Raw genomic sequence first — 40,428 nt, 5'->3', positions numbered from 1 at the left:
CTGATCGCCGAGACCTCGAAGAACAGCGAGACGCTGCTGAAGGTCGCCGGCGACGTGTTCCAGCCGATTTCGAACCGCTTCGCCGTTGCGGCGGAGAAGTTCAAGGCTGCCGCGTAACCGTAGCGTACGCTTTCACGGCCGGCTCTCCCTTCCCCTCCTGAGCCGGTCGAATCCGACGGCCGCCCCTCCCCCTGGGGCGGCCGTTTTGGTTTGTGCGGTTAACGGCAGGCGCTGGCCCTTGCCCCGCGGAGCCGGCTTGCCATATTCTGCGTTCCGCCATGCGTGATACGGATTTCCACATGACCGACCGCCCCACGCTCATGGCAGGCGAGGGGCAGGACGAGGATGCCGGCACCGGAGTCGGCGTCGCCACCCGCACCCGCGCCAAGGCCAAGAAGCCGTCGCTCTACAAAGTGCTGATGCTCAATGACGACTACACGCCGATGGAGTTCGTCGTGCTGGTGTTGCAGAGCTTCTTCAAGATGAGCATCGAGGACGCGACCCGCGTGATGCTCCACGTCCACCAGAAGGGCGTGGGCGTGTGCGGCATCTTCTCCTACGAAGTCGCCGAATCCAAAGTCAGCCAGGTCATCGACTTCGCCCGCCAGAACCAGCATCCGCTCCAGTGCACGCTGGAGAAGGCGTGACGCTTGCGCGCTCCTAGCCAGCCGCTAGGACGCCCCCATGGACCGCATCATCATTCGCGGCGGGAGGCCGCTCGAGGGGCGCCTGCCGATTTCCGGCGCGAAGAATTCGGCGCTGACGCTGCTTCCCTGCGCGCTGCTGACCGACGAACCGCTGACACTGCGGAACCTGCCGCGCCTGGCCGATGTCGACAGCTTTGGCCACCTGCTCAACCAGCTCGGCGTGTCGACGACCATCGAGGGCACGCGGCCCGAGGATTTCGGACGCGTGATGACGATGCGCGCCACCAACCTCACCGCGACGATGGCGCCCTATGACATCGTGCGGAAGATGCGCGCGTCGATCCTGGTGCTGGGGCCGATCCTCGCGCGCGCGGGCGAAGCGACCGTGTCGCTGCCCGGCGGCTGCGCGATCGGCAACCGGCCAATCGACCTCCACCTGAAGGCACTGGAAGCGCTTGGCGCCAAGCTTGAGATGAGCGCCGGCTATGTCCGCGCGATCGCTCCCGGCGGGCGGCTGCCGGGCGGCAACGTGGCCTTTCCGATCGTCTCGGTCGGAGCGACCGAAAATGCCGTCATGGCGGCAGTCACTGCCTCCGGCCGCACCACGATCGAGAATGCCGCGCGCGAGCCCGAGATCGTCGACCTCTGCCGCTGCCTGACCGCAATGGGCGCGCGGATCGACGGGATCGGCACCGAGACTCTGGTGATCAACGGCGTGAAGGAACTGCATGGCGCCACTTATGCAGTGATGCCCGACCGGATCGAGGCGGGCAGCTATGCCTGCGCGGTCGGCATTACCGGCGGCTCGCTGGAGTTGGCCGGCGCCCGCGCCAGCGAAATGCGCGCGACCTTGACTGCGCTGCAGGAAGCTGGCCTTCAGGTCGAGGAAAACCGCGACGGGCTGAAAGTCACGGCGAATGGCCCGCTCAAGCCGCTGACGCTCTCGACTGCGCCCTATCCGGGCTTCGCGACCGACATGCAGGCGCAGTTCATGGCGATGCTGACCCTTGCGCAGGGTTCAAGCGTGCTGACCGAGACGATCTTCGAGAACCGTTACATGCACGTGCCCGAACTCGCGCGGATGGGCGCCGACATCCAGGTGACGGGCCGCTCTGCGGTCGTCCGCGGCGTCGAGCAGCTGAACGGCGCGCCGGTGATGGCGACGGACCTGCGGGCGTCGATGAGCCTGATCATCGCCGGCCTCGCCGCAAAGGGCGAGACGCAGGTCCGCCGCGTCTACCACCTCGATCGCGGCTATGAGCGGCTGGAAGAGAAGCTGTCCGCAGTCGGCGCCGAGATCGAGCGCGACGGCGACGGCTGATCAGTCGGGGCGCCTGACCGCCAGAATCCGCAGCCGGTGCGGCGTGCCGTCGCGGTCGGGCCAGTCGATCGCCTGACCTTCGCGCAGGCCGATCAGCCCAGCACCCACCGGCGTCAGCACCGAGACCCGGCCCGCCTCGATATCGGCTTCGCCCGGCATCACCAGCGTGACCGTACGCAGCCGATGCGTGCCCTCGTCGAGGAAATCGACTTCTGACCCAATTGTCACGGTGCCCGGCGGCAGGGCCTCGGCGCGATGCGTCTCGGCGCGCTCGATCTCGCCAAGCAGCATCGCGGCGACAGCCGGGTTCCGCCCCTCCGCCTGCAGCGCAAGGTCGACCAGCCGATCGCATTCGCTGTCGATCAGATGCACTGGCGGGCGCGCAACACGGCGCGTAACATTGGTCGTCTTCATTGAAATCCCCGGAATGATCGTCTCGAATAATCCCCGCCGGGCACGCGCCCGCGGGGGGTCAGGCGCGTGCGGCGCTCTGGCTCCCATGCACGCGATGACGCGCAAAGCGAGGGGCGGTAGACATGATGACAAGATGGGGACGAACCGCCGGCTTGTCAAAAGTCAGCGCAGCCAGACCTCGATTGCGTGGATCGCGAGGCCGACCAGCCCGCCGACCAGCGTGCCGTTGACACGGATATACTGGAGGTCGCGCCCGACCGCGTCCTCCAGGCGCTGGGTGACGGTGCGCGTGTCCCAGCTGCGCACCGTGTCGCTGACCAGCCGAACGACGCTGGCCCCATAGCGCGCCGAGAAGCCGACCGCGGCGCGGCGCGCGAAGCGGTTGATCGTGACCCGCAGCCGGGGATCCTGCTGCAGCGTCTCGCCGAGTTGGCGGAGCGCGTCGCCGAACTTTCCGCCCATTGCCGAGCGCGGGTCGCGCGCCGCGCGCAGCAAGGCTGCACGGCCCTGTTCCCACAAACCGTCGATCCAGCGGCGCATCGCCTCGTTGTCGAGCAACTCGTCGCGGATTTCGGCGATGCGGCGCCGCATCACCGGGTCGAATTGCAGGTCCTCGGCCAGCCGCGCGAGCCCGTCCTCGGCACGCATCCTGACCGGGTGGCCCGCATCGACCGCCATGTCGTCGAGCAGCCGCATCAGACCATCAATGATCTTGTCCGCCAGCGTCTCGTCCAGACCGGTCCAGCGCAGGATCGACCCGGCACGGTCATGGATCATCTGGCGGATCAGATGCTCGTTCGCATCGAGCGTGCGCGCAGCCCAGCGGATCAGTCCTTCGAGGACCGGAATGTGCCGGTCCTTGGCGATGGCCGCCTGCAAGGCCTGACCCAGGATCGGAGCGAGGTCCACCGCGCGCATGCGGCGGTCGATCGCGTCCTTGATCATGCCGCCCAGCCGCTCCGGATCGAGGGCCTCCATCACGTCCGCGACCAGGCGCGTGCCGGTCTCGCGAATGCGGCCTTCCCCTTCGGGCGGGGTGGCGAGGAAGCGGCCGACCGCGCTTGCGACGTCGACCCGGCGCATCCGCCGCGCGACAACGCCGGGAATCAGAAAATTGTCCTTCAGGAACGCCGCCAGCGTGTCGCCGATCCGGTCCTTGTTGCGCGGAATGATGGCCGTGTGCGGGATCGGCAGCCCGAGCGGGTGGCGGAACAGCGCGGTGACGGCGAACCAGTCCGCCAGGCCGCCGACCATCGCCGCCTCGGCAAAGGCGCGGACGAACCCCCAGCCGGGGTGAACGGCCTCCAGCGAACGGGCGGCGAAGAATACGCCCGCCATCAGCACCAGCAGGCCGGTCGCGACGATCCGCATTCGCCGCGGGCCGTTCGCAGTGCGGGTCACGAAGGCGGGCGGCGCGGTCATCGACTCACCAAAGCCCGGCGTCGCGGTTGGTTCAACCCCCGCACCCGAATGGAGCCGGTGGCGGGGGTCGTGCGGTCACTCCGCCGGCTGGTGCGAAGGCCGATCGTCGCCGGGCTTGAAGGTAAGCACCCGCCCAAGCTTGGGGCCCAGCCACTTCTCGAAGCTATCGGCCAGGCTGAAGGCCGCGGGCACGATCACCAGCGTCAGCAGCGTCGACAGGATCAGGCCGCCGATCACGGTGATGCCCATCGGCTGGCGCCACGCCCCGTCGCCGGTCAGCGACAGCGCCGTCGGGATCATGCCGGCGACCATTGCGACCGTGGTCATCACGATCGGCTGGGCGCGCTTGTGACCGGCGTCCATGATAGCCTCGAACTTCGGCACGCCGTGCGACATCTCCTCGATCGCGAAGTCGATCAGCAGGATCGAGTTCTTGGCGACAATGCCGAGGAGCATCAGCAGGCCGATGAACACCGGCATCGAGATCGGCATGCCGACCAGGTGCAGCGCCAGCGCGCCGCCCAACGGCGCCAGCAGCAGCGAACCCATGTTCACGAACGGCGGCATCACGCGCTTGTACAGCAACACCAGCACCGCAAAGACCAGCAGCACGCCCGAGATCACGGCAATGATGAAGTTGTTGATCATCTCCATCTGGAACTTGCTGTCGCCGGCCTGGATCTTCTGCACGCCCTCGATCTTGCCGTCGAGGATCGCTTTCATCGTCGGCAGGGCATTCAGCTTCTTCATCGCGTCGCTGGTGACGACGCCCGGCGCGAGGTCGGCGCCGACAACGACGCGGCGGATCTGGTTGTAGCGACGGATCGTCGTCGGCCCGGCCCCGAACTTCACGTCTGCGACCACCTTCAGCGGCACCGAGCCGCCGTTGCTGGTCGGCACCGGCAGGTTCTGGATCGTCGACAGATCCTTCCGGGCGTCTTCGCTCAATGCGACGCGGATCGGGATCTGGCGGTCGGACAGCGAGAATTTCGCGCTGTTCTGGTCGATATCGCCCAGCGTCGCGATGCGGATCGTCTGGCTCAGCGCCTGGGTGGTGACGCCAAGATCGGCGGCAAGGTTCATGTGCGGGTGGATGATGATCTCCGGCCGCTTCAGGTCGCCCGCCGGACGCGGCGCGCGCAGCTCGGGGATCGTCGCCATTTCCGCGACCAGCTTGTTGGCGGTCGCTTCCAGCTTCACCGGATCGTCGCTGCCCAGCATGATGATGATGTCACGCCCGAAACCGCCGCCGGACTGCGACTGGAAGTTCACGCGCGCGTCGGCGATTTCCTGGAATTTGGGCGCGGTCTTGCGCTCCCATTCCACGCTCGAGATCGGCCGGTCCTTCTTCAACGTCAGATAAATGGTCGATTGGGTCGGGTTGACGTCCGCGAACGCCGCGTCGACCTCGGCCGTGTCGGCAGTCAGCATCTCCGACACCTGTTCCGTCAGCGCGCGGGTCTGCTCGAGCGTGCTGCCCGGCACCATTTCGATCTGCACCTGGCTGTAATCCTGGTCGATCGTCGGCTGGAACGTCATCGGCAGCGTCGCGAAAGCGAAGATCGTGGCTGCGAATGCGCCGCCGCCGCCGATCAGCACCGTTTTCCAGCGGTGGCGCACGCACCAGGACAGGATCGACATATAGCGGTCGATCATCCAGCCCTCGCCGTGCGACGCCTGGCCGTGCGCCTTCAGGAAATACGCCGCGATCATCGGCGTGATCAGGCGTGCGACAGCAAGGCTCAGCAGCACCGCGATCACGACGGTCATGCCGAACTGGATGAAGAACTGGCCCGAAATGCCCGGCATCAGACCGACCGGCAGGAACACCGCGACAATCGACATCGTCGTCGCAAGCACCGCCAGCCCGATCTCGTCGGCGGCGTCGATCGCCGCCTGATAGGCGGATTTGCCCATCCGCATGTGGCGGACGATGTTCTCGATCTCCACGATCGCGTCGTCTACCAGCACGCCGGCAACGAGGCTCAGCGCCAGCAGCGAGATGGTGTTCAGCGTGAACCCCATCATGTCCATGAACCAGAAGGCCGGGATCGCCGACAGCGGGATCGCGAGCGCCGAGATGATCGTCGCGCGCCAGTCGCGCAGGAAGAGGAACACGATCAGCACCGCCAGCACCGCGCCCTCGATCATCGCGTCGATCGAACTGTGATACTGGCCCTTGGTGTATTCGACGCTGGTGTAGAGCTGTTTGAACGTGACCTTCGGATTCTGTTTCTGGAGCTTGTCCAGCACCTTCATCGCTTCGTCGTAGACGGTGACGTCGGAGGCGCCCTTGGCCTTGGTCATCGAGAAGCTGGTGACCTGGCGGCCGTTCATCAGCGAGAGATTGCGTTGCTCGCCATACATATCCCGCACGTCGGCGACGTCGGCGAGCTTGACGGTGCGCCCGTTGCCGACGGCGATCTGGGTCTGGCCCAGCTCATAGGCGTTGCGGGCATTGCCGAGCACGCGCACCGACTGCTCGGCGCCCGCGATCTCGGCGCGGCCGCCGGCGGCGTTCATGTTCACTTGCCGGATGGCCTGGTTGACCTGGACCGCGGTCAGGCCCTGCGCCTGCAGCTTGGCCGGATCGAGAATGACGCGGATTTCGCGGCTGACGCCGCCGCCGCGCTGCACCGCAGCCATGCCGGAAATGGAGAGCAGCTGCTTGGCAACCGTGTTGTCGACATACCAGCTGAGCTCTTCCAGCGTCATGTCGGTGGCTTGGACGCTGAAATAGGCGATCGGGCCGCCATCCGCGTCCATCCGCGTCACCTGCGGCTCAAGGATGCCGTCGGGCAGCTGGCTGCGGATCTGCGCCAGCGCGTTGCGCACGTCGTTGACCGCGCGGTCGACCGGCGTGCCGATCGTGAACTGCACGATCGTGAAGCTCTGTCCTTCGTCGACCCTGGACGAAATATCCTCGACGCCGCTGATCGCCCGCACTGCCGCCTCGACGCGCTGGGTGACCTGCGTCTCCATCTCGGTCGGGGCCGCACCCGGCTGATTGACCGAGATGGTGACGCCGGGGAAGGCGACGTCCGGCATCTGGTTCACGTCCATCCGCATGAAGCTGATGAAGCCGGCCAGCGTCAGCGCGACGAACAAGACGATCGGCGGAACCGGGTTCCGGATCGCCCAGGCGGAGACGTTGCGGAAGCTCATGAGGCTGTCCCTGGTCTTAGCGGCCGGCGGCCTGGCGGTGCGGCTTCACCGTCTGGCCCGGATTGAGGAACGCGCCGGCCGACAGCACGACCTGCTCGTTGCCGGTCAGGCCGCTGACGATCGCGATACCCTTCTCGCTGACCTGGCCGGTCTTGACGGAGCGGCGCTGGGCCTTGTTGTTGGCGTCTACGATATAGACGAAGTTGCCGCTCTGATCGCTCAGCACTGCCGATTCGGGCAGCACGGGCGCGTCGGTCTGGCCGGTCACGATCTCCGCCTGCGCGAATCCGCCGGGCCGCAGCGCCGGATCGTAGGACAGCGCGATGCGCGCGACGCCCTGACGGGTCTGCGGGTCGATCACCGGGGAGACCTGCCACACCTGGCCGTGAAACGATTCGGCCGAGCCGACCGGGGTCACGGTCGCGGGCGCGCCGACATGGACCTTGGCAAGATCGGTCTCGGACAGCTGCGCGCGCAGCTCCATCTCGCCGCCTTTGGCAAGGCGGAACAGCGCGCCGTTGCCGGCGCCGACCACCTGGCCGGGCTCGACCGCGCGGGTCAGCACCAGCCCCGCGGCCGGCGCGCGAATGTCGAGCCGGCCGGTACGGGCCAGCGATTCGCGATACTGCGCCTCTGCGACACGGACCTGCGCATTCGCCTGGTCGCGGGTCGCGAGCTTGCGGTCGACATCGGCCTTCGAAATGAAGCCGCGGCCGACCAGCTGCTGCGCGCGCGCCAGCTCCTGCTCGGCAAGCCGGGCATTGGCGCGGGCGACGTTGATCTGCGCCTCGAGCGCGGCGCTCTGCTGGGTCTGCACCGAGCGCTCGATCGTCGCGAGCGCCTGGCCCGCACGGACCCAGTCGCCCGGCTGGACCAGCACGCGCGTCACTTCGCCGCCTTCGCCGGCGACGCCCACGGGCATGTCGACCCGCGCGGCCATCGTGCCCGTCGCGGAGACGGTACCGGCAACCGGCTGACGGCCCGGCGTCACGACCGTGACTTCGGGCGCCTGCGCCTTGGCTCCCTGCGCGGCCGCAGGACCCGCCGTCTCGTCTTTGCGGCCGAACATGAAGAAGGCCAACGCGACCGCCAGCACGACCACGACCGCGCCGATGATCAGCGCGCGCCGCCGCCGCGGCGCGGCATCGCCGTCAATGGGCGTGACGGTCTCGTCGGACCGGAAGCTCGTTTCGTAGTTCATGTTCACAGACCTTCCGCCCCGGCGGTTATCGTTTCTCGGAGCTGTGTTACATCAATAAGTCACCCGCCTCAAGACCGGAAAACGCAATTCGTGCGGTGCCGGAACAATTGGTCTGGGTATTCGCGCGGCGCGCTATGTAGGGGCATGACGCTGCGGAAGGAAGACACACCGGTTAAGGCCGGGTGCAGGGGAAGTCCGCCATCAGGAGCGCCGAAAACAGACGAAGGAGCATGATTATGAAATCCATCGCCACCCTGGCACTGACGCTCGCCGCCGGGCCGGCCTTTGCCCAGGCCATGCCGGTTCCGGTGCAGACGCTCACCGGAACCGTGCTGGAGGTGAGCGCCGATGGCGAATCGACGCGCACGCCCGATCTGGCGACGATCACCGCTGGCGTCGTCACCCAGGCGGCCGATGCAGCCGGGGCGATGCGGGAGAATGCGACGCGGATGGACCGGGTGATCGCGGCGCTGAAGCGTGCAGGCATCGCCGACAAGGACGTGCGCACCGCCAGCATCTCGCTGCAGCCGCAATATCGCTATGCCGAAAACCAGCCGCCGGTGATCACCGGCTATCAGGCGACCAACACGGTCACCGTCAAATTCCGCGACATCGGCAAGGCCGGCTCCGTTTTGGACGCGCTGGTCGCGACCGGAGCCAACCAGATCAACGGCCCCGATCTCGGCCTCGACGATCCGGCGGCGGCGATGGACGAAGCGCGGCTGGACGCCATGAAGAAGGCCCGCGCCCGCGCCGAACTCTATGCCCGCGCCGCCGGCCTCAGCGTCAAGCGCATCCTGTCGATCAGCGAAAGCACGGTCGAGATGCCGCATCCGGTGCCGATCATGATGCGCGCGCAGGGCATGGTCGCCGAATCCGCCCGCTCGAAAATCCTGCCCGGCGAGCAGGAACTGCACGTCAATCTCTCCGTGCGGTTCGAACTCCAATAAGAAAAGGGCCGGGCAAATGCCCGGCCCCAAACACCCTTCCCGATGCGCGCCCTTGTTAGCGGACGCTGCCGCGGCGGAAGAGATTGACGATCGCCAGCAGGACAACCGCGCCCAGCAGCGAAACAAGGAATGAATAGAGAGTCAGACCCGAACTGTTGATCGAGCCGCCCGAAAAGACGAGGCCGCCGATAAACGCGCCGACGATGCCGACGATAATATTCAGGAAAATACCCTGTTGCGCATCCGTACGCATGATGATGCTGGCCAGCCAGCCGATGATGCCGCCAACGACGAGCCAAACGATGATATTCATTGCGTCCTCCTGTCCGAACCCACAGTCTATTGTTTGCAATCGCCAGTGTTGAACTGCGAGGTTAGACGCTCAAAAGGCCGCAACGGTTCCGCAACGGACGCGCGATTGTTTCGCATGCGACGCGGCCGGCTCGATTGCGAGCGGCGGACCCGCATGCGATAGTCGAGCGGAAAAGGAGAGCATGATGGCGACCGCGGTGCTGCGCAATTCCCAGATGAGCGAATCCGAATGGAAAGCCCGGCAGGAACTCGCCGCCTGCTATCGGGTGTTCGCGATGCTCGGCTGGGACGAGATGATCTACAACCACATCACGGTGAAGGTGCCGGATGAGGAGGACGCGTTCCTGATCAACCCGTTCGGCCTGCACTTCAGCGAGGTGAAGGCGTCGAACCTGGTCAAGATCGACATCGACGGCAACAAGCTGGACGACAATCCCTATCCGGTGAACCTGGCCGGCTTCGTCCAGCACAGCGTGTTTCACCGCAACCTGTCCGACGCGCACTGCATCATGCACACGCACACCACCGCGGGCATGGCGGTCAGCTCGCTGGAAGGCGGACTGCAGCCGGTCAACTTCTACGCGGCCAATTTCATCGGCCAGATCGCCTATCACGATTTCGAGGGCGTCACCGTCCGTTCCGAGGAAGGCGCGCGGCTGATCGAGCATCTCGGCGACAAGCGGGCGATGCTGCTGAAGAACCACGGCATCCTCGTCATGGGACGCACGCTGCCGGAGGCGTTCATCAAGCACTGGTCGCTGCAACGCGCGTGTGAAATCCAGTTGGCGACGCTATCGATGGGCAAGCCGCTGACCATCCCGCCGGAGGTCGTCGCAGTGCACCAGCGCGATCTGTCCAAGGTGCAGATTCCCGGCGGCGCCGGCCGCGCCGATTTCGACGCGATGGTGCGCCGGGTCGACAAGATCGACACCAGCTGGCGGGAGTGAAGCTCAGCCGAAGCGGTAGCCGCTGACCGTCCATCCCAGCACATGGCCGGTGAAATCGACTCGCGCCGGATCTTTTCCACCGGCCCCCAGCGCAACCATCAGCGGCAACAGGTGCTCCTCGCGAGGGTGAGCGAAATGGGCATGCGGCAGCCGGTCCCAGGCGGTGACCCGCTCGGCTCTGCGCCCCGGATCGGGTTCGGTGACGGCGCCGGTCAGCGCTGCATCCCATTCGTCGGCGCGTTCGGTCACATGCGGACCGCGCTCGCGCAGGTTGTGGAAGCTCATGCCCGATCCGACGATCAGCACGCCTTCATCGCGCAGCGTCGCCAGCGCTCGCCCGATCGCAACATGCGCCTCAGGGTCGAGATCGGAGCGGAGCGAAAGCTGAACGAGCGGAATGTCCGCGCCGGGCACCGCAACCTTCATCGGGATGAACACGCCGTGATCCCAGCCACGTTCGGCATCCTCGGCGACCGCAAAGCCTGCCGCCTCGATCAACCTCTTCGCCCGCTGGGCGACAGCGGGCGCGCCCGGCGCGTCCCAGCGCAGCCGATACGTGTGTTCGGGAAAGCCGTAATAGTCGAAGAGCAGCTCGGGCTGGGTGCCGGTGTGGACGGTGACCTGCGGCTCTTCCCAATGACCGGACACGAGCAGGATGGCCCGCGGCCGCTCGGGCAGACTGTCGATCAGTCCGGCCAGATAGTCCTGCATCGGCTGCCACATCGGGTCGGGCGGGCCGCCGTTAGGGTCCATGAAGAAGCACGGCCCGCCGCCATGCGGAATGAAGAAGGTGGGCAGTTTCATGGACTAGGATATCTGTTTTGTCCCGGCGCCTCGCAACGACCCCGGCGGAAACGCTGCGTTTCGCTTTGGGCGCCGTCGCGCTAAGCCTTGGCCGGCATGACCAAGTTCACCGTCAACAACCAGCCGGTCGAATATCTGCTCGATCCCGAGACGCCTCTGCTCTGGGCGCTGCGCGACGCGTCGAACCTGACCGGGACCAAATATGGCTGCGGCACCGGCGAGTGCGGCGCGTGCATTGTCGACATCGATGGAGAGGCGGTGGCCAGCTGCCGCGTCTCGATCGCCGCGTGCGAGGGCCGGTTCGTGACCACGATCGAAGGTCTGTCGCGCGACCGCAGCCACCCGGTCCAGCAGGCGTTCGCCGCGCTCAACGTGACGCAGTGCGGCTATTGCATCCCGGGCATGGTGATGGCGGCCGCGGTGCTGCTGAAGCGCAAGCCCGCGCCGACAGACGCTGACATCGATGCGGGTCTGACCAATATCTGCCGCTGCGGCATCTATCCGCGGCTGCGCGAGGCGGTTCAGCGCGCAGCGCGCGTCGCTCAAGGGGAGGCACTGGTCGGCGCGCCCCCGCCGGGCATCGACCCCGCGGGCGCTGCGCATGCCGTCCCTGCGCTCACGCCCCGTCGCTAGCTTTCGCTTAGCTTTCAACGCGGTTCAGCCACGACTCATCGACAGGGGCGCACAACGGGTTCAATGTCGCAGCGCTTGGCTGCGGGGGTGAGGAGATGAGACAGATGCGCAAGCTGATCGCCGCATTATTGGCCGCGGCTACGCTGACGACGCCGGCATTCGCGCAACACGGACGCGACATCGGCGGAGGCGGCTTCCAGCCGGCACCGGAACGGACTGTCGCCAGCGAACGCCGGGCCGCTCGGCCGGCAGCCCAGGCACAGCGCCGCGAAGCGCCGCGCCAGCAAGTCCGCCAGGAACGGCGCCAAGATCGCCAGGCCTTCCGTCAGGAGCGCCGCGAAGACCGCCAGAATTTCCGGCAGGAACGGCGGGACGACCGGCGCGACTGGCGACAGGGCGACTATGCCAACCGCCAGCAATACCGCCGCGACCGGGCGGGCGACGTGCGCGAATTCCGCCGCGACCGTGCCGAGGATCGCCGCGACTTCCGCCGCGACCGTCAGCAGGACCGTCGCGAGTGGCAGCGCGACCGGCAGGACTGGCAGCGCGACCGCAACCAGTGGCAGAACCGCGATGGCTTCCGCTGGAACAACCGCGGCGCTTGGAGCCGCGACTGGCGGCGCGATTCGCGCTACAATTGGCAGCAGTGGCGCCAGAGCCACCGCGGCAGCTATCGCTTCCCGCGCTATTACGCGCCGCGGGGCTGGAGCCACGGCTACAACCGGTTCTCGCTGGGCGTGATCCTGAGCGCGCCGCTGTTCGCGCAGAGCTACTGGATCGACGATCCGTTCCAGTATTCGCTGCCGCCGGCCTACGGCCCCTATCGCTGGGTCCGCTATTATGACGACGCGCTGCTCGTCGATGTGCGCACCGGCCAAGTGGTCGACGCGGTCTACGACTTCTTCTGGTAAGTCGACGGGGAGCCGGAGCGATCCGGCTCCCTTTTTTTCGTCGCGCTGCTAGGGACTCGCACGATGACTCCCGAGCAGTTCGCCCTTCAGACATCGCCCGAGCGGGCCCGGATCGGCGCCGAGGTTGGGGTCCGCCTCGCCGCCGCCGCCGGGGTCCAGTCCGTCCGCAGCCCTGGCCTGACGCTCTGGTACGTCGAGCAATTCCTCTCGCTCGCCGACTGTTCCTATCTGATCCAGCACATCGAGCGCGACCGGCAGCCGTCCACGCTGCTGTCCGATTCGCACGACGACAATTTCCGCACCAGCGACAGCTGCAACCTGAACCGGTGGGACGAGCGCGTCCGCGCGATCGACCTGCGCATCTGCGAGCTGATGGGGCTGCCGGAGCGGCATGGCGAGACGCTGCAGGGCCAGCGCTATGCGCCGGGCCAGTATTTCCGCACGCACCACGATTTCTTCCACACTGACCAGGCGTATTGGGCAGAGCAGGAGAAGAGCGGCGGCCAGCGCACCTGGACCGCGATGATCTTCCTCAACCAACCCGAGTCAGGCGGCGAGACCGGCTTCGACGCGGCCGGGCTGACGGTCAATCCGCGGACCGGCATGCTGCTGATGTGGAACAACATGGACGCGAAAGGCGCGCCCAACCTCTATGCCGCGCATGCGGGGCAGACGGTGAAGGCCGGCGTCAAATATATTGTGACCAAGTGGTTCCGCGAAGGGAATTGGTTTTGACGGAGGCGGCGGCGCGTGAGGCGCAATGCCATTGCGGCGCGCTGCGGCTTCGCTGCGAGGGTGAGCCGCTCAAAGTCTCGCTGTGCCACTGCCGCGATTGCCAGCGGCGGACCGGCAGCGCGTTCAGCATTGCCACCTTCTTTCCCCGAAAGGACGTAACCGTCACGGCCGGCACGGCGAAGCGCTTCACGCGCGGCTCGGCCAGTGGGCAGGACGTCGCGTTCTTCTTCTGCCCGGATTGCGGCACGAACCTGTGGTGGGAGCCCGCGCGACTTCCCGCGCTGATCGGCGTCGCTGCCGGCGCCTTCGCCGATCCGGACTTTCCGATGCCGGAGCAAGCCGTGTGGTGCGAGGATCAGCACCCCTGGATCAGGCTGCCGGACGGCATCGTCAGGCACGAACGGAACCCCGTCCGGCGTTAGCTGGACTTATTTCTTCCGCCCGAAATCGACGGTGACGACGTTCGAGCCGTCCTCCGCTGGCGTGACGGTCGGACCGTCATTTTCAGCCTGTTCGTGCGGCTCGGGCCCGCCTTCATCGCCCTGGGCCTGGAACTGCAGCGCGAAATTGACCGCCGGATCGACGAAGCCGGTCACGGCCGCGAAGGGGATCGAAAGCTTGGCCGGCACCTGATTGAACGAAAGCCCCACTTCGAAGTGCTTGTCGGCAACCTTCAGCTCCCAGAATTTGTTCTGGAGCACGATCGTCATCTCGTCCGGAAAGCGCTCGGACAGATGACGCGGCATCTCGACGCCTGGATGCGCGGTCTTGAACGTGATGTAGAAATGATGGTCGCCCGGCAGTCCGCCGGTCTGCTCGACCTCGCCTAGCACGCGGCCGACCACGGCGCGCAGCGCTTCCTGCACGATCTCGTCGTACGGAATCAGGCTGTCGGGCGGAGTCTCGCTCATGAACGGACTCGTAGCCTTGGCATCGAACCGGTCAAGCCATGTTGCAATGCGGGACAGTTGTTCGCATGGGGATTTTCATGCGCAAGGCGACGGTGAACCGAAACACGGCTGAGACGAAGATCGCCGTCACCATCGATCTGGACGGCACCGGCACCTATCGGGTGGCGACCGGTATCGGTTTCCTCGACCATATGCTGGAGCAGCTTTCGCGGCATTCGCTGATCGATCTCGATCTGTCGGTGGATGGCGATCTGCACATCGACCAGCACCACACGACCGAGGATTCGGCGCTGGCGATCGGCGAAGCGGTGTCGAAGGCGCTGGGCGACCGCCGCGGTATCGTGCGCTACGGCACAGCCTATGCGCCGATGGACGAAGCGCTGACCCGCGCCGCGGTCGACATTTCCGGCCGGCCGTTCCTGGTGTGGAAGCTCGCCTTCACCCAGGAGAAACTGGGCGAATGGGATACCGAGCTGGTCGAGCACTGGTTCCATTCCTTCGCGCAGACCGCCGGCCTGACGCTTCACGTCGAAAATCTCTACGGCCGCAACAACCATCATCTGGTCGAAAGCGCCTTCAAGGCGCTCGCGCGCGCCCTCCGCGACGCCATCGAGATCGACCCGCGCAAGGCCGACGCGGTGCCGAGCACCAAAGGTGTGCTGTGAGTTCGGAGGCGGCCGTTCGCGCCGACGCAACCCTGTGCGTCGTTGTGCTCACCTATGTACACGATCTCGATGCGGTCGATGCGCGGCTGGACCAGCATATCGAATGGTTGCGCCGCCTTTATACGGAGGGACGGGTGCTGGCCTCCGGGCGCAGAGCCCCACGGACGGGTGGCGTAATCCTCTTCCGCGGCGAAAAGGAGTCGGTTGATGCGATTGCCGCGACCGATCCGTTTATCACGAGCGGCGTCGCGACCGCCGAAGTGATCCCCTTCACCGCATCGATGGCGGCGCCCGGCCTGGCCGCCCTGCTCGGATGAACAGCGTCGCCCTGATCGACTATGGGGCTGGAAACCTCCGGTCGGTGTGGAACGCGCTGAACGCGGCGGGCGCAGAGCGGGTAGAGGTGACCGCCGATCCTTCCGCTGTCCTCGCCGCCGATCGCATCGTGCTGCCCGGTGTCGGCGCGTTTGCCGCGGCGATGCGGGCACTCACGTCCATACCGGGCATGATCGATGCTCTGAATGAGACAGTGCAGCGCGCTGCCCGCCCGTTCCTCGGCGTCTGCGTCGGCATGCAGTTGATGGCGGAAAGCGGCGAGGAGCATGGTGAGACGCGCGGTCTCGGCTGGTGTCGCGGCACGGTTCGGGCGATCCACCCGGCACCGGACCTGAAGGTCCCGCACATGGGCTGGAACGACGTTCGCCCCACCCAGCCGCATCCGCTGATCGCTGCCGGCGAAGCCTATTTCCTGCACAGCTTCGCCTATGAAGGAGAGGACCTGCTTGCCGAGACCGATCACGGCGGCCCGCGTGCCGCGGCGATCGGGCGCGACAACATGATCGGCGTGCAGTTTCACCCGGAGAAGAGCCAGCGCTACGGGCTGGCGCTGCTGGCCCGATTCCTGGAGTGGACGCCATGATCGTCTTTCCTGCCATCGACCTGAAGTCAGGACAGGTGGTGCGCCTGGCCGAGGGCGATATGGCGCGCGCTACCGTCTATGCTGACGATCCGGCGGCGCAGGCGGAGCGGTTCGCCGCTGCCGCTGCCGATTGGCTGCACGTCGTCGATCTGGACGGCGCCTTCGCCGGCGAAAGCGTCAACGGCGACGCGGTGCGCGCGATCGGCGTTACCTTTTCGGGCAAGATCCAGCTCGGCGGCGGCATCCGTTCGCGTGCCAGCCTGGAGCGCTGGTTCCGTCTCGGTATCGACCGTGCCGTGATCGGCACTGCGGCGCTGACCGATCCGGACCTTGTGAACGAGGCCGCCCGCGATTTTCCCGGCCGGATCGTCGTCGCCGTGGACGCGCGCGACGGCATGGTCGCAACGCAGGGCTGGGCGGACGTATCGGACGTACCGGTGATCGATCTTGCCCGCCGCTTCGAAGACGCTGGCGTTGCCGCGTTGCTGTTCACCGATGTCGGTCGCGATGGCCTGCTGAAAGGCGCGAATGTCGAGGCGACGGCCGCGCTGGCGGCCGCACAATTGCTGCCGGTGATCGCGAGCGGCGGCGTCGCGGGGATCGAGGACATCCACGCGTTGAAAGCATGCCCGGGGCTTGAGGGCGTGATCGCCGGCCGCGCCATCTACGACGGGCGGCTCGACCTCGCCCAGGCGATCGCAGCGGCGCGATGACCGTTCGCGTTCGCGTCATCCCCTGTCTGGACGTGGCGAACGGGCGTGTCGTGAAGGGCGTCAACTTCGTCGATCTGGCGGATGCCGGCGATCCGGTCGAGCAGGCACGCGCCTATGACGCAGCCGGTGCCGACGAGCTCTGCTTTCTCGACATCGCCGCCAGCCACGAGGGGCGCGCCACGATGGTCGAGGTCGTCCGCCGCACGGCGGAAGTCTGCTTCATGCCGCTGACCGTCGGCGGCGGCGTGCGGTCGGTCGAGGACGCCCGCGCGTTGCTGCTCGCAGGCGCCGACAAGGTCGCGGTCAACTCGGCGGCGGTGAGCCGGCCCGAAGTCGTGGCCGAGATTGCCGACCGGTTCGGCAGCCAGTGCGTGGTGGCTTCGATCGATGCCCGCGGCGTCGAGCGCGGGCGCTGGGAAGTCTTCACCCATGGCGGACGCAACGCCACCGGCATCGACGCTGTCGAGCACGCCCTGCGGCTCGCCCAACTCGGCGCCGGCGAATTGCTCGTGACCTCGATGGACCGGGACGGCACGCAAGGCGGCTACGACATCGCCCTCACCCGCGCGATCGCCGATGCGGTCTCGATCCCGGTCGTCGCGAGCGGCGGCGTCGGCGAACTCGACCATTTGGTCGAAGGCGTTCGCGATGGCCATGCCTCGGCGGTGCTTGCCGCTTCGATCTTCCATTTCGGCCGCCACACGATCGCCGAAGCGCACGCGGCGCTCGGCGCGGCCGGCTATCCGGTGCGTTCCCATGACTGACGATCGCCTGACCCGCCTGTCCGCGACGATCCGCGCCCGCCGCGTCGCCGATCCGGAGGCATCCTATATCGCCCGGCTGTTTGCGAAAGGCCGCGACCGGATCGCGCAGAAAGTGGGCGAGGAAGCCGTCGAAGCAGTGATCGCCGCCACGCGCGGCGACGCACAGGCGCTGACCGGCGAAGCGGCGGACCTGGTCTTCCATCTGGCCGTATTGCTCGAAAGTCTCGGCCTCGGTTTCGAGGACGTCCTCGCCGAACTCGATCGGCGCGAAGGTGTGTCCGGCCTTGCGGAGAAAGCCGCCCGCTCGGGCGTTTCCCTGCCGAAACAAGGAGATTGAGATGATCGGCAAGGTAATCGGCGCGCTGGTCGGCAAGGAGATCGGCGACCGTCACGGCGAGGGCGGCAAGGGCGCGGTGCTGGGCGTGCTGGCCGCCGGTGCGATGAGGCGGCTGGGCCCGCTCGGCCTCGTGCTTGGCGGCGCATGGGTCGCCAAGAAGGCAATGGACAGGCGGAAAGAGAAAAAAAGCGCTTAGTTCCGTTCATCGCTCGTCCCGAACGAAGCGGAGCGAAGTCGAGGGGCGCACCTTCGACTGCGCTCTCCGCGCTCCGCTCAGGACGAGTGGAGGCTTGGTTGCGGGCCAGATATGTTGACCTCAGCCCGACTCCGCGCCACGAGCGGCCATGCTTCGTCCGCAGACCCTGCTTTCCTCGCGCACCGACGATCCCCATAAATTCCGCCGCCGCGGCGTGCTGTTCGTGCTGTCCTCGCCTTCGGGCGCGGGCAAGTCGACCATTTCGCGGATGCTGCTTCAGGCCGACCCACTGCTCCGCATGTCGGTTTCGGCAACCACGCGCGCGATTCGGCCGGGGGAGCAGGACGGCGTCGATTATCATTTCGTCGACCTGCCGCGCTTCAAGGAAATGGCCTCGGCCGGCGAGTTCCTCGAATGGGCGCACGTGTTCGGCCATCGCTACGGCACACCCGCCAAGCCGGTCGACGAGATTCTCGCGTCCGGCAACGACGTGCTGTTCGACATCGACTGGCAGGGCGCCCAGCAGCTTCATCAGCTGGCCGGCGGCGACGTGGTCCGCGTCTTCATCCTGCCGCCCTCGATGGCGGAGCTGGAGCGGCGGCTGCGCGCGCGGGCGACCGACAGCGACGAGGTGATCGATGCGCGGATGGCGCGCGCGGCCAGCGAGATCGGCCACTGGGACGGCTATGACTATGTGCTCGTCAACGACGATGCCGTCCGCTGCTTCGAGCAGGTCCGCACGATCCTGCAGGCCGAACGCCTGAAACGCAGCCGCCAGACCGGCCTGATCGGCTTCGTCCGCAAGCTGACGGCTCCGCCGGAAGCACAGGCCTGAACCCTTCCCGCCCGCCGCGGCGTTGATCCGGCGTGGTGAGCAACAGCCAGAGGGCGTGGGAAGCCCTGCGCGAAGAAGCGGCGAGCTGCACGCGCTGCCATCTGTATGAATGCGCAACGCAGACGGTGTTCGGCGAAGGCGGCATGAACGCAAAGCTGATGCTGGTCGGCGAACAGCCGGGCGACCAGGAGGACCTGGCCGGACATCCGTTCGTCGGCCCGGCCGGGGAGGTGCTGGATCGGGCGCTGGAGGAGGCCGGGATCGACCGCCGCACCACCTACGTCACCAACGCAGTCAAGCATTTCAAGTTCGAGCAGCGCGGCAAGCGCCGCATTCATTCCAAGCCCAACGGACCCGAGATCGACGCCTGCCGCTGGTGGATCGACCAGGAGCGGCTGCTGATCCGTCCGCCTGTCACCGTCGCGATGGGTGCGACTGCGGCGCGTTCCCTGCTGCACAAGGTGGTGACGATTTCCGGCACCCGCGGGCGCGCTCTGAAGCTGGAGGGCGGCGAATGCTGGGTGACGATCCACCCGAGCTATCTGCTGCGGCTGCGTGACAAGGCCGACAAGGAGCGCGAATATGCGCAGTTCGTGGAAGACCTTCGGACCGCAAATGCCCGCGTCGCCGCGCTTGCGGCAGCCTAGGGCTCGCGGCTAAAGGCGCGGCCATGACCGACACGCCACCCGACCGCCTTTCGAACGACCCGCGCAGCCCGCACTATAACGCCGACGTGCTCGGCCGCGGCATCGGCATCCGCTTCAAGGGCGCCGAGCGGACCGATGTCGAGGAATATTCGGTGTCGGAAAACTGGGTGCGCGTCGCGCTCGGCAAGAAAATGGACCGCCACGGCCGCCCGCTGACGATCAAGCTCAGCGGCCCGGTCGAGCCCTATTATCTCACTTCGGCAGACGACACGGCGGACGAGGGATAGGAACCCCATCGCCGGCCCGCGCGTCTGCCGGGCATGGCCCTTACTGCAATTGCGCTCAACTGCACCCTCAAGCCCGAGGGTGCTTCCTCCACCGACCGGATGATCGGCCTGATCGCCGGCGAACTCGCGAAGCATGATATCGGGCTGACCGAGACGATCCGCGTCGCGGCTCACGACGTGAAGCCGGGGGTCAAGTCCGACGAAGGCGCCGGCGACGCCTGGCCCGCGATCCGCGCCAGGATCCTTGCCGCCGATATCCTGATCTTCGGCACGCCGGTCTGGCTGGGCCAGATGTCGAGCGTCGCCAAGCGCGTCTGCGAGCGGATGGACGCCTTCTTCAGCGAGACGGACGGCCAGGGCCGCACACCGGCTTACGGCAAGGTCGCGCTGGTCGGCATCGTCGGCAACGAGGACGGCGCCCACAGCATCACCGCCTCCCTGCTGCAGGCACTGAACGATGTCGGCTTCACGGTGCCCGCGGCCGCCGCGACCTATTGGGTCGGCGAAGCGATGGGGAAGGTAGACTTCAAAGACCTGCCCCAGGTGCCCGACAAGATCGCCGCGACGGCCAGGGCGGCCGCGTCGAACGCGGCGCACCTCGCTTCCCTGCTGAAGACGAAAGCCTACCCCGGCAGTTAGCGCTAGAAGATACCCAGGAACTTCTTGCGCTGCTTGTGCCGGGCCTCGCGCGAGCGGTCGCCCGATTCGGATTTGGCGGTCGTGCCCTTGCCGACATCGTCGCGCGGTTCGCCGCCCTTTGTCCGCTGGGCACTGGCATGAGCACCGGCGAGCACCGGTCCGCACGCCGCCGCCTTCGCGTCGCCGATATCGACGAAGGCGAGCACGCTGGCCAGCGGCGACACGACGGCGCCCAGACCCAGCCCGGCGCCGCCGCGGGCGATCAGCTGCGGGCTGATCACGTCGAGGCTGGGCGCCGCGAAATAGCCGCCGATGCCGACCGGGCTCTGGCCTGAGAACAGGCTGAAGCGTTTGCCGTCGGCGCGGATGCGCAGGTCCAGCGCCTCGTTCCTGAAGCTGAAGCCGCCGCGGCCCAGGATCACGTTCTTCTTCGTGTCGATCAGGATCGGGTCCGCCGCCGCGATGCCGTTCCGCACGGTGAAGGCGATCAGGCCGCAATTGATCTCGACCGGTTCCTTCAGCTTCTTTTCCCACATCTTCCAGATGAAGGTGCCGATATCGAGCTCCGACAGCTGCACGTTGCGGGCCCAGAGCGACCCCTTCGGCATGATGATCGCGATGCGGCCGTCGGAGCTGCCCAGCCACTTGCGGATGCTGTCGCCGGGTCCTTCCAGCTTGACCCGTGCCTTCAGCGTGCCGGTCGTGCCCGCTTCCTCGACGCCGAAGCCCTTCAGCAGCCGCCCCATCGGCGTCGGCGACAGGCGGAGGTCGAGATCGGTGAAGACCGGCCGCCGGCGCGCATCGATCGAGATGTCCGACGAGACATGGCCGCGATCCAGATCGAAGGTCAGCGGCGACAGCTTCATCAGGCTGTGGTCGAGGTCGAGCGTCAGATCGATGTTGGAGACCGGCCAGGTGTCGCCGCGCACCCGCTTCACGGTCCAGTGCACATCGGCGTCGAAGCCTCTGATCGCGTCGACCTTCAAAGGCGCGTCTGGCAGCACGCGCGGCGTGCCGCCTTCGGTCCGCACCACCTTGCCGCCGGTGGCGTCGAGCCGCTCGGGATCGTAGCCGATGAACGGCCCGGCATCGACCATGTCGAGGCTCTGCGTCGCCAAGTTGGCGTCGAGCTTCAGCCGGTCCTTCATCGCGACGGTCAGCCGCCCGGCCAGATCGCTGTTGCCGAACCGCCCGCGCAGCCGGGTGAAGCGCCATTCGTCGTCATGCTTCATCAGAGCGGAGCGCAGATTGTACGCGCGGGTATCGGGCACCGCGACGCCGATGAAGTCGAACAGGTTGGCGAGATTGTAGCCATGCACCCGGAAGTCGAGCGGCGCGTCCTCGATCCGCGTCGCGCCCGGCAACGTGCCCGATACGTCGAGCACCGTGCGCGCGGCCTCCGCGTGCAGCCGGAACCGGTTCTTGCCGCCGGTCACCGTCTCGTTCGGCGAGAGGAGGCTGCCGGAAAGCGTGAAGGGACGGTCGCGCAGCCGCCCCTCGCCGGAGAAGCGGATATTGCTGGCGAAGCGCGTGTCCTGCGCGCGGACCGTGTCGACGCCGATATCCGCGAACAGCTGCATCCGCGGGTCCGAATAGCGGATGCGCGTGCCCTGGATCAGCGCGCGGCGGATGTCGGGCAGCTCGAGCGGCTTGCCGGTCGGCTTGCCCAAGGTCCAAGTGTTCTGCCTGCCGTCCGGGCTCCATTGCAGGTCGAGGTTGCCGCCCAGCAGCATCAGCCAGTCGGCGCGCTGCTGGCCGAAGATCAGCGGGATCGTCTTGATGTCGCTGTCGATCAGCTTCGACTTCAGGAAATAGGGCTCCTTCGCCCATTTCGGATTGGTGATCGTCAGCCCTTCGGCCAGGAACTTGATGTCGATCGGATCGAAATAGAACTGGAAATCGCCGGCGACACGGACGTCGCGCAGCGCCGCCCGGCTGGCATATTTCTCGAACGTGTGTTTGAGGAACCGCCCCTTGGTCACGTAGAGCACCGTCCAGGCGAGCAGGATCAGGCCGACGATCGTTGCGAGCACGGCGACCAGGCTCGCGACCGCCGTGGTGACCGGATCGCGATGGATCGGGCGCGCTTCCTCGAAGGCGCCGGGCCGGGCCATCTCGTTCATGACGGGGATCAACCCCTTTGCGCCGCTTCCGGTTGCAATTCCGCTGCTTCGCCGCTAGGAGCCGCCGCTTCGCGATAAGGAAGGACTGCCCGGCCAGTGTGGGCTGCCGTGGCCGTCCATAATCGTCGAACATTCGAAAGGACGAAAATGCCCAAGCTCAAGACGAAGAGCGGTGTGAAGAAGCGCTTCAAGATCACCGCGACCGGCAAGCTGAAGCACGGCGTGGCCGGCAAGCGCCACCGCCTGATCAGCCACAACGGCAAATATATCCGCCAGAACCGCGGCACCTCCGTCCTCTCCGACGCCGACACGGCGACGGTGAAGGCCTGGGCCCCCTACGGCCTGAAGTAAGGAGGACCGACCATGGCACGTGTCAAACGCGGCACCACGACGAAGGCGAAGCACAAGCGCATTCTGGATCAGGCGAAGGGCTATTACGGCCGTCGCAAGAACACGATCCGCATCGCGCGCCAGGCGGTCGAAAAGGCCGGCCAGTACGCCTATCGCGACCGCAAGGTGAAGAAGCGGAATTTCCGCGCGCTCTGGATCCAGCGCATCAACGCCGCCGCCCGGGCCGAAGGCCTGACCTATGGCGTGTTCATGCACGGCCTGAAGCTGGCCGGCGTCGAACTGGACCGGAAGGTCCTGGCCGACATCGCGATGCACGAAGGCGAGGCTTTCGCGGCGATCGTCGCCCAGGTGAAGGCGGCGCTGCCGGAAGGCGCGCGCGTCGCGGCGTAACGCCGGGCTTCAGCCTAGGAAACGGAAACGGGCTCGGGGCGCAGGCTCCGGGCCCGTTTTTCGTTCAGGCGCGCGAAGCGGACGACATGGACGAGGTGGACGACCTTGGTGACATTCACATGGATTCCGGAAAATCTCCCCTTCCCCGCGAAGCCGCGCGCGCCGGAGTCGATCGACACTGAGAATGAGCCGCGGCGAACCTGGCACAGCGGCAGGCGTGTAGGACAGATTTTTTTCGCGCGGAGGCGCGAAGGCGCGGACGGGCCGCAACCGGCACAGCCGCCGGCGATTTGCCCGGGCGCCTGATCGGGCACGACCTCTCTGCGCCTCCGCGCCTCTGCGCGAACCCTTACCTTTGGTCCAATTGCGGCCGGACGGCCGCGAGGCCGACGCGGCTGATGCGGTAGGGCTGGCCGCCCTGGCTCGCGATCAGGCGGCGGCGTTTGAGGCGGCGGAACACGCCGGGCGTGCAATCGGCGAGGACGAAGCCTTCGCGGGTGAAGCAATCGACCGCGACGATCTTGCCGGATTGCGGACAGCGGCGGTGCACGATGCGGCCGCCGAGCGCGAGCGCGTGCAGCACGCGCTGTTCGTGTCTGGAAATGTTCAAGTGGAGAAGGCCCGTTGCTGACGGTGAGACCCGCGCGACGCCCGACGCGCCGGGCCTCAGCCCGCCGCGCGCGTCACGCATGCCCGACGGCCGCTGGGCTCTTGACCCAGCCCGTCGATCAGCGGGCAACAATCTCCGACATATCCACTCCGATTGGTGCGACCATAGTTACGGGAGGGGAAAGGGGCGGGTCAAGCTGACAGCGCCCGGTCGAGGTAAGGCGAACGGATTGCACGCCGAGGGCGATGCGCTAGACTTGCTCGGCCATGCTCTGGATATACCTCCTCCTGTTGGCGCTCGCTATGGCGGGCATGCTGTATCAGGCCAGCCTGTCTCCCGAAGAGCGGGCGCTGATCCGGCAGGATCGCGAGCGGCGCCGGCGCAAGCGCGAGCGGCGGCGTGCCGAAGCCGGTCCGCTGCCGCGCGACATGGTGCGGGAGGAGATCGAGCGCGATCCTGTCCACGCACTCGCCCGCTATGGCACGTCCGAAGATGCCGAGCGGTTGATGGCGCAAGGGATCGACCTGGAGGCGCTGGGCTATCGGCCGCCCGACAAAGGCTGAGCGGACGCTGCGCTTAGCATTCAGGCGGACACTTCCAGCGGCCCCTTATAGGCGTAGCGGTCGCGGATGTGGTCTTGGAAGAAGCGGCCGTGCGAGTCCGCTGCCTCGAACGCGGCGCAGACGCATGGGGGCACGTCGAAATAGCTGTACCACTCGCCGCTGGTGAACCGCACGAACAGCGTGCGCGAGGGTGCGTCGTACTCGATCTGCGCGACGGCTTCGGATTGGACGTGGGGCACGGAGCAGAAACGCGAGCCGTTGCCGAGTGTGCCATTATCCGGGAAAGTGCACCAAGGGTTCGCTGAAAGCTCTCTTTTTGCTTTCACCTGCCGGTCCTGCATAACGCGGGGATGTTCGAGACCTTCACGTATGATCTCCCCGCGGTTCTTCCAGGAGTGGCAAGGGATCATTGGGCTTTCCTGGAGTCCAATTCTGCTGCCGCAGTTATGCAAGCTGTTTGCCCGCAGGAGTGGGCGGACATTGTTGAGGTGCTCTCGACTTACCGTCTCGATCCGAGTTCGTGGCTCAAAGCGGGCGGAAATCGCGGCGACATTGCTGCGCAGATCGACGAGGAATTTGCCCGTCGAGGCTGGCGCGAGACGCGATTGGATCTGGAAACGAAAGGCGTCCTGTTTTCGCGGGACGGCGAAAAGCTCGGCGAGCTCCCGACCGTGTATCAGGAAGGCTATCTCGTCGATAACTTCAAGAACCGCATCGTTCTGGATGTCGAGTGGAACGCGAAGGACGGGAATCTCGATCGCGATCTCGCTTCCTATCGATCATGGTTTGAAGCTGGCGTCATTTCCGCCGGCGTGATCATCACCAAGGATCGCCTGGCGCTGCTGCAGCTGGCGCGGCGCCTCTGGGCCGAATATCAGGCGACATTGCCTGATGATGAGAGGAACCCGAGGCTTCCGATCGATCTTACGACATCGACGGTCACGGCATTCGACAAAGCGAGAATGCGCGTTCGTAGGGGTGTGATGGGATCATGCCCGATCCTGATTGTCGCGGCGACCGAAGCGACATGGAACGGCAAGCCGTATAGCTGATGGCGTTTCGAATCCGACCGTGTTGCGTCATGCCGGACTTGATCCGGCATCCACCTGCCTTTCTTTCCAACCAAAAGAAGAAGGTGGACCCCGGATCAAGTCCGGGGTGACGACGGTAGTTATTCGGCAGCAATGGCCGAGTTGTAGCTGTAGGTGTCCCACGTCGGCTTATAGCCTTCGTCGGCCTGGTTGCCCCAGACGGTCCAGCCGGTGCGCTTGCCGCGGCTGAACATTTCGAGGCGGGGCCCCCAGCTGCAATCCTCGATGATCTTGTATTGCTCGTCGGGCTTGCGGCTGTGTTCGCGCTTGCGGGTGGCGATCAGGTTGACCTGGCTGCGGCCGGGCGGGAGGGTGCGGGCGTTCTTGCCACGCACCCCGAACAGCAGCAGCTCGGTGACGTTGCGGAAATAGAAGCCAACGCCGCGCCCATCCGATCCGCCGTCCTTGCGTACCTTGTGCCAGACGATGTTGGAAATGTAGCGATAGCCCCACGCCTCCATCACCTTTAGCCCCTCGGGCAGCAGCGCGTTCGGCACCCAGAGATAGAGGTGAGAGGGATCGGCGGCGATATCGGCGACCGGCAGCGCGCAAATCTCGTCCAGCGTCATCGTGCCGTAACGCGACAGCCGCTTATGCTCCGGCGCGACCTTGCCGGTACGGTTCTGAAACTGCCACGGCGGATCGGCGAGGATCGTCCCGAATTTCTTTCCCCGCGCACTGGCGAGCAGGTCGATCGCGGGTTCAGAGAGCGGGTCGGCGATGGAGAACATAACGGGATCCTAGCAGCTCAGAAATCGCAGGCCAACCGCAATTCGCGGCTAGCTCCCCGCTAAGCCGTGCCGGGCAATTGGGATTGCCCATACCGTCCACAAAACCATCGTATGTGTTCGAACGTGCTCTCGTCTGTGACGAGATCATCGAACCATTGAGCAAAGTCGAGATTCTGCCGCATGCGCGGCAGTATTTCGGCCAAGTGTTGTTTCAGGGTCGCTGCGGCCGTGGTCCGCAGAACTCCGTCTCTGAACAGATGACACGAGATCTCGTAGTAACTTATGAGTTGGCCAAATTCGAAGCGCTTCTCAGATTCCTCACCTGCAGTCCTAAATCTCTGCCAATGAGAATCGAGACGGTCCCAAATGGTAAGAACCGTCTGGATGTCGTTGGATGAATTCTGCGAGCGCAGGGCTTTGCCCGTTAGAAATAGCGCCACAAGTCCCAGTGGTGCAGTAATAACCGCAATTATCGTGGTGAGAGCATCAGGCCAGTCCGCACCCCATATTGTCGGCATCAACCGTCTTTCTTCTGAGCCGGCTCTGGCGGAGGAGCAGGAGCGGGAGCGGGTACGAGATGTTGGGTCGGAACACCATTGCTCGGCGAAGGATCATTCTGCGGGACAAGATGGAATGTCGGAGCCGATCGAACCTCGAGTAGGTGTCGGGTCGCAGCCGCAAAGGAAGCAAACTCGTCCGACCTGTCCTTATTTTCCGTCATCGCCTTGGCTCCTAATCACGGGGATATTGCTCACAACATACTAGCGCGCGTCTGCGAGATATGACTCAAGATTATGAGGGTTATTTACCGCCCTGAGAGCCAGGGCATATGTCCTTAATATCTCATCCCTTGGGCAACCATTTATAATGGGCAAACCGTCAACGGAGATTTGGCCTCGGCCATACTCAGGTCCAGTAAGAATGGACACAGTGAGTAGATACGCGACCATTTCAGCGCCAACTTCGCTAGCCTTGACGCTATTTACCTTTACTTCGGCCAAACTCGCCTCCTTTACTCCGCCGCCACGCCCGCCCGCGCGAACATGTCCTCGCCGCCTTCGTCCTCGTTCGCGACCACGCCCAACTTCGCGGCTTTCCGCCGGTCGAAATTGTCCCAGACTTCGTTCCAGTTTCCGCGGGTGGCGGCCTTGGAATATTCGGTCGCGCGCGTCTCGAAGAAGTTGGCGTGCTCGACGCCGTTCAGCAGCGGGGCGAGCCAGGGGAGCGGGTGTTCGTCGATCATGTAGATCGGCGAAAAGCCGAGCTGGCCCAGGCGCCAGTCGGCGATGTAGCGGATATACTTCTTGATCTCCTTGGGCGTCATGCCGGGCACCGGACCCATTTCGAACGCCAGGTCGATGAACGCATCCTCCAGCCGCACCGTCTTCTGGCAGCAATCGAGAATGTCTTCCCTGACCGCCTTGGTCAGGCAGTCGCGTTCCTTCACAAAGGCGTGGAACAGGCGCGTGATGCCTTCGCAGTGCAGGCTCTCGTCGCGCACCGACCAGCTGATGATCTGGCCCATGCCCTTCATCTTGTTGAAGCGCGGGAAGTTCATCAGCATCGCGAACGACGCGAACAGCTGCAGCCCCTCGGTGAAGCCGCCGAACATCGCCAGCGTGCGGGCGATATCCTCGTCCGTATCGACCGAGAATTGCTGCATATAATCATGCTTGTCCTTCATCTCCTTGAACTGGAGGAAGGCGCTGTATTCGCTTTCCGGCATGCCGATCGTGTCGAGCAGGTGCGAATAGGCGGCGATGTGGACCGTCTCCATGTTGCTGAACGCGGTCAGCATCATCTTGATCTCGGTCGGCTTGAACACGCGGCCATATTTGTCGTGGTAGCAATCCTGCACCTCGACATCGGCCTGGGTGAAGAAGCGGAAAATCTGCGTCAGCAGGTTGCGCTCATGATTGGTGAGCTTTTGCGCCCAGTCGCGGCAATCCTCGCCCAGCGGCACTTCCTCCGGCATCCAGTGGATCTGCTGCTGGCGCTTCCAGAACTCGAACGCCCAGGGGTATTCGAACGGCTTGTACTGCTTGCGGGCTTCGAGGAGAGGCATGGGCGTTACTCCGGCTTGAACTGGATATGGGGATTGGCGGGGGTGCGCGCCATCAGCGGCGCTCCCGGACGATGCGGGTGCGGTAGACGGTGCGGGTGCCGCGCGCGCCGACGCCCAGGAAGACGATGCCGACGAAATAGCCGAAATCGTACCAGCCGCCGTTGTTCGGCACGGCGTAGATCGCGACGTCCGGCATGAAGAGGCTGAGCAGCCAGGCGACCGGGAAGATGAAGCCGTGCCACACGCCCAGCAGGAAGCCGGGCGTGTCCGGGCCATGCTGGACCGCGCTGCCGGCCTGGCGCGCGCAGGCGGCGAGCGCGAGGAGCGGCGGCAGGGCGGCGGCGGAGCGGTTCAGGCGCATGCGACCATCTCCTGCCTCACGCGTTGTGAGGGCGAAACGAAGGAGCAATGCGAATGACCGACCTCAGCCAGATCCGCGAGCATATGGACGTGATCGGCGCCGACGGCGTCCATGTCGGCACTGTCGACCATGTCGACGGCGACCGCATCAAGCTGACCAAGAAGGACAGCGGGACCGGCAGCCATGAAGGGCATCATCACTATATCTCCGCCGGGCTGGTCGCCGGCGTGGAAGGCGACAAGGTGCGGCTGAGCGCCACCGGCGCCAACGCGGCCGAGCTGTTCGAAGAGGAAGAGAGCGGGGCGCGGTAAGTCGCCAGCCCTCTCCCTGCAGGGGAGAGGGACGGCCGCGAAGCGGCCAGGGAGAGAGGCTGAGCCGGAGACTTCCCCTCTCCCGGCTGAGCTGCGCTCAGCCTGCCCTCTCCCCTGAAGGGAGAGGGCGCTTTGCCTCACTGGCAGGCCAGACATTCGTCATAGTCCTTTGCCTCGACCTCGATCTGCCTGAGGTCGGGCGTGTTGTCGGCTTCGACGCCGCCGGCGAAGCCGGCGCGCTGGACGGACTTGGAACGCAGATAATAGAGCGATTTGATGCCGAGCTCCCACGCGCGGAAGTGGAGCATCAGCAGGTCCCATTTCTCGACATCGGCCGGGATGAACAGGTTCAGCGAGGCGGACTGGTCGATATAGGGCGTGCGGTCGGCGGCGAGCTCGATCAGCCAGCGCTGGTCGATCTCGAAGCTGGTCTTGTAGACGTCCTTTTCTTCCTGGGTGAGGAAATCGAGGTGCTGGACCGAGCCGCCCCGCTCAAGGATCGAGCTCCAGACGCCTTCCGAGTTCTTGGACTTCTCGATCAGCAATTTCTCCAGATACGGATTGCGGATCGAGAAGCTGCCCGACAGCGTCTTGTGGGTGTAGATGTTGGCCGGGATCGGCTCGATGCAGGCGGAGGTGCCGCCGCAGATGATCGAGATGGACGCGGTCGGCGCGATCGCCATCTTGCAGCTGAACCGCTCCATCACGCCCCGCTCCGCCGCGTCCGGACACGGCCCGCGCTCGGTCGCGAGCAGCATCGACGCCTCGTCGGCCTTGGCGCGGATGTGCTTGAACATCTTCAGGTTCCAGCTCTTCGCCATCGCCGATTCGAACGGGATGCCGCGCGCCTGCAGGAACGAGTGATAGCCCATCACGCCGAGGCCGACCGAACGCTCGCGGCCCGCGCTGTACTTGGCGCGCGCCATCTCGTCGGGCGCGCGGTCGATATAGTCGGTCAGGACGTTATCGAGGAAGCGCATCACGTCCTCGATGAACTGCTTGTCGCCGTTCCATTCGTCCCAGGTCTCGAGGTTCAGGGACGACAGGCAGCAGACCGCGGTGCGATCGTTGCCCAGATGGTCGCGGCCGGTCGGCAGCGTGATTTCCGAGCAGAGGTTCGAGGTCGAGACCTTGAGGCCGAGCTCCTGGTGGTGGCGCGGCATCGCCTGGTTCACGTGATCGGAGAAGACGATGTAGGGCTCGCCGGTCGCGAGGCGGGTTTCGACCAATTTCTGGAACAGCGAGCGCGCGTCGACGGTGCCGCGCTCCGACCCGTCCTTGGGCGAGCGCAGCACCCATTCCGTCCCGTCGCGCACCGCCTCCATGAAGGCGTCGGGGATCAGCACGCCGTGATGCAGGTTCAGCGCCTTGCGGTTGAAGTCGCCCGAGGGTTTGCGGATTTCGAGGAACTCCTCGATCTCCGGGTGCGAGATGTCGAGATAGCAGGCGGCGCTCCCCCTACGCAGCGAGCCCTGGCTGATCGCCAACGTCAGCGAATCCATCACGCGCACGAAGGGGATGATGCCGCTGGTCTTGCCGTTCAGGCCGACCGGCTCGCCGATGCCGCGCACGCTGCCCCAATAGGTGCCGATGCCGCCGCCGCGCGAAGCCAGCCAGACATTCTCGTTCCAGGTGTTGACGATGCCCTCAAGGCTGTCGTCGACCGAGTTCAGATAGCAGGAAATCGGCAGGCCGCGCCCGGTGCCGCCGTTCGACAGCACCGGCGTCGCCGGCATGAACCACAGGCGCGAGATATAGTCGTAGAGCCGCTGCGCGTGGGCCGCATCGTCGGCGTAAGCGGACGCAACGCGCACGAACAGGTCCTGGTAGGATTCGCCGGGCAGCAGATAGCGGTCCTTCAGCGTCTCCTTGCCGAATTCGGTCAGCAGCGAATCGCGGCTGTGATCGACCTCGACCGGGAAGGGACGCGCGCGCACCTCGCTGCTGCCGCTGCCGGTGCTGGTCGCCTCGATCGTGGCGGTGCTCATCTCGGCCTCCTGCGTATCCCTGAAATCCATGCGTCCCAAGCCCCTCACTGTTCCCGATCTGTTCGATTCGGGCAAGTTATTCATCGGTAGCACTTCAAGGGCTCGTCCGGGCGGGCGAAAAGCGCCTGTCCCCATGTTCCACAGGGCGTGAGTCTCCCGTGCACGCGATATGGTGTCGCGCGCGGCGGAATACCACGTCTTGTGTGAGCCCCTGCTGTGACCGCTAGGGATTGTGTTCCAACCGGACTCCGGACGCAAGACGGTAAATCACTGGTGAAGCCTGCAGTTCGTCGCACGAACGATTCGTTTCGCCGACGGACCGATGTCTTGGAGAGAGGGGATTCCGGGCCGGATTCCGCCCGTTCGGCCTCCCGCTCGGGCGCGCCAAATTCCTGTGGATTATCCGCTGCGCAGAGGGAAAGGTTCGCCGGACGTTTGAAGAAGGACCCCGATGCCGAAACCCATTCGCTTCGTGCCGACGGCCAAGATGGCGGAAAACGCCGCCCGCGGGCTGGAGCTGCGCGCGAAGCACGGCCGCGGCGGCACCCATGTCGGCGCCGCCCGCGCCGAGCAGCTGATCGCCCGCGAGCCGCTGGAGCCGAAGGACATCAAGTCCATGTACAGCTATTTCGCCCGCCATGCGGTCGACAAGCAGGGCCGCTTCTGGGCCGACCCGGCGCGGCCCTCCGCCGGCTATATCGCCTGGCTGCTGTGGGGTGGGGACGAAGGCAAGGCGTGGGCGGATGCGAAGCGGACGATGCTGGAGTGAGCGGCATGTTGCGAGCAGGAGCGACGACGTGACGTTGAACTCGATAACCGAGCCGCCCTATTACCCAAGTTCCTGAAGCCTTTGCACAATATGAGGTTCGAGCTTGTAAATGTCTGTTAGCGCTGAAATAGGATGCCGTATTTCATCCTTGCCGACAAAGGTGCTCACATAACGCGTCGTAGGACTGTTGAAATGCAGTCGGGCCAAAGATTTACGATTGTTATCGTCGAGAAGAACGGCGCAGTAGGACTTGGAATCCCTAATCACGACTCGGTCGGGGTCCACATGCCGCGCAGCGATCGCCTGCACAATGCGAAAACCGCTCAGCTCGTCGTCAGTCGTCATCACCCCATCGCCTTTGGACATATCGTCTGACGCGCCTCGTTCAATATGTTCAGGCGATGGATTTGCGACGTTCAAAGCGGAATTCAGTCGCTCGTTGACCCGGTCACGGATGATCGAAGCGATCGAAGTGATCAGCGTGGTCTGAACCTGCTCTTTGACGGTCGCGCTGATCCGCCCGGATTGCACGCGACCTGCCATCATCCGCACAAACTCTTCGGAAGGCGACGCGAACTCCTTCTCCAATTCGATCCGCATGAGCGACTGAAACTTCAACCGGCCGGCTTCAGCGACAATGCCCTCGACGCTGAAATTCGTGGCAGTGAGCCGCTCCAACGTCGAAATATCGGACTTGCGAATCGCATCCAGCGAGAACACGAAGAAGGGCTTATCGTCCATCCGGTTCGGCTGTTCTGTGTCGGAATAGAACTGGTAAACGACCCCGTTCGTGAGCACCGCCACACGGGCATCGGTTGTCGAGAAATAGCGGAAGAGCTGCGATGCGTGCTTTAGATCCAGATCGACCGTCGACGGCTTGCACTCGATAAGGATGCTGAGCTTTCCGTCGATGCATAAAGCATAATCGACCTTCTCTCCCTTCTTGATACCGACATCTGCCGTGAACTCGGGGACCACTTGGGCCGGGTTGAATACGTCATAGCCCAGCGCCTGCAGGAACGGCATTACAAGCGCTGTCTTTGCGGCCTCTTCGGTGAGCAAAAGCTCGCGATGCTGTGCCGTCCGCTTTTCAAGCTCGGCGAGTTTAGTTGCTAACTCCATATGCCCCCCGTTCGGTCGTACCAAGTTGAAGCTAATCCTCGGAAAGAACAGGGCGCAACCGATTTGTTCCGCGAGCCGGTTGTGTCAGGTCCGAAGGCCGATCGGGTGAGGTGAACGGTGAGTGGCATGCTTCCATCGCCCTCACCCGCTCGCGCGTCGTGCGAGTCGCCCTCTCCCGATGGGAGAGGGCGTGTTTTTTGGCTTTCGCTTGCCTATCGTCCCGCCGAGACTCATGGGGGAATCATGACCACCATCCGCGAAACCGATCTGATCGAAAGCGTGGCCGACGCGCTCCAGTATATCTCCTACTACCATCCGATGGATTATATCCGGGCGCTGGGCGCGGCCTATGAGGCCGAGGTGTCGCCGGCGGCGAAGGATGCGATCGCGCAGATTCTGACCAACAGCCGCATGTGCGCGGAGGGGCATCGGCCGATCTGCCAGGATACGGGCATCGTCACCGTGTTCGTGAAATGGGGGCAGGACTGCCGGCTGCAGTCGGACAAGTCGCTGCAGGAGGTCGTCGACGAGGGCGTGCGGCGAGCATACCAGCACCCGGACAACCGGTTGCGCGCGTCGATCCTCAGCGATCCGGCCTTTTCGCGCGTCAATACCAAGGACAACACGCCGTCGGTGCTGCATGTCGAAATGGTGCCGGGGCATCATGTCGAGGTGATCGTCGCGGCCAAGGGCGGGGGCAGCGAGAACAAATCCAAGTTCAAGATGCTGAACCCCAGCGATTCGATCGTCGACTGGGTACTGGAGACGGTGCCGCAAATGGGCGCCGGCTGGTGCCCGCCGGGCATGCTCGGCATCGGCATCGGCGGCACGGCCGAGAAGGCGATGCTGCTGGCCAAGGAATCGCTGATGGGCGATATCGACATGGCGCAGTTGAAGGCGCGGGGCGCCGCCAATAAGATCGAGGAGCTGCGGATCGAGATTTTCGACAAGGTCAATGCGTTGGGCATCGGCGCGCAGGGACTGGGCGGGCTTTCGACGATCCTCGACGTCAAAATCATGGACTGGCCGACGCATGCGGCGTCGAAGCCGATCGCGATGATCCCGAATTGCGCGGCGACCCGGCACGCGCACTTCCACCTCGACGGCTCCGGCCCCGCATATCTGGAGCCGCCGAGCCTCGACGAATGGCCGAAGGTGCAGTGGACGCCGTCTAAGGAAGCGATCCGCGTCGATCTCGATACGCTGACGCCCGAGGTGGTCGCGAGCTGGAAGCCGGGCGACCGGCTGCTGCTGAACGGCAAGATGCTGACCGGCCGCGACGCCGCGCACAAGCGCATCCAGGACATGCTGAGCCGGGGCGAGCAGCTGCCGGTCGAGTTCAAGGGGCGCGTGATCTATTATGTCGGGCCGGTCGATCCGGTGCGCGAGGAAGTCGTCGGCCCCGCCGGCCCGACCACCGCGACGCGGATGGACAAATTCACCCGCATGATGCTGGAGCAAGGCCTGCTGGCGATGGTCGGCAAGGCGGAGCGCGGACCGGTCGCGATCGAGGCGATCAGCGACCATAAGGCGGCGTATCTGATGGCCGTCGGCGGCGCGGCCTATCTGGTTTCGCGGGCGATCAAGGCGTCGAAGGTGGTCGGCTTCGAAGACCTGGGCATGGAAGCGATCTACGAGTTCGACGTGCAGGACATGCCGGTCACGGTCGCCGTCGACGCGACCGGCGAGAGCGTGCACCACACCGCGCCGCTGGTCTGGCGCGAGAAGATCGCGCGGGAGAAGCTGCTGGAGAGTGCCTGAGATTGCTGTATGGCAGCTCGTCCACAACGCTCCGCGATTCAACCCGCTTCGAACTGCTCCTAGTGGGTCGTTCCCCGTGCCTGGAGAACACCGTTGTCGCAGATCGATAAACTCATCCGCCGCTTCCTCGATGGCCAGAAACTAACCTTCGGCGAATTTAAATCCGTGCTGGAGGCTTATGGATGGCGGCTGGAACGCGTACGCGGAAGTCACCATATCTACCGGCACAAAGGCGCACCTCGACCGTTGCCGATCGAGCCCGACGGCAAAGATGCCCGCGCCTATCAGCTCAGGCAGGCTCGTGCTATAATCGAGCGGCACGGATTGGATCGCGAAGCGTGAACTCGACCTATCATATCAATCTTTTCTGGTCCGACGACGAGCAGGCTTGGGTCGCGGACGTTCCCGATCTTGAGCCATGCACGACGTTCGGCTCGACCCGCTCGGAGGCCTTGAGCAAGGCTGAGGAATTGATCGATCTGTGGCTCGAAAGCGCGCGGGCGAACGGCGATCCGATCCCCGAGCCGCGCTATCGGCCGGCCATTTACGCCTTCCGCGCTGCTTAGACGGCCTGCTCGATCTTCGGCAGGCCCATCCTCGCGATTTCGATTTTCGGGCAGCGGTCCATCACGACTTTCAGGCCGGCGGCTTCGGCGCGGGCGGCGGCTTGTTCGTTGATGACGCCGAGCTGCATCCAGACCGCTTTGGCGCCGGCGGCGATGGCCTGGTCGACCGCTTCGCCGGCGGCCTGGGGGCGGCGGAAGATGTCGACCATGTCGATCGGCTCGCCGATCTGCGCGAGTTCCCGCCAGACATATTCGCCATGGACGTGCTCGCCGGTGATCTGCGGGTTGACCGGGATCACGCGGTAGCCGCGACGCTGCAGGAACGCCATCACTTCATAGCTGGGGCGGTCCGGCCGATCCGACGCGCCGACCAGGGCGATGGTGCGGATGCTCTGAAGGAGCTCGGCAATGTCTTCGTCTCGAGTGAGGGGCATATGCGTCAAACGCCTCCTTCGTGCTTGCGATCCAGCCAGGCCGCGACCTTGGCGGCAATCGCGCGGAACGGGTCTCCGGCGAAGCCCTCGTCGGCGGCCGGCGGCTCGCCGGCGTCGCTGGCCTGGCGGATCGCGATTTCCAGCGGCACGCGGCCGAGGAAGTCGAGGTTCATCGCGGCGGCCGCAGCCTGGGCCCCGCCGGCGCCGAACGGGTCGCTGACCTGTCCGCAATGCGGGCAGGCATAGCCGGCCATGTTCTCGACCAGGCCGACGATCGGGATGTTCGCCTGACTGAACAGATCGACCGCACGCGCCGCGTCGATCAGGGCGAGGTCCTGCGGGGTGGAGACGATCACCGCGCCCGCCGGCTTGTGCTTCTGCATCATCGACAGCTGCACGTCGCCGGTGCCGGGCGGCAGGTCGACGATCAGCGTGTCGGTCTCGCCCCAGGCGGCGTCGATCAGCTGGCCGAGCGCGTTGCCGGCCATCGGCCCGCGCCACGCGATCGCCTGGCCCGGCTTCACCAGCTGCCCCATCGACAGGATCGGCACGCCGAAGCGCGTATCGACCGGCAGCAGTTTCTGGTCCTCCGCCATCGGCCGCGTGCCTTCGGCGCCCATCAGCCGCGGCACCGAGGGGCCGTAGATATCGGCATCGACCAGCCCGACCTTGCGGCCCAGGCCGTTCAGCGCGATCGCGAGGTTCGCCGCCAGCGTCGACTTGCCGACGCCGCCCTTGCCCGAGCCGACCGCGATGATCCGCCGCTCGCGCTTTTCGCTGGTCATCGCGATGCGGACGTCGTTCACTTCGGGAAGCGCAAGCAGTGCCTGCTTTGCGGCTTCGGCCATCGCGTCGCGCGTCTTCGCGTCGAGCCCGGTCACGTCGAGAATCAGCGAGGCGCGGCCATCGGTCAGGCGCGGCGCGGCGGCACGGCTGCCGACGATCTTCGCGATCGCGGCATGGAGTCGGTCTGGATCGGCCATGGCTTCCCCGATAGGCGAGTGGTTCCGCGCACGGAACACTGTTTTTCTGAACCGTCCTCCCTATAAAGGCCCGCATGAACAAGCTGACGGCGTGGCTCAGGCCCCATGGCGCGATGTTGAACGAAGGCGGCGGCGGGCCCTGGGGCGGCCGCGGCAGTGGTGGAAACGGCGGCGGAGATGGCGACGGCGGCGGTCCGCGCAACCCGTGGAGCCCGCCGTCCGGCGGCGGGCGCCCGCGCGGCAACCGCCCGGGCCCGGCGGCGCTGGACGAGCTGCTGCGCCGCAGCCGCGAGCGCTTCGGCGGCGGTGGCGGCGGCCTGCCGGACTTCGGCGGCAAGCCGATCTGGCTGTATGCGATCCTGCTGTTCCTGGGGCTGTGGATCCTGCTGACCAGCATCCATTCGATCGACCCGCGCGAGCGCGGCGTGATCCTGCGCCTGGGCAGCTATGCCGGCACGATGTCGCCGGGCGTGAACTTCAGCTTTCCCGCCCCGATCGACCGGGTGATCAAGCAGAATATCGAGGAAATCCGCACCATCGATATCGGCTCGACCGCCGGCGACAACCAGAACCTGGTGCTGACCAGCGACCAGAACCTGGTCGATCTTGCCTATTCGGTGCGCTGGAACATCAGCGACCCCGCGCTCTTCCTGTTCCAGCTGAAGGAGCCGGAGGACACGATCCGCGAAGTCGCCGAATCGGCGATGCGCGCGGTGATGGCGAACGTCACGCTGAACGAGGCGATCGGCGCCGGCCGCACTGCTGTCGAAGCGCAGGTCGCACAGCGCATGCAGGAGCTGCTGAACAGCTACAAGTCCGGCGTGCGGATCCAGGGCGTCGCGATCAAGCAGGCTGACCCGCCCAACGAAGTCACCGAAAGCTTCAAGAAGGTGCAGGCGGCGCAGCAGAATGCGATCGCCTATCTGAACGGCGCGCGCGCCTATGCCCAGCAGATCACCGCGCGGGCACAGGGCGAGGCCGCGGCGTTCGACAAGGTCTATGAACAGTACAAGCTGGCGCCCGTCGTGACCCGGCGGCGCATGTATTACGAAGCGATGGAGGACGTGCTGTCGAAGGTCGACAAGACCATCATCGAGGCGCCGGGCGTGAATTCCTATCTGCCGCTGGACCGCCTGCCGCGGACCCGCGCCGTCGAGGAGCCGCAGCAGTGAACCCGGTGCTGAGCTGGAAGAACCCGATCGTGCTGCTGGTGGCCGCGATCGCGCTGCTGGTGCTGGCTGCCAGCACGATCGCGGTGGTGCCCGAGACCCGCCAGGGCGTGATCGTCCGTTTCGGCGACCCGAAATGGGTGCTGAACCGCTATCATCCGGGCGAGCAGTTCGGGCGGACCGGTGCCGGGATCATCCTGCGCGTGCCCTTCGCCGACCAGATCGTCTGGCTGGACAAGCGCGTGCAGGACGTGTCGATGGAAAAGCAGCAGGTGCTTTCGACCGACCAGCTGCGGATGAACGTGGACGCCTATGCCCGCTTCCGCATCGTGGACCCGTTGCGCACCTATGTGACCGCGGGGAGCGAGCAGCAGGTCGCAGACCAGCTGCGTCCGATCCTGGGCTCGGCGCTGCGCAATGAGCTCGGCAAGGTGCCCGCCGCGGCGCTGCTGAGCCCGGAGCGCACCCGGGTGATGCACGAGATCGTCGAAGGGCTGGACCGCGTCGCGCAGCAATATGGCGCCAAGATCATCGACGTGCGGATCAAGCGCACCGACTTGCCCGAAGGGTCGCCGCTGCAATCGGCGTTCGAACGGATGCGTTCGGCGCGCGAGCAGGAAGCGCTGACGATCGACGCGCAGGGCCGCAAGCAGGCGCAGATCATCCGCGCCCAGGCGGACGCCGACGCCGCGCGCACTTATGCGGCGAGCTTCGGGAAAGACCCGGACTTTTATGAGTTCTACAGGGCGATGCAGTCGTACCGGCTGACGTTCAATTCGCAGAGCGCCGACACGAATGTCATCCTGTCGCCGGACAACGCGTATCTGAAGGAGTTCACAGACGCGGTCGATGACAGATGTCATTCAATCGACGTTCAGCAAGCATTCCGCACCGATAGGGCGCGCCGTGCGCGTCCCTGACGGCGCCCAGACTCTGAGAGGATAAACGACACGTGCGTTACGCCTATGCTTTGACCACTGCCCTTTTGCTGGGCGGCGTTGCCAGTTCCGTCGTCATGCAGCAGCCGCTCGGCGCCCAGACGCCGCAGAACGCGCCGCAGGCGATCGCCGCGGCCACGCCGCCGCGCGGCGCGCCGATGAGCTTTGCCGATCTCGCGGCCAAGCTGCAGCCCGCCGTCGTCAACATCTCGACGACCCAGCGCGTGCAGGTCAGCCAGGGCGGCACCAACCCGTTCGCCGGTACGCCCTTCGCCGATCTGTTCGGCGGCGGGACCGGCAACGGCCGGCCGGTCACGCGCCAGGCGCAGTCGCTCGGCTCCGGCTTCATCGTTTCGGCGGACGGCTATATCGTCACCAACAACCATGTCGTGGCGCCGGGTCGCGAAGGCGCGGTGGTCGAATCGATCACGGTGACGCTGCCCGACAAGCGCGAGTTCAAGGCGAAGCTGGTCGGCCGCGATCTCGTCTCCGACCTCGCGGTGCTGAAGATCGACGCGGGCGAGAACCTGCCCTTCGTCCGCTTCGGCGATTCCACCCATGCCCGCGTCGGCGACTGGGTGCTGGCGATCGGCAACCCGTTCGGTCTTGGCGGCACCGTCACCTCCGGCATCATTTCGGCGATCCACCGCAACACCGGCCAGGGCGGCGCCTATGACCGCTATATCCAGACCGATGCGTCCATCAACATGGGCAATTCCGGCGGCCCGATGTTCGACCTGCAGGGCAATGTGATCGGCATCAACACCGCGATCTTCTCGCCGTCGGGCGGCAATGTCGGCATCGGCTTCGCCATTCCCGCCGAGCAGGCCAAGCCCGTGGTCGACGCGCTGATGCACGGCGGCCGCGTGAAGCGCGGCTACCTGGGTGTGCAGATCCAGCAGATTTCGGACGACATCGCCGAATCGCTGGGCATCCCGAAGAACCGCGGCGAGCTGATCGCTCATGTCGAGCCGGGCCAGGCGGCCGAGCGCGCCGGCATCCGCCAGGGCGACGTGATCATGGCCGTGAACGGCCAGGAAGTCACGCCGGACACGACGCTGTCCTACCTGGTCGCCAATGCGGAGATCGGCGCGCGCGTGCCGATCGAGCTGATCCGGAACGGCAAGCGCATGACCGTCACCGCCACGCTCGGCGAACGCCCGCCCGAGGAGCAGCTGGCGGCGCGGCTGAACGGCGACAACGACAATTTCAGCAGCGACGACAATGACGACAGTCAGCAGCAGGCGGCGGCGCAGGCGTCGCTCGGCCTCGCCGTCCAGCCGCTGACGCCGGGCATCGCGCGCCAGGTCGGCGTGCCGGCCGGCACCAAGGGCCTGGTGATCGGCGGCGTCGATCCGTCCAGCGACGCGGCCGCCAAGGGCCTGAAGCGCGGCGACGTCATCGTCTCGGTCAACGGCCGCCCGGCCCTGACCGCAGCCGACGTCCGCAATGCCGTCGCCGAAGCGACCCGCGCCGATCGCGGCAGCGTGCTGCTGCTGATCCAGCGCGGCAACAATCCGGCGCGTTACATCGGCCTGAAGATCAAGGAAGACTGACGTCGCGCCCCTCTCCCGGGCCGGGAGAGGGGCTTTCCCGGCCCGCATCGCCGCACTACACCGAGCGCCATGGCGGACGGCGGGGTCTTTATCGGGCAGGGTGGCGGCAAGCCGCAGGTCCTCAATTTAGGACGAGCGAACCGGCACGGACTGATCGCGGGCGCGACCGGT

Annotated in this window: 47 protein-coding genes and 1 pseudogene; 31 read left to right on the top strand and 17 right to left on the bottom strand. The window is 65.7% G+C overall.

The features are described 5' to 3' along the window. Window positions 1-299: 299 nt before the first annotated feature. Window positions 300-647, top strand: coding sequence for an ATP-dependent Clp protease adapter ClpS (gene clpS / locus VFT73_RS03920; RefSeq protein WP_326408852.1), 348 nt, complete (start codon window positions 300-302; stop codon window positions 645-647). Window positions 648-684: 37 nt separating this feature from the next. Beyond that, window positions 685-1,968, top strand: coding sequence for a UDP-N-acetylglucosamine 1-carboxyvinyltransferase (gene murA, locus VFT73_RS03915; RefSeq protein WP_326408851.1), 1,284 nt, complete (start codon window positions 685-687; stop codon window positions 1,966-1,968). On the opposite strand, the gene rnk is transcribed toward murA, so the two are convergent. From rnk to VFT73_RS03895, 4 genes are all read right to left on the bottom strand, one after another. Then, window positions 1,969-2,382, bottom strand: a complete 414-nt coding sequence (gene rnk / locus VFT73_RS03910) for a nucleoside diphosphate kinase regulator (protein WP_326408850.1) — start codon at window positions 2,380-2,382, stop codon at window positions 1,969-1,971. Between the two features lie 162 nt (window positions 2,383-2,544). Continuing rightward, window positions 2,545-3,804 (bottom strand): DUF445 domain-containing protein, encoded by a 1,260-nt coding sequence (locus VFT73_RS03905; RefSeq protein WP_326408849.1) that lies wholly within the window; start codon window positions 3,802-3,804, stop codon window positions 2,545-2,547. Between the two features lie 75 nt (window positions 3,805-3,879). Next, on the bottom strand, window positions 3,880-6,969 hold the full coding sequence (locus tag VFT73_RS03900) for an efflux RND transporter permease subunit (protein WP_326408848.1): 3,090 nt from the start codon (window positions 6,967-6,969) through the stop codon (window positions 3,880-3,882). 16 nt (window positions 6,970-6,985) lie between these two features. Further along, entirely contained in the window at window positions 6,986-8,170 is a 1,185-nt protein-coding gene (locus tag VFT73_RS03895) for an efflux RND transporter periplasmic adaptor subunit (RefSeq protein WP_326408847.1), read from the bottom strand. 230 nt (window positions 8,171-8,400) lie between these two features. Between VFT73_RS03895 and VFT73_RS03890 the strand changes: the two genes are divergently transcribed. Then, window positions 8,401-9,120 (top strand): SIMPL domain-containing protein, encoded by a 720-nt coding sequence (locus VFT73_RS03890; RefSeq protein ID WP_414712784.1) that lies wholly within the window; start codon window positions 8,401-8,403, stop codon window positions 9,118-9,120. Window positions 9,121-9,175: 55 nt separating this feature from the next. On the opposite strand, the gene VFT73_RS03885 is transcribed toward VFT73_RS03890, so the two are convergent. Continuing rightward, the gene (locus tag VFT73_RS03885) at window positions 9,176-9,433 is read right to left on the bottom strand and encodes a GlsB/YeaQ/YmgE family stress response membrane protein (RefSeq protein ID WP_326408845.1); all 258 of its coding nucleotides are present in this window, start codon (window positions 9,431-9,433) and stop codon (window positions 9,176-9,178) included. A gap of 184 nt (window positions 9,434-9,617) precedes the next feature. Between VFT73_RS03885 and VFT73_RS03880 the strand changes: the two genes are divergently transcribed. Beyond that, window positions 9,618-10,379: a class II aldolase/adducin family protein gene (locus VFT73_RS03880; RefSeq protein WP_326408844.1), complete on the top strand. Its 762-nt coding sequence runs from the start codon at window positions 9,618-9,620 to the stop codon at window positions 10,377-10,379. A gap of 3 nt (window positions 10,380-10,382) precedes the next feature. On the opposite strand, the gene VFT73_RS03875 is transcribed toward VFT73_RS03880, so the two are convergent. Then, window positions 10,383-11,183, bottom strand: a complete 801-nt coding sequence (locus tag VFT73_RS03875; RefSeq protein WP_326408843.1) for a class III extradiol ring-cleavage dioxygenase — start codon at window positions 11,181-11,183, stop codon at window positions 10,383-10,385. A gap of 96 nt (window positions 11,184-11,279) precedes the next feature. Between VFT73_RS03875 and VFT73_RS03870 the strand changes: the two genes are divergently transcribed. The 4 genes from VFT73_RS03870 to VFT73_RS03855 all read left to right on the top strand — a co-directional run bounded on the left by VFT73_RS03870 (window position 11,280) and on the right by VFT73_RS03855 (window position 13,884). Beyond that, entirely contained in the window at window positions 11,280-11,816 is a 537-nt protein-coding gene (locus tag VFT73_RS03870; protein WP_326408842.1) for a (2Fe-2S)-binding protein, read from the top strand. A gap of 104 nt (window positions 11,817-11,920) precedes the next feature. Further along, entirely contained in the window at window positions 11,921-12,727 is an 807-nt protein-coding gene (locus VFT73_RS03865) for an RcnB family protein (RefSeq protein ID WP_326408841.1), read from the top strand. 63 nt (window positions 12,728-12,790) lie between these two features. Then, window positions 12,791-13,462, top strand: a complete 672-nt coding sequence (locus VFT73_RS03860) for a 2OG-Fe(II) oxygenase (RefSeq protein WP_326408840.1) — start codon at window positions 12,791-12,793, stop codon at window positions 13,460-13,462. Beyond that, the gene (locus tag VFT73_RS03855) at window positions 13,459-13,884 is read left to right on the top strand and encodes a GFA family protein (RefSeq protein WP_326408839.1); all 426 of its coding nucleotides are present in this window, start codon (window positions 13,459-13,461) and stop codon (window positions 13,882-13,884) included. Before VFT73_RS03860 ends, VFT73_RS03855 begins: the two co-directional genes overlap by 4 nt. Window positions 13,885-13,890: 6 nt before the next feature. Here the strand turns inward: VFT73_RS03855 and VFT73_RS03850 are convergent, their stop codons facing one another. Beyond that, the gene (locus tag VFT73_RS03850) at window positions 13,891-14,373 is read right to left on the bottom strand and encodes an SspB family protein (RefSeq protein ID WP_326408838.1); all 483 of its coding nucleotides are present in this window, start codon (window positions 14,371-14,373) and stop codon (window positions 13,891-13,893) included. A gap of 77 nt (window positions 14,374-14,450) precedes the next feature. Here VFT73_RS03850 and hisB point away from each other — a divergent pair, with 77 nt between their 5' ends. From hisB to VFT73_RS03795, 11 genes and pseudogenes are all read left to right on the top strand, one after another. Then, the gene (gene hisB / locus VFT73_RS03845; protein ID WP_326408836.1) at window positions 14,451-15,038 is read left to right on the top strand and encodes an imidazoleglycerol-phosphate dehydratase HisB; all 588 of its coding nucleotides are present in this window, start codon (window positions 14,451-14,453) and stop codon (window positions 15,036-15,038) included. After that, window positions 15,035-15,355, top strand: a complete 321-nt coding sequence (locus VFT73_RS03840) for a YciI family protein (RefSeq protein WP_326408835.1) — start codon at window positions 15,035-15,037, stop codon at window positions 15,353-15,355. The genes hisB and VFT73_RS03840 overlap by 4 nt, the downstream gene beginning before the upstream one ends. Further along, on the top strand, window positions 15,352-15,957 hold the full coding sequence (gene hisH / locus VFT73_RS03835; protein ID WP_326408834.1) for an imidazole glycerol phosphate synthase subunit HisH: 606 nt from the start codon (window positions 15,352-15,354) through the stop codon (window positions 15,955-15,957). The genes VFT73_RS03840 and hisH overlap by 4 nt, the downstream gene beginning before the upstream one ends. Beyond that, on the top strand, window positions 15,954-16,670 hold the full coding sequence (hisA, locus tag VFT73_RS03830; protein WP_326408833.1) for a 1-(5-phosphoribosyl)-5-[(5-phosphoribosylamino)methylideneamino]imidazole-4-carboxamide isomerase: 717 nt from the start codon (window positions 15,954-15,956) through the stop codon (window positions 16,668-16,670). Before hisH ends, hisA begins: the two co-directional genes overlap by 4 nt. Next, window positions 16,667-17,434, top strand: coding sequence for an imidazole glycerol phosphate synthase subunit HisF (hisF, locus tag VFT73_RS03825; protein WP_326408832.1), 768 nt, complete (start codon window positions 16,667-16,669; stop codon window positions 17,432-17,434). The genes hisA and hisF overlap by 4 nt, the downstream gene beginning before the upstream one ends. Further along, window positions 17,427-17,771 carry a phosphoribosyl-ATP diphosphatase gene (locus VFT73_RS03820; RefSeq protein WP_326408831.1) on the top strand — a complete coding sequence of 115 codons (345 nt, stop codon included), beginning with the start codon at window positions 17,427-17,429 and terminating at the stop codon, window positions 17,769-17,771. The genes hisF and VFT73_RS03820 overlap by 8 nt, the downstream gene beginning before the upstream one ends. Before the next feature lies 1 nt (window position 17,772). Beyond that, window positions 17,773-17,967: a hypothetical protein gene (locus tag VFT73_RS03815; RefSeq protein WP_326408829.1), complete on the top strand. Its 195-nt coding sequence runs from the start codon at window positions 17,773-17,775 to the stop codon at window positions 17,965-17,967. A 148-nt stretch (window positions 17,968-18,115) separates the two neighbouring features. Then, the gene (gene gmk / locus VFT73_RS03810; RefSeq protein WP_326408828.1) at window positions 18,116-18,802 is read left to right on the top strand and encodes a guanylate kinase; all 687 of its coding nucleotides are present in this window, start codon (window positions 18,116-18,118) and stop codon (window positions 18,800-18,802) included. A 38-nt stretch (window positions 18,803-18,840) separates the two neighbouring features. Further along, window positions 18,841-19,449 (top strand): annotated as a pseudogene (locus tag VFT73_RS03805) (UdgX family uracil-DNA binding protein); the annotation flags it as partial. Window positions 19,450-19,472: 23 nt separating this feature from the next. Then, window positions 19,473-19,736, top strand: a complete 264-nt coding sequence (locus tag VFT73_RS03800) for a DUF3297 family protein (RefSeq protein WP_326408827.1) — start codon at window positions 19,473-19,475, stop codon at window positions 19,734-19,736. A gap of 33 nt (window positions 19,737-19,769) precedes the next feature. After that, window positions 19,770-20,375, top strand: a complete 606-nt coding sequence (locus tag VFT73_RS03795; RefSeq protein ID WP_326408826.1) for a flavodoxin family protein — start codon at window positions 19,770-19,772, stop codon at window positions 20,373-20,375. A 2-nt stretch (window positions 20,376-20,377) separates the two neighbouring features. On the opposite strand, the gene VFT73_RS03790 is transcribed toward VFT73_RS03795, so the two are convergent. Next, window positions 20,378-22,498, bottom strand: coding sequence for an AsmA family protein (locus VFT73_RS03790; RefSeq protein ID WP_414712783.1), 2,121 nt, complete (start codon window positions 22,496-22,498; stop codon window positions 20,378-20,380). Window positions 22,499-22,645: 147 nt separating this feature from the next. On the opposite strand from VFT73_RS03790, the gene rpmI reads away from it, so the two are divergent. Next, window positions 22,646-22,849 (top strand): 50S ribosomal protein L35, encoded by a 204-nt coding sequence (rpmI, locus tag VFT73_RS03785; RefSeq protein WP_046349202.1) that lies wholly within the window; start codon window positions 22,646-22,648, stop codon window positions 22,847-22,849. 12 nt (window positions 22,850-22,861) lie between these two features. Then, entirely contained in the window at window positions 22,862-23,239 is a 378-nt protein-coding gene (gene rplT, locus VFT73_RS03780) for a 50S ribosomal protein L20 (RefSeq protein WP_157028010.1), read from the top strand. Window positions 23,240-23,588: 349 nt separating this feature from the next. Here the strand turns inward: rplT and VFT73_RS03775 are convergent, their stop codons facing one another. Continuing rightward, complete coding sequence (locus VFT73_RS03775) at window positions 23,589-23,849, bottom strand: YjhX family toxin (protein ID WP_349255488.1); 261 nt, start codon at window positions 23,847-23,849, stop codon at window positions 23,589-23,591. Between the two features lie 302 nt (window positions 23,850-24,151). Between VFT73_RS03775 and VFT73_RS03770 the strand changes: the two genes are divergently transcribed. Then, window positions 24,152-24,412, top strand: a complete 261-nt coding sequence (locus VFT73_RS03770; protein ID WP_326408822.1) for a hypothetical protein — start codon at window positions 24,152-24,154, stop codon at window positions 24,410-24,412. A 20-nt stretch (window positions 24,413-24,432) separates the two neighbouring features. On the opposite strand, the gene VFT73_RS03765 is transcribed toward VFT73_RS03770, so the two are convergent. After that, window positions 24,433-24,651 carry a KTSC domain-containing protein gene (locus tag VFT73_RS03765; protein ID WP_326408820.1) on the bottom strand — a complete coding sequence of 73 codons (219 nt, stop codon included), beginning with the start codon at window positions 24,649-24,651 and terminating at the stop codon, window positions 24,433-24,435. A gap of 111 nt (window positions 24,652-24,762) precedes the next feature. Here VFT73_RS03765 and VFT73_RS03760 point away from each other — a divergent pair, with 111 nt between their 5' ends. Next, window positions 24,763-25,464, top strand: a complete 702-nt coding sequence (locus VFT73_RS03760; RefSeq protein WP_326408818.1) for a BglII/BstYI family type II restriction endonuclease — start codon at window positions 24,763-24,765, stop codon at window positions 25,462-25,464. Between the two features lie 119 nt (window positions 25,465-25,583). Here the strand turns inward: VFT73_RS03760 and VFT73_RS03755 are convergent, their stop codons facing one another. From VFT73_RS03755 to VFT73_RS03745, 3 genes are all read right to left on the bottom strand, one after another. Next, window positions 25,584-26,234, bottom strand: coding sequence for an MT-A70 family methyltransferase (locus tag VFT73_RS03755; protein ID WP_326408817.1), 651 nt, complete (start codon window positions 26,232-26,234; stop codon window positions 25,584-25,586). A gap of 1,012 nt (window positions 26,235-27,246) precedes the next feature. Continuing rightward, a complete protein-coding gene (locus tag VFT73_RS03750; RefSeq protein WP_326408816.1) occupies window positions 27,247-28,299 on the bottom strand; it encodes a ribonucleotide-diphosphate reductase subunit beta in 1,053 nt (350 codons plus the stop codon). Between the two features lie 52 nt (window positions 28,300-28,351). Next, window positions 28,352-28,660 (bottom strand): hypothetical protein, encoded by a 309-nt coding sequence (locus tag VFT73_RS03745; RefSeq protein ID WP_326408815.1) that lies wholly within the window; start codon window positions 28,658-28,660, stop codon window positions 28,352-28,354. A gap of 53 nt (window positions 28,661-28,713) precedes the next feature. Between VFT73_RS03745 and VFT73_RS03740 the strand changes: the two genes are divergently transcribed. Next, window positions 28,714-28,971, top strand: coding sequence for a DUF2171 domain-containing protein (locus VFT73_RS03740; protein ID WP_326408814.1), 258 nt, complete (start codon window positions 28,714-28,716; stop codon window positions 28,969-28,971). A 137-nt stretch (window positions 28,972-29,108) separates the two neighbouring features. On the opposite strand, the gene VFT73_RS03735 is transcribed toward VFT73_RS03740, so the two are convergent. Continuing rightward, complete coding sequence (locus tag VFT73_RS03735) at window positions 29,109-30,959, bottom strand: ribonucleoside-diphosphate reductase subunit alpha (protein WP_326408813.1); 1,851 nt, start codon at window positions 30,957-30,959, stop codon at window positions 29,109-29,111. A 451-nt stretch (window positions 30,960-31,410) separates the two neighbouring features. Between VFT73_RS03735 and VFT73_RS03730 the strand changes: the two genes are divergently transcribed. After that, window positions 31,411-31,728 (top strand): hypothetical protein, encoded by a 318-nt coding sequence (locus VFT73_RS03730; RefSeq protein WP_326408812.1) that lies wholly within the window; start codon window positions 31,411-31,413, stop codon window positions 31,726-31,728. Window positions 31,729-31,788: 60 nt separating this feature from the next. Here the strand turns inward: VFT73_RS03730 and VFT73_RS03725 are convergent, their stop codons facing one another. Beyond that, window positions 31,789-32,850 (bottom strand): type I restriction endonuclease, encoded by a 1,062-nt coding sequence (locus VFT73_RS03725; protein ID WP_326408811.1) that lies wholly within the window; start codon window positions 32,848-32,850, stop codon window positions 31,789-31,791. Window positions 32,851-33,093: 243 nt separating this feature from the next. On the opposite strand from VFT73_RS03725, the gene VFT73_RS03720 reads away from it, so the two are divergent. The 3 genes from VFT73_RS03720 to VFT73_RS03710 all read left to right on the top strand — a co-directional run bounded on the left by VFT73_RS03720 (window position 33,094) and on the right by VFT73_RS03710 (window position 35,177). Continuing rightward, entirely contained in the window at window positions 33,094-34,611 is a 1,518-nt protein-coding gene (locus tag VFT73_RS03720) for a fumarate hydratase (RefSeq protein WP_326408810.1), read from the top strand. 93 nt (window positions 34,612-34,704) lie between these two features. Continuing rightward, a complete protein-coding gene (locus VFT73_RS03715) occupies window positions 34,705-34,953 on the top strand; it encodes a type II toxin-antitoxin system HicA family toxin (protein ID WP_326408809.1) in 249 nt (82 codons plus the stop codon). Then, window positions 34,950-35,177 carry a type II toxin-antitoxin system HicB family antitoxin gene (locus VFT73_RS03710; RefSeq protein WP_326408808.1) on the top strand — a complete coding sequence of 76 codons (228 nt, stop codon included), beginning with the start codon at window positions 34,950-34,952 and terminating at the stop codon, window positions 35,175-35,177. The genes VFT73_RS03715 and VFT73_RS03710 overlap by 4 nt, the downstream gene beginning before the upstream one ends. Here VFT73_RS03710 and VFT73_RS03705 read toward each other — a convergent pair. Together VFT73_RS03705 and VFT73_RS03700 are read right to left on the bottom strand one after the other, a co-directional pair. After that, the gene (locus VFT73_RS03705) at window positions 35,174-35,611 is read right to left on the bottom strand and encodes a CoA-binding protein (RefSeq protein ID WP_326408807.1); all 438 of its coding nucleotides are present in this window, start codon (window positions 35,609-35,611) and stop codon (window positions 35,174-35,176) included. The two genes, VFT73_RS03710 and VFT73_RS03705, sit on opposite strands and share 4 nt — an antisense overlap. 5 nt (window positions 35,612-35,616) lie before the next feature. Beyond that, a complete protein-coding gene (locus VFT73_RS03700) occupies window positions 35,617-36,594 on the bottom strand; it encodes an Mrp/NBP35 family ATP-binding protein (protein WP_326408806.1) in 978 nt (325 codons plus the stop codon). Window positions 36,595-36,668: 74 nt separating this feature from the next. Here VFT73_RS03700 and VFT73_RS03695 point away from each other — a divergent pair, with 74 nt between their 5' ends. From VFT73_RS03695 to VFT73_RS03685, 3 genes are read left to right on the top strand one after another with little or no spacing between them, the layout of a single operon-like run. After that, window positions 36,669-37,766, top strand: coding sequence for a protease modulator HflK (locus tag VFT73_RS03695; protein WP_326408805.1), 1,098 nt, complete (start codon window positions 36,669-36,671; stop codon window positions 37,764-37,766). 5 nt (window positions 37,767-37,771) lie between these two features. Continuing rightward, window positions 37,772-38,683, top strand: a complete 912-nt coding sequence (gene hflC, locus VFT73_RS03690) for a protease modulator HflC (protein ID WP_414712785.1) — start codon at window positions 37,772-37,774, stop codon at window positions 38,681-38,683. Between the two features lie 32 nt (window positions 38,684-38,715). Further along, the gene (locus tag VFT73_RS03685) at window positions 38,716-40,257 is read left to right on the top strand and encodes a DegQ family serine endoprotease (protein ID WP_326408803.1); all 1,542 of its coding nucleotides are present in this window, start codon (window positions 38,716-38,718) and stop codon (window positions 40,255-40,257) included. The last annotated feature ends 171 nt before the right edge of the window (window positions 40,258-40,428 follow it).

Source organism: Sphingomonas sp. (assembly GCF_035758555.1).
Classification (GTDB): domain Bacteria; phylum Pseudomonadota; class Alphaproteobacteria; order Sphingomonadales; family Sphingomonadaceae; genus Sphingomonas_B.
The sequence above is the reverse complement of the archived record's forward strand: the minus strand, read 5'-3'. Positions and strand labels throughout refer to the sequence as shown.

Coding starts and splice junctions, on each gene's coding strand:
- clpS (WP_326408852.1), top strand. CDS start 300: ATGACCGACCGCCCCACGCTCATGGCAGGCGAGGGGCAGGACGAGGAT.
- murA (WP_326408851.1), top strand. CDS start 685: ATGGACCGCATCATCATTCGCGGCGGGAGGCCGCTCGAGGGGCGCCTG.
- rnk (WP_326408850.1), bottom strand. CDS start 2,382: ATGAAGACGACCAATGTTACGCGCCGTGTTGCGCGCCCGCCAGTGCAT.
- VFT73_RS03905 (WP_326408849.1), bottom strand. CDS start 3,804: ATGACCGCGCCGCCCGCCTTCGTGACCCGCACTGCGAACGGCCCGCGG.
- VFT73_RS03900 (WP_326408848.1), bottom strand. CDS start 6,969: ATGAGCTTCCGCAACGTCTCCGCCTGGGCGATCCGGAACCCGGTTCCG.
- VFT73_RS03895 (WP_326408847.1), bottom strand. CDS start 8,170: ATGAACTACGAAACGAGCTTCCGGTCCGACGAGACCGTCACGCCCATT.
- VFT73_RS03890 (WP_414712784.1), top strand. CDS start 8,401: ATGATTATGAAATCCATCGCCACCCTGGCACTGACGCTCGCCGCCGGG.
- VFT73_RS03885 (WP_326408845.1), bottom strand. CDS start 9,433: ATGAATATCATCGTTTGGCTCGTCGTTGGCGGCATCATCGGCTGGCTG.
- VFT73_RS03880 (WP_326408844.1), top strand. CDS start 9,618: ATGGCGACCGCGGTGCTGCGCAATTCCCAGATGAGCGAATCCGAATGG.
- VFT73_RS03875 (WP_326408843.1), bottom strand. CDS start 11,183: ATGAAACTGCCCACCTTCTTCATTCCGCATGGCGGCGGGCCGTGCTTC.
- VFT73_RS03870 (WP_326408842.1), top strand. CDS start 11,280: ATGACCAAGTTCACCGTCAACAACCAGCCGGTCGAATATCTGCTCGAT.
- VFT73_RS03865 (WP_326408841.1), top strand. CDS start 11,921: ATGCGCAAGCTGATCGCCGCATTATTGGCCGCGGCTACGCTGACGACG.
- VFT73_RS03860 (WP_326408840.1), top strand. CDS start 12,791: ATGACTCCCGAGCAGTTCGCCCTTCAGACATCGCCCGAGCGGGCCCGG.
- VFT73_RS03850 (WP_326408838.1), bottom strand. CDS start 14,373: ATGAGCGAGACTCCGCCCGACAGCCTGATTCCGTACGACGAGATCGTG.
- hisB (WP_326408836.1), top strand. CDS start 14,451: ATGCGCAAGGCGACGGTGAACCGAAACACGGCTGAGACGAAGATCGCC.
- hisH (WP_326408834.1), top strand. CDS start 15,352: ATGAACAGCGTCGCCCTGATCGACTATGGGGCTGGAAACCTCCGGTCG.
- hisA (WP_326408833.1), top strand. CDS start 15,954: ATGATCGTCTTTCCTGCCATCGACCTGAAGTCAGGACAGGTGGTGCGC.
- hisF (WP_326408832.1), top strand. CDS start 16,667: ATGACCGTTCGCGTTCGCGTCATCCCCTGTCTGGACGTGGCGAACGGG.
- VFT73_RS03820 (WP_326408831.1), top strand. CDS start 17,427: ATGACTGACGATCGCCTGACCCGCCTGTCCGCGACGATCCGCGCCCGC.
- VFT73_RS03815 (WP_326408829.1), top strand. CDS start 17,773: ATGATCGGCAAGGTAATCGGCGCGCTGGTCGGCAAGGAGATCGGCGAC.
- gmk (WP_326408828.1), top strand. CDS start 18,116: ATGCTTCGTCCGCAGACCCTGCTTTCCTCGCGCACCGACGATCCCCAT.
- VFT73_RS03800 (WP_326408827.1), top strand. CDS start 19,473: ATGACCGACACGCCACCCGACCGCCTTTCGAACGACCCGCGCAGCCCG.
- VFT73_RS03795 (WP_326408826.1), top strand. CDS start 19,770: ATGGCCCTTACTGCAATTGCGCTCAACTGCACCCTCAAGCCCGAGGGT.
- VFT73_RS03790 (WP_414712783.1), bottom strand. CDS start 22,498: ATGAACGAGATGGCCCGGCCCGGCGCCTTCGAGGAAGCGCGCCCGATC.
- rpmI (WP_046349202.1), top strand. CDS start 22,646: ATGCCCAAGCTCAAGACGAAGAGCGGTGTGAAGAAGCGCTTCAAGATC.
- rplT (WP_157028010.1), top strand. CDS start 22,862: ATGGCACGTGTCAAACGCGGCACCACGACGAAGGCGAAGCACAAGCGC.
- VFT73_RS03770 (WP_326408822.1), top strand. CDS start 24,152: ATGGCGGGCATGCTGTATCAGGCCAGCCTGTCTCCCGAAGAGCGGGCG.
- VFT73_RS03760 (WP_326408818.1), top strand. CDS start 24,763: ATGTTCGAGACCTTCACGTATGATCTCCCCGCGGTTCTTCCAGGAGTG.
- VFT73_RS03755 (WP_326408817.1), bottom strand. CDS start 26,234: ATGTTCTCCATCGCCGACCCGCTCTCTGAACCCGCGATCGACCTGCTC.
- VFT73_RS03750 (WP_326408816.1), bottom strand. CDS start 28,299: ATGCCTCTCCTCGAAGCCCGCAAGCAGTACAAGCCGTTCGAATACCCC.
- VFT73_RS03745 (WP_326408815.1), bottom strand. CDS start 28,660: ATGCGCCTGAACCGCTCCGCCGCCGCCCTGCCGCCGCTCCTCGCGCTC.
- VFT73_RS03740 (WP_326408814.1), top strand. CDS start 28,714: ATGACCGACCTCAGCCAGATCCGCGAGCATATGGACGTGATCGGCGCC.
- VFT73_RS03735 (WP_326408813.1), bottom strand. CDS start 30,959: ATGAGCACCGCCACGATCGAGGCGACCAGCACCGGCAGCGGCAGCAGC.
- VFT73_RS03730 (WP_326408812.1), top strand. CDS start 31,411: ATGCCGAAACCCATTCGCTTCGTGCCGACGGCCAAGATGGCGGAAAAC.
- VFT73_RS03725 (WP_326408811.1), bottom strand. CDS start 32,850: ATGGAGTTAGCAACTAAACTCGCCGAGCTTGAAAAGCGGACGGCACAG.
- VFT73_RS03720 (WP_326408810.1), top strand. CDS start 33,094: ATGACCACCATCCGCGAAACCGATCTGATCGAAAGCGTGGCCGACGCG.
- VFT73_RS03705 (WP_326408807.1), bottom strand. CDS start 35,611: ATGCCCCTCACTCGAGACGAAGACATTGCCGAGCTCCTTCAGAGCATC.
- VFT73_RS03700 (WP_326408806.1), bottom strand. CDS start 36,594: ATGGCCGATCCAGACCGACTCCATGCCGCGATCGCGAAGATCGTCGGC.
- VFT73_RS03695 (WP_326408805.1), top strand. CDS start 36,669: ATGAACAAGCTGACGGCGTGGCTCAGGCCCCATGGCGCGATGTTGAAC.